General features: G+C 46.5%; 43 protein-coding genes. 16 read left to right on the top strand and 27 right to left on the bottom strand.

Annotation, left to right across the window (positions count from 1 at the left end; all coding sequences use genetic code 11):
• Positions 1-365 precede the first annotated feature (365 nt).
• Together AAFP14_RS18795 and AAFP14_RS18790 are read right to left on the bottom strand one after the other, a co-directional pair.
• On the bottom strand, positions 366-1,022 hold the full coding sequence (locus AAFP14_RS18795; protein WP_341733752.1) for a hypothetical protein: 657 nt from the start codon (positions 1,020-1,022) through the stop codon (positions 366-368).
• 224 nt (positions 1,023-1,246) lie between these two features.
• Complete coding sequence (locus tag AAFP14_RS18790) at positions 1,247-2,212, bottom strand: N-acetylglucosamine kinase (protein ID WP_341733751.1); 966 nt, start codon at positions 2,210-2,212, stop codon at positions 1,247-1,249.
• A 180-nt stretch (positions 2,213-2,392) separates the two neighbouring features.
• On the opposite strand from AAFP14_RS18790, the gene AAFP14_RS18785 reads away from it, so the two are divergent.
• Both AAFP14_RS18785 and AAFP14_RS18780 read left to right on the top strand, forming a co-directional pair.
• On the top strand, positions 2,393-3,400 hold the full coding sequence (locus AAFP14_RS18785) for a 2-hydroxyacid dehydrogenase (protein ID WP_341733750.1): 1,008 nt from the start codon (positions 2,393-2,395) through the stop codon (positions 3,398-3,400).
• Positions 3,401-3,580: 180 nt separating this feature from the next.
• Positions 3,581-4,018 (top strand): CAAD domain-containing protein, encoded by a 438-nt coding sequence (locus AAFP14_RS18780; RefSeq protein ID WP_341733749.1) that lies wholly within the window; start codon positions 3,581-3,583, stop codon positions 4,016-4,018.
• A 217-nt stretch (positions 4,019-4,235) separates the two neighbouring features.
• On the opposite strand, the gene aroA is transcribed toward AAFP14_RS18780, so the two are convergent.
• Positions 4,236-5,591, bottom strand: coding sequence for a 3-phosphoshikimate 1-carboxyvinyltransferase (aroA, locus tag AAFP14_RS18775; protein ID WP_341733748.1), 1,356 nt, complete (start codon positions 5,589-5,591; stop codon positions 4,236-4,238).
• Between the two features lie 267 nt (positions 5,592-5,858).
• Between aroA and AAFP14_RS18770 the strand changes: the two genes are divergently transcribed.
• Positions 5,859-6,353, top strand: coding sequence for a hypothetical protein (locus AAFP14_RS18770; RefSeq protein WP_341733747.1), 495 nt, complete (start codon positions 5,859-5,861; stop codon positions 6,351-6,353).
• On the opposite strand, the gene AAFP14_RS18765 is transcribed toward AAFP14_RS18770, so the two are convergent.
• A complete protein-coding gene (locus tag AAFP14_RS18765) occupies positions 6,347-6,832 on the bottom strand; it encodes a hypothetical protein (protein ID WP_341733746.1) in 486 nt (161 codons plus the stop codon). The two genes, AAFP14_RS18770 and AAFP14_RS18765, sit on opposite strands and share 7 nt — an antisense overlap.
• Positions 6,833-6,862: 30 nt before the next feature.
• On the opposite strand from AAFP14_RS18765, the gene AAFP14_RS18760 reads away from it, so the two are divergent.
• From AAFP14_RS18760 to AAFP14_RS18750, 3 genes are all read left to right on the top strand, one after another.
• Entirely contained in the window at positions 6,863-7,549 is a 687-nt protein-coding gene (locus AAFP14_RS18760; RefSeq protein WP_341733745.1) for a hypothetical protein, read from the top strand.
• Between the two features lie 48 nt (positions 7,550-7,597).
• Positions 7,598-7,897, top strand: coding sequence for a putative quinol monooxygenase (locus AAFP14_RS18755; RefSeq protein ID WP_341733744.1), 300 nt, complete (start codon positions 7,598-7,600; stop codon positions 7,895-7,897).
• Positions 7,898-8,002: 105 nt separating this feature from the next.
• A complete protein-coding gene (locus tag AAFP14_RS18750; protein ID WP_341733743.1) occupies positions 8,003-8,809 on the top strand; it encodes an MOSC domain-containing protein in 807 nt (268 codons plus the stop codon).
• Here the strand turns inward: AAFP14_RS18750 and AAFP14_RS18745 are convergent, their stop codons facing one another.
• Positions 8,810-9,307, bottom strand: coding sequence for a hypothetical protein (locus AAFP14_RS18745; protein ID WP_341733742.1), 498 nt, complete (start codon positions 9,305-9,307; stop codon positions 8,810-8,812). It abuts the gene before it with no gap.
• A gap of 122 nt (positions 9,308-9,429) precedes the next feature.
• Complete coding sequence (locus AAFP14_RS18740; RefSeq protein WP_341733741.1) at positions 9,430-10,635, bottom strand: 4-hydroxy-3-methylbut-2-enyl diphosphate reductase; 1,206 nt, start codon at positions 10,633-10,635, stop codon at positions 9,430-9,432.
• Positions 10,636-10,769: 134 nt separating this feature from the next.
• Here AAFP14_RS18740 and AAFP14_RS18735 point away from each other — a divergent pair, with 134 nt between their 5' ends.
• Positions 10,770-11,204 (top strand): GxxExxY protein, encoded by a 435-nt coding sequence (locus AAFP14_RS18735; RefSeq protein WP_340522938.1) that lies wholly within the window; start codon positions 10,770-10,772, stop codon positions 11,202-11,204.
• 333 nt (positions 11,205-11,537) lie between these two features.
• On the opposite strand, the gene AAFP14_RS18730 is transcribed toward AAFP14_RS18735, so the two are convergent.
• Both AAFP14_RS18730 and AAFP14_RS18725 read right to left on the bottom strand, forming a co-directional pair.
• Positions 11,538-12,914, bottom strand: coding sequence for an ammonium transporter (locus AAFP14_RS18730; protein ID WP_341733740.1), 1,377 nt, complete (start codon positions 12,912-12,914; stop codon positions 11,538-11,540).
• 471 nt (positions 12,915-13,385) lie between these two features.
• On the bottom strand, positions 13,386-14,288 hold the full coding sequence (locus AAFP14_RS18725) for an SGNH/GDSL hydrolase family protein (RefSeq protein ID WP_341733739.1): 903 nt from the start codon (positions 14,286-14,288) through the stop codon (positions 13,386-13,388).
• A gap of 35 nt (positions 14,289-14,323) precedes the next feature.
• On the opposite strand from AAFP14_RS18725, the gene AAFP14_RS18720 reads away from it, so the two are divergent.
• Positions 14,324-14,560, top strand: coding sequence for a hypothetical protein (locus tag AAFP14_RS18720; protein WP_341733738.1), 237 nt, complete (start codon positions 14,324-14,326; stop codon positions 14,558-14,560).
• On the opposite strand, the gene AAFP14_RS18715 is transcribed toward AAFP14_RS18720, so the two are convergent.
• Together AAFP14_RS18715 and purE are read right to left on the bottom strand one after the other, a co-directional pair.
• Complete coding sequence (locus AAFP14_RS18715) at positions 14,538-16,100, bottom strand: ammonium transporter (protein WP_341733737.1); 1,563 nt, start codon at positions 16,098-16,100, stop codon at positions 14,538-14,540. The two genes, AAFP14_RS18720 and AAFP14_RS18715, sit on opposite strands and share 23 nt — an antisense overlap.
• Positions 16,101-16,173: 73 nt before the next feature.
• Positions 16,174-16,695, bottom strand: a complete 522-nt coding sequence (gene purE, locus AAFP14_RS18710; RefSeq protein ID WP_341733736.1) for a 5-(carboxyamino)imidazole ribonucleotide mutase — start codon at positions 16,693-16,695, stop codon at positions 16,174-16,176.
• Between the two features lie 75 nt (positions 16,696-16,770).
• Here purE and nagA point away from each other — a divergent pair, with 75 nt between their 5' ends.
• Positions 16,771-18,000, top strand: a complete 1,230-nt coding sequence (nagA, locus tag AAFP14_RS18705; protein ID WP_341733735.1) for an N-acetylglucosamine-6-phosphate deacetylase — start codon at positions 16,771-16,773, stop codon at positions 17,998-18,000.
• A 229-nt stretch (positions 18,001-18,229) separates the two neighbouring features.
• Entirely contained in the window at positions 18,230-18,916 is a 687-nt protein-coding gene (gene bchM, locus AAFP14_RS18700) for a magnesium protoporphyrin IX methyltransferase (RefSeq protein ID WP_341733734.1), read from the top strand.
• 318 nt (positions 18,917-19,234) lie between these two features.
• Here bchM and AAFP14_RS18695 read toward each other — a convergent pair whose 3' ends face one another.
• The 7 genes from AAFP14_RS18695 to AAFP14_RS18665 all read right to left on the bottom strand — a co-directional run bounded on the left by AAFP14_RS18695 (position 19,235) and on the right by AAFP14_RS18665 (position 29,600).
• Positions 19,235-19,717, bottom strand: coding sequence for an AvaI/BsoBI family type II restriction endonuclease (locus AAFP14_RS18695; RefSeq protein ID WP_341733733.1), 483 nt, complete (start codon positions 19,715-19,717; stop codon positions 19,235-19,237).
• Positions 19,718-19,961: 244 nt separating this feature from the next.
• On the bottom strand, positions 19,962-21,293 hold the full coding sequence (gene rppB / locus AAFP14_RS18690) for a two-component system sensor histidine kinase RppB (RefSeq protein WP_341733732.1): 1,332 nt from the start codon (positions 21,291-21,293) through the stop codon (positions 19,962-19,964).
• 257 nt (positions 21,294-21,550) lie between these two features.
• Positions 21,551-22,264 carry a two-component system response regulator RppA gene (gene rppA / locus AAFP14_RS18685; protein WP_341733731.1) on the bottom strand — a complete coding sequence of 238 codons (714 nt, stop codon included), beginning with the start codon at positions 22,262-22,264 and terminating at the stop codon, positions 21,551-21,553.
• Positions 22,265-22,545: 281 nt separating this feature from the next.
• Positions 22,546-25,683, bottom strand: coding sequence for an efflux RND transporter permease subunit (locus tag AAFP14_RS18680; RefSeq protein WP_341733730.1), 3,138 nt, complete (start codon positions 25,681-25,683; stop codon positions 22,546-22,548).
• A gap of 408 nt (positions 25,684-26,091) precedes the next feature.
• On the bottom strand, positions 26,092-26,730 hold the full coding sequence (locus tag AAFP14_RS18675) for a hypothetical protein (RefSeq protein ID WP_341733729.1): 639 nt from the start codon (positions 26,728-26,730) through the stop codon (positions 26,092-26,094).
• 281 nt (positions 26,731-27,011) lie between these two features.
• The gene (gene arsM, locus AAFP14_RS18670) at positions 27,012-27,980 is read right to left on the bottom strand and encodes an arsenosugar biosynthesis arsenite methyltransferase ArsM (RefSeq protein ID WP_341733728.1); all 969 of its coding nucleotides are present in this window, start codon (positions 27,978-27,980) and stop codon (positions 27,012-27,014) included.
• 78 nt (positions 27,981-28,058) lie between these two features.
• Positions 28,059-29,600, bottom strand: coding sequence for a hypothetical protein (locus AAFP14_RS18665; RefSeq protein ID WP_341733754.1), 1,542 nt, complete (start codon positions 29,598-29,600; stop codon positions 28,059-28,061).
• A 648-nt stretch (positions 29,601-30,248) separates the two neighbouring features.
• On the opposite strand from AAFP14_RS18665, the gene psaA reads away from it, so the two are divergent.
• The 5 genes from psaA (at position 30,249) to AAFP14_RS18640 (ending at position 37,926) form a co-directional block, all read left to right on the top strand.
• Positions 30,249-32,543: a photosystem I core protein PsaA gene (gene psaA / locus AAFP14_RS18660; RefSeq protein WP_341733727.1), complete on the top strand. Its 2,295-nt coding sequence runs from the start codon at positions 30,249-30,251 to the stop codon at positions 32,541-32,543.
• A gap of 108 nt (positions 32,544-32,651) precedes the next feature.
• Complete coding sequence (psaB, locus tag AAFP14_RS18655) at positions 32,652-34,880, top strand: photosystem I core protein PsaB (protein WP_341733726.1); 2,229 nt, start codon at positions 32,652-32,654, stop codon at positions 34,878-34,880.
• Between the two features lie 102 nt (positions 34,881-34,982).
• Entirely contained in the window at positions 34,983-35,189 is a 207-nt protein-coding gene (locus tag AAFP14_RS18650; RefSeq protein WP_341733725.1) for a hypothetical protein, read from the top strand.
• Positions 35,190-35,505: 316 nt separating this feature from the next.
• Entirely contained in the window at positions 35,506-35,712 is a 207-nt protein-coding gene (locus AAFP14_RS18645; protein ID WP_341733724.1) for a hypothetical protein, read from the top strand.
• A gap of 36 nt (positions 35,713-35,748) precedes the next feature.
• On the top strand, positions 35,749-37,926 hold the full coding sequence (locus tag AAFP14_RS18640; protein ID WP_341733723.1) for an NACHT domain-containing protein: 2,178 nt from the start codon (positions 35,749-35,751) through the stop codon (positions 37,924-37,926).
• Positions 37,927-38,052: 126 nt separating this feature from the next.
• Here AAFP14_RS18640 and AAFP14_RS18635 read toward each other — a convergent pair whose 3' ends face one another.
• The 3 genes from AAFP14_RS18635 to AAFP14_RS18625 all read right to left on the bottom strand — a co-directional run bounded on the left by AAFP14_RS18635 (position 38,053) and on the right by AAFP14_RS18625 (position 38,914).
• The gene (locus AAFP14_RS18635) at positions 38,053-38,247 is read right to left on the bottom strand and encodes a hypothetical protein (RefSeq protein ID WP_333055357.1); all 195 of its coding nucleotides are present in this window, start codon (positions 38,245-38,247) and stop codon (positions 38,053-38,055) included.
• Between the two features lie 154 nt (positions 38,248-38,401).
• Entirely contained in the window at positions 38,402-38,614 is a 213-nt protein-coding gene (locus AAFP14_RS18630) for a helix-turn-helix domain-containing protein (protein WP_006631308.1), read from the bottom strand.
• 87 nt (positions 38,615-38,701) lie between these two features.
• Entirely contained in the window at positions 38,702-38,914 is a 213-nt protein-coding gene (locus AAFP14_RS18625; protein WP_193974409.1) for a helix-turn-helix domain-containing protein, read from the bottom strand.
• A 169-nt stretch (positions 38,915-39,083) separates the two neighbouring features.
• Here AAFP14_RS18625 and AAFP14_RS18620 point away from each other — a divergent pair, with 169 nt between their 5' ends.
• Complete coding sequence (locus AAFP14_RS18620) at positions 39,084-39,554, top strand: hypothetical protein (RefSeq protein WP_341733722.1); 471 nt, start codon at positions 39,084-39,086, stop codon at positions 39,552-39,554.
• 10 nt (positions 39,555-39,564) lie between these two features.
• Here the strand turns inward: AAFP14_RS18620 and AAFP14_RS18615 are convergent, their stop codons facing one another.
• The 7 genes from AAFP14_RS18615 to AAFP14_RS18585 form a co-directional block, all read right to left on the bottom strand.
• Complete coding sequence (locus AAFP14_RS18615) at positions 39,565-43,854, bottom strand: HEAT repeat domain-containing protein (protein WP_341733721.1); 4,290 nt, start codon at positions 43,852-43,854, stop codon at positions 39,565-39,567.
• Positions 43,855-43,952: 98 nt separating this feature from the next.
• Positions 43,953-44,159, bottom strand: coding sequence for a hypothetical protein (locus tag AAFP14_RS18610; protein WP_341733720.1), 207 nt, complete (start codon positions 44,157-44,159; stop codon positions 43,953-43,955).
• 225 nt (positions 44,160-44,384) lie between these two features.
• Complete coding sequence (locus tag AAFP14_RS18605) at positions 44,385-45,707, bottom strand: CO2 hydration protein (RefSeq protein ID WP_341733719.1); 1,323 nt, start codon at positions 45,705-45,707, stop codon at positions 44,385-44,387.
• A 145-nt stretch (positions 45,708-45,852) separates the two neighbouring features.
• On the bottom strand, positions 45,853-47,403 hold the full coding sequence (locus tag AAFP14_RS18600; protein ID WP_341733718.1) for an NADH-quinone oxidoreductase subunit M: 1,551 nt from the start codon (positions 47,401-47,403) through the stop codon (positions 45,853-45,855).
• Positions 47,404-47,692: 289 nt separating this feature from the next.
• On the bottom strand, positions 47,693-48,406 hold the full coding sequence (locus AAFP14_RS18595) for a carbonic anhydrase (protein WP_341733717.1): 714 nt from the start codon (positions 48,404-48,406) through the stop codon (positions 47,693-47,695).
• Positions 48,407-48,610: 204 nt separating this feature from the next.
• Entirely contained in the window at positions 48,611-50,470 is a 1,860-nt protein-coding gene (locus tag AAFP14_RS18590; RefSeq protein WP_341733716.1) for an NAD(P)H-quinone oxidoreductase subunit F, read from the bottom strand.
• Between the two features lie 467 nt (positions 50,471-50,937).
• Positions 50,938-51,963, bottom strand: a complete 1,026-nt coding sequence (locus AAFP14_RS18585) for a glycosyltransferase family 2 protein (RefSeq protein ID WP_341733715.1) — start codon at positions 51,961-51,963, stop codon at positions 50,938-50,940.
• Positions 51,964-52,151 lie beyond the last annotated feature (188 nt).

The raw sequence follows: 52,151 nt of genomic DNA, 5'->3' as shown, positions 1-52,151 counted from the left end.
AATATATAGAAGATCCACATCACTCGGCCAACTAAAGAAAGAACACGGGGACTGAAGTCCCCCGCGCCGCTTCCCTCTCAGGACTAAAGTCTCTGAGTTTCCCGCATCCCGCATTAATTCTTATGAAGCGTCAAGAATCACCGCTGCTTTAGCGGGGGTGAGTATTTCAAGTTCCCACCCAATAATTCCACCAACTAATAAGGCTAGGCATAACCTGAATAGTATGCCTAGCCAATGTTCGGGAGATAATAAATTTGCGATCGACAATGTTTTACCACTAAAAACTGCTAGGATTTAACCCATCTAAATTGCTTTTTTGGGCAGCCAAGAAGCCCACACCAAAAGAAATTAGAAAGAGTTTGATTTTAGCGCAAGACGATATCCGATCGCAATCTGATTCCCAAATCTGTTTGCGGGCGAATCACAATCACATCCACACTGCGTCGCCCGAACAATACCCCCGCTAAAGCACCAATCCCAGCACCACCCAATACTTCTTCAGTGGCGATGGCTTTGTCGCCGGTAATCCCAGCCAGGGCTGCTGCTGCTGCTGCGCCCAATCCTGCACCTTGGGCGATGGAACCTCCGTTAGCACCTTTTTGAATTTTTTCGGTTCTGGTAATAATGCCAGAATTTCCATCAATCCGATAGCGTTGGCGGCGGTTAACAATTAGTTCTGTAGCCACAAATTGAGTACCCTTTTGATTACCCCTTCTAGCAGGTTGCAGTTGACCGACAATTTCACTACCTGCGGGGATTAAAACTCTACCTTGAGCCGTGCGGATGTCTCGTGCTACTCTTAAACTTAAAGGTGCAGTTTCATCGGGAGTAACAACAATTTTATCTTTTTCATAGCTCACTGGAATTATACTGCCGGCTGGAATTCTGATACTACTATCTAATTGGGAGTATCTTTGGGCTGTGGCGGGATTCGCTACCACCAGTGGGATACTGGTTCCTAGGGTAATTCCTAGGGCGAGGATGGCTGCGGTGGTCGATCGCCATGTTTGAGAAGTAATCATATAAATTGTCTCCTTGCTTCGGTTTTGCTTTACTTGGTAATGCACAACTGCTAAACTTTTTCTGATTTCCCGTTCCTTTGATAGTTTAATGATGACAGGTGGGAATTCCTCAAGTTGGGAAGATAAGGTAGATAATCAAAAGTTTTAAAAATTCCCAAAATCGATCGACTCAGGAAAATTTAGAAGTTTGGGAAGATAAGGTAGATACACTCAAGACTCAAGATTCAATTGTTAAGAGTATTTAAGGCTAACAAGCCGGCACCGAAAGCTGGTTCGTGTCGGGGTGCAATTACTTGGGCGTTAGGGGCGATCGCACTTATAGCAGTTTCAAACCGACTCTGGCAATTTCCCTCGCCACCCCACACACCTCCGATCAGCACAATTTCAAATTCTTCTGTTTGGTTAAACAGCCCTGAAATTGCTGTTTTTGTTGCTAAAACTAATTCGGCCACTGCACTATCCATAATCCCCTCAGCTATAAGATCGCCCTCTGCGGCGGCGCGATCGACAATGGGTGCTAAAGCAGCAATTTCCTTCACTCCCCAACCGCGTCGGTAAACGACTTCTACCAAGTCTTCCAGGTTTTTTAGGCCTAAATGTATTTGAAATTTATCTGCAAGTGTGGTATGAACTTGCCGTCCATCGTAGAACCTCAAAGCAGCTTGCAAACCCTGAATGGCGATGTTGTAGGCGCTACCTTCATCCCCTAAAATATATCCCCAACCCCCGACTCGTTTAGTTTTTCCCAGGCGGTTTTGTCCGAAAACAATCGATCCTGTACCGGAAATAATGGCGAGGCCGACTGGATGGCCCGTACCGCCTACCAGTGCGATCGCGCTATCACTGGAAATTATAATATTTCTGGGCCCGAAAGACCGAGTAACGGGTAAATTAGGAGTCAACTGCAAGTTCTGTACTAAAAATTGCAGGATTTCCACGTCTTTCGGACGTCCGACTCCTGCTAATCCCAGACAAATTGCTTCTATTTTTAGATGGCTATCGGGGTTGATGTTAGCGGAAATTACAGCTTGTTCGATCGCCAATTGAATCGATTGTTTGGCTGACTCTATTCCCAGTGTTTGATAATTTGATGGCCCTGCTTCACCGCGTCCCAAAACCACCTGATTTTCATCCATCAACAGACAAATAGTCTTAGTACCACCGCCATCTATGCCAAATACGTAACTCATGCCAAAATTCTCCCTCAAGCGGGCAAAACAACACCCGAATTTGAATGCCAACTTAATATTATAACATTCTTTTTAGTGGCTCTTAAAATACATAATTCAAATGTGGTAGTTGTATAATTTTTGGTGTACAGTTAATTTGGAAAAAATTGCTAAATATTCCCATAATTTTGGGCAAAAATCATGAAAGTCGGCGTATTCAGTACCAAATCCTACGATCGCACATTTCTGGAAGCAGCCAATGTCGATGACCAACACGACTTAGTTTTTTTTGAACCCCGCCTCACTATGGAAACAAGCGTTTTGGCGACAGGATTACCCGCCATCTGCGCCTTCGTCAACGACCAATTAGATGCCAAAACACTAAGTGCGATCGCCCAAACAGGTGTCCGCTTAATCGCCCTGAGATCCGCCGGCTTCAATCACGTTGATTTAGCAGCAGCCCGCGACTTAGAACTCACTGTCCTCAGAGTACCCGCCTATTCTCCCTTTTCCGTCGCCGAACACGCCGTCGCCCTGATTTTATCCCTCAACCGCAAAATCCACCGCGCCTACAACCGCGTCCGGGAAAACAATTTCGCCCTAGAAGGGCTGTTGGGCTTCGATCTGCACGGACGAACTGTCGGAATCGTTGGTACTGGGAAAATTGGTGCACTTACCGCCAAAATTCTGCACGGATTTGGATGTCGCCTCACAGGATACGATGTGTCCCAAAACCCCGATTGTCTGGGGATGGGGATGGAATATCTGTCGCTACCAGAACTATTTGCTACTGCCGATATCGTCAGTCTCCATTGTCCCCTGCTACCAGAAACCTACCACCTGATCGACGCAGCAGCCGTCAATCAGATGAAAGAAGGGGTGATGCTGGTTAATACCAGTCGCGGTCAGTTGATTGACACCAAAGCCGTAACTCAAGGACTGAAGTCTGGTAAAATAGGATACCTGGGTTTAGATGTTTACGAACAAGAGACCGACTTGTTTTTTGATGATTTGTCAAATCAAGTAATTCAAGACGACATATTTCAGCGTCTGTTAACTTTCCCCAACGTCTTAATTACCGGTCATCAAGCTTTTTTCACTGAGGAAGCTTTGAGAAATATTGCTACCACAACAATCAGCAATATCACTGATTTTGCACAAGGACGCCCTTGTCTCAATCAAATCAGCCTCGATCGAGTAAAAAAATAAGATCTCCATTGCTTGCCAGGATTAAAGCAGTCCACCCTGTATCTTTGTTCATTAAACCCAGTTTCTGCGTCAGTCCTTTTTACTTGCAATTTGTGAAACTTTGCTGTACTAATTACCGGATAATTAGACGGCAGCAATTCTCAGGTTGCAATTTAACTTAACAATTGAGGAAAGTATCAAATGACACAGGATAATTTTGCCGAAGAAACAAAAACAATCACTGAAGTCACCAAAATCGACATGGTAATTGAGAAACCAGGTGCGATCGCGAAAATCGAAACCCCAGAGACTACAGCAGGACAGTTCCAAGATATTAAAGACCAAGTTTTGACGATTTTGTCAGAACTGCCAGTCTATGTATCCAATTTTTTCGCCGAATATCAAAAGCCGATCGTCACCGTGGGTTTAATTTTGACAGGTGCCGTAAGTGTCAAAGTAACCCTGGCTGTACTCAATGCTTTGAATGAAGTGCCTTTGGTAGCCCCAACTTTTGAATTGATCGGCCTTGGATATGCAGGTTGGTTTGTTTACCGCTATTTGCTCAAAGCTTCCGATCGCCAAGAATTGCTAGCAGAAATAGAATCTTTAAAAGAACAAGTTATCGGCAAAGATTCTTAAAGAGAGTAGTTATTGGTTAGTGGTTATTTGTGAGTGATTAGCGGTTAGTGGTTAGTTGCCCTGCCCGCTAGCCCTTCGACTTCGCGGCGGTAGGCCAGTGCGCAGTCGAAGCGCAGGACAAACTGCGTCGAAGAGTTAGTGGTTAGTTGTAACAACAAATAACCAATAACAAATAACAAACAACAAATAACCAATAACCAATAACCAATAACTATTATCAATTTGGATGGCAAATTTGTTGCAAAGTAGCGGTAAAATCTGGGTAGGAAATAGCCGCAGCTTCGGCTCGATGAATATTAGTAGTTCCCCTGGCATTCAGGGCTGCGATCGCTAAACTCATCGCGATTCTATGGTCTGTGTAACTATCAACATCAGCGCCGGTCAAAGAAGTTCCTCCGGTAATTTCTAAACCGTCGGGTAACTCGGTAATTTGAGCACCCATGCGGTTGAGTTCCGCAGCAGTCACAGCTAGCCGATCGCTCTCTTTGACTCGCAACTCGGCCGCATCCCGAATCATGGTTGTACCAGATGCAAAAGTCGCCGCTACTGCCAAAATCGGAATTTCGTCAATCAGTCGGGGAATTAAGTCACCAGCAATGGTGCATCCCCGCAACTGGGCGGAACTCTTCACCAAAATATCGGCTACCGGTTCTCCAGCCGCCACCCGCTGATTTTGCAGTTCAATGTGAGCTCCCATCATTTCTAAAGCTTCCAAAATGCCTGTACGAGTTGGGTTGACACCGACATTTTCCACTACTAACTCGGAACCAGGGACGATCGCCCCAGCAACTAACCAAAAAGCCGCCGAACTAATATCTCCTGGTACAATTACTTTCTGCCCTTGGAGTTGAGCAGAACCTGTCACTGTAACGCTACAAGTTTCAGGATCTACCGTTAATTTCGCTCCAAAAGCTTGCAACATTCGTTCGCTATGATCTCGTGACAAAGCCGGTTCAGTAACAGTCGTTTCTCCCTCCGCCATCAAACCTGCCAGTAGAATACAAGATTTAACTTGAGCCGAGGCGATGGGGGAATGGTAGTGAATCCCTTTTAATTGCTGTCCCAGTACCGCTAAAGGTGCTAGAGAATTATTTCGCCGCCCCCAAATTTGTGCTCCCATTTGTTGTAGCGGTTTAATGACACGGGACATGGGGCGCGATCGCAGGGAACTGTCCCCCGTCACCGCAAAAAAACGCCCTGGATGAGAGGCTAAAATCCCCAACATCAACCGCATAGTCGTCCCCGAATTACCCGCATCCAAGACTTCCACAGGCTCCTCTAATGCGCCAATTCCCACACCCTCGACTGTTACCAATTCCGTGTTGAGTTCCGAAACTTTGGCTCCCAGGAGTGAGAAACATTTAGCAGTGCTCCGGGGGTCTTCTCCCAGCAGCAGGCCCTGAATAGTTGTTTCACCGTGGGCGATCGCACCCAACATCAAAGCTCGGTGAGAAATTGATTTATCGCCCGGAATCCGAATCCGACCTTGTAGCGACCAGCCAGATGCGGGTTTTTGAATGCTTAAAGTTTGACTTTCACCGATTTGGGTAGTGGTTATAATGGCAGCTTGCATTGAGATAAACTGTGATGAGATGGCGTTAGTTATCCTAGCGTCTTCCTAGTCATTAGTCAGTAATATACACAAAAAAACCAAATATTACGAAAAGTTTACAATTTCTATCCGTGTATTTACGTAAGCTTACAAACTGTTAACTTTTGAATGACGATCGACACAATTGGAGATTTGCGATCGGCCATGTTACATTTTTGATGTATGAGACAAAATCTGCTGGTTTCTATCCTTTGATCTTCCATCACAAATTCTAGATTTTTTATTATTATGCTGACGCATCACCGCAAGCCTGTAAGTCTATCGCTGATCTCCACAGATTTACCCCTCTGGTCAGTCGTTGAAACTGCTGGTACACTGTATCAAAAAGACACCGATCGCTTTCACTTATTGTTGCACGAACCAGCCATACTCGATCGCACATTTAGCGATGGCTCGAACGAACCAGTTTCTATCTTACCAACTACTACAAAACCGCGGTTGCTGTGGCTAGAAGTTTCCCCCTATCGAGTAGTGATGACTATGCAAGGAAACGGCAAATACAGTTACCGTCACTGCTGGGAGCGAGGGATGTACGGCCTGAGTCGTTATTGGCTTCAGGGAGAATCCCTAGTAACTCCTGAACAGTTACGGCTTCGCAACTTCACCCGCCAATTAATTCTCACAGGAAAGCCGGAACCGGAACACCTGCGATTAGAATACGAACTGTGGTCGGAAAAAGTGCAACTAGGTCGATATATTTTGAATTTAGAAATCCATCATTGACTTTTGCTCTTACAGTAATTAATCAGTTTCTGAGTCACAGCATCTTGAGTGGCTGCGGCTTCATTCGCCTGCTGTCCAGCTTTGATAATATCTGCTTGAGCTTTTCGGATTTGCTCTCGACCTTCTATACTTGTAGAAGCACGATTTCCAGCCTCAAGAGCTTTGCCTATGTCTCCAATTGCTTGACCCATTTCCCGGAACGATTTGACTGACTGGCTCTGCAATTCTTTGAGGTTGGTGTCTGTCACTGGCAGAGACTCTAATTCTTTCGATGTTTGGTTTAAGTCTTTAGCTAAGTTCTTGGTAGTCCCTGTATCGTTGCTGTCTTTTTTAGTTTCAATCAGTGCGTTGCCTTTAGTGACAATTTCTGTCAATTTAGTACATTCGACAACTCGGTTGTCTTTGTTGCAACTAACAGTTAACAGACAGCAAGCAGCAACGAGCGGAATGATAGCAATTTGTTTTGGTAAAAAGTACATTAATCCTCACTACGTCCCTATTTAGGAACTATGGTAAAAAACAGCAATAACCTACAGAAAGGTAACATTTGGGGATATCTTACCCTACTTTTGCCTATTTCCTTAACGGCGGTTGCCAGTTTTGAGTCGGGAGGGATGTTTTGGACGATCGCCACCGCCGCAGGTATGGGTTGGGCTTACAAGCTGTACCAGCAGCAACAAAAACAAAAAATCGCTCATTTAGACTCAGTTTTCTACCGATTAATCAAGGAAAATCAAGGGCGAGTCACTGCTTTGGATTTGGCGATGAATGCCAAACTCCCTGGAGCTAAAGTTCAAGAGTATCTAGACGAGCGCGCCTCTGAGTTTGGTGCAGATTTTGAAGTGACAGAGCAAGGCGGAATCTTGTATTATTTCCAAGTAGCTCCTGCTGGGAATATAGCCGAAACAATTCCTGGGCAAATCGGAGAAATTCCTGTCAAACCAGCAGAAACCAATCCGCAAAAAGTCTCAATTAAAAGTCCTGATTTATTCCCCATTTCCCCCAAAAAAGCCACTAGAAATCCCAAAATATCTTTTACCCAGACCGAACTATCCCGCAGATTTAAAGTTCACGCTAGCACCATCGGTAAGTGGAAACTCAAGCCAGAGTTTGCGCAGTGGAGCAGCGAAAAAGACCCAGAGGCGATCGCCTGGGAATATTCAATCAAAAATAAGCGCTTTTATCCCAAAGATTAAGACCAGAAGGTATCATATTATTTGTATTTCTCTTTTTTCCTGGCCCCTATGTCACAACCAACCTTGCGAGTAGTCGCACGCCTCGTCGCCTTTCCCGAAAAAGTAGCCGAACTTAAATCCCTGTTACTGAGCATTATGGAGCCAACTCGCCAAGAACCGGGCTGCATCAAATACGAACTGCTGCAAAATCAGGCAGACCCCACTGATTTTACCTTTGTTGAAGAGTGGGAAAGCTCCGATTTACTGGAACTACATCTGGCTTCAAATCACATTCAAGAGGCTGTGATGAAATTAGAAGGTTTAGCAGTTGCACCGCCAGATATCCGTCGCTATAAATTGCTAGCTTGAGCGACTGTTGAAATCTAATTTGTTCCTGTTAGTAACCCATTTTTTTCCTCCTACTTCCCCTGGAGCCGGGGAAGAGTATAGTTGAATTTACCTGGTCTTAAAAAGATGACAACACCAACCATAAAACAATTATTTACTTACCCCATTAAAGGTCTGACACCGCAACCAATGTCTGACTTGGACTTAACATCAGGACACGGCATTAAGGGCGATCGAGCTTTTGCCTTAATCTTTGCAGATTATATTGAAACGGAAAAAAATTTCACGGAAAATTTGCCTTGGATGAGCAAAAAACATTTTGCTGTCCAAAACGATTGGCCGGCTTTAGCAGCCCTATCCTGTGAGTATGAACCAGAAACAGCAGTTTTAACAGTTAAGCAGCGAGGAGTGGAAGTATTAACAGCAGCAACCAATACAGCAGCGGGGCGCGATCGCATTAGCAGCTTTTTTACCGAATATCTAGCCACCATTGAACCCACCAAGGAAGCCAGACACCCGCAACGCTCACCTTTGTATTTAGCAGGAAATAGCAGTGGCGAAACTCGCTATCCTGACAGAGAACCCGTACACATTTCTTTACTCAGTCAAGCAACACTAGACCAATTAACAGCAAGGGCAGGTAGCCACATTGATGTAGGCCGATTTCGCCCGAATATTGTGTTAGAAGGTATGACACCTTGGTCAGAATTTGAGTTAATCGGTAAACAGTTTCAACTAGGTAACGCACTAATTGAAGTTACAGCACGAATTGGTCGCTGTGTCAATATAGAAGTGAATCCAGAAACGGGCGATCGGGATATGGCGTTACTCAGTTTACTGCAACAAGAATTCGGTCACGCACAAACTGGTGTGTTAGCCAAAGTGATTAACAGCGGTCATGTTAAACTCGCCGATATTTTGAGTGCTGTTTAGCTAAACGACTCGATTGACGATCGTCCAAACATCGCCGTCCGATCGCACATAAGGAACAGAAATACTTTTAAAACCTGTAATAAAAGGCTTGTAATATACCTGCCAATAGCTAGGGCTGATTTGGTCGGCGATCGCCTTAAGCCCTTTCACCTCCTGCGCCAATTCCGCAGCCAATTCATTAATGCGTTCAGCATGAGTGCGAGCGAGATTTCTACCTTCTTCCACTTGCTGTTCCATCGGACTTAATTTTCGCACCTGAACCGAGTGGTTTTCCATGTGACTCAATTGAGCAGACAAAGCGGCGATCGCATCATCTATCCCCTTGATTTCTGCCGACACTTGTGCTGTTTCCCTGGCGTGACGGCGGTAAGCATCGGCGATAGCTTGAGGGGAATCACCTACTGGGGCGATCGCGGCAATACTAATCTGCTGGCGCTCCCGTCGTAGCGTTTCAATTTGAGAGCAAATTGCCTCTATCTCTGCCTGAAGTTTGTCCACCTAACTACCATATTTTTTGAGTATTTTAGCATTTTAACCTAAGCCATAGCAAGACTGGATATCAGGTACCAGATTTATTGAAGCAGTCCGATACCTAGATATTCTGTGGTTTGACGTTGGCATCAACCAACAGCAACAATACTGCTGTGAAAAATACGTTCGATCGCATCCTCCACCACCTTATCCGGTGTCGAAGCACCAGAAGTCACACCCACCACAATCTTACCCTCCGGCAACCAGCCGTCAGCGATCGCTAAATCAGCCCCCAAAGGCTTGTGTTCGATCCGATTGCCTGGTAGGATGCGTTCTGCAGAATCAATGTGATAAGAAGGAATAGCGCGATCGACCGAAATTTCCTGCAAGTGAGTCGTATTAGAAGAATTAAAACCCCCAATGACCACCATCAAATCCAACTTTTCATCAACCAAACTCAACATAGCATCTTGTCGTTCTTGAGTAGCATCACAAATAGTATTAAAACTCAAAAAATGGTCGTTCAACTTATCCGGTCCAAACTTACGCATCATAGTCTTTTCAAACAACTTACCAATCTGCTCCGTCTCTGTTTTGAGCATAGTAGTTTGGTTAGCAATACCAACCCGTGCTAAATCCACATCCGGGTCAAAACCAGCCGAATAAGCCTTACTAAACTTCGCCAAAAACTCATGGCGATCGCCACCATTAATGATATAATCGCTGACATATTCAGCTTGTTCCAAGTTCAGCACAATCAAATATTTATCAGCAAAAGAACTCGTAGCCACAGTTTCTTCATGCTTGTACTGACCGTGAATAATCGAAGTATAATCCTTCTTTTTGTGCTTCTCAACAGTATTCCAAACCTTAGAAACCCAAGGACAAGTTGTATCAACAATCTTGCAGCCCTTATCATTAAGCAACTGCATTTCTTGAACGCTAGCCCCAAAAGCCGGTAAAATTACCACATCACCACTATCAACCACCGAAAAATCTTTTTCCCCTGAATTAACAGCAATAAAACCAACTGCCATATCCCGCAAATGTTGATTCACAGAAGGATTATGAATAATCTCATTAGTAATCCAAATCCGTTCTGTAGGGAAATGTTGACGAGTTTCGTAAGCAATAGCTACAGCGCGTTCCACACCCCAGCAAAAACCAAAAGCCTCGGCCAAGCGAATAGTGACATTCCCGCGTTCCAGCCTGTAATTATTGTCCCGAATTTCCTGAATCAGACTGCTTTGATAAGCCGTTTGCATCACCTGCGTAACCTCAGCTTCATGACCAAAACCCTTACGGTGGTAATTTTCCGACTGTTGTAGCGATCGCTTAAAAGCTTTAGTATCCATGGTGTATCTATTTCAAATTAACGTTAATTACCTTTAATTTTAGAACGGGTGAGGTGCGATCGGGACGATCGGCCGATCGAAGGGAAGAGGGGATATGATATTTGTACGATCGACGGATTGAAAGGAAAGAAGGAATGAACCACGAAGACACGAAGGACGCGAAGGAAGAAGAAAGAAGAATTAGACAACTGGGCGAACAGGTAGAACAGTTAGCCTATAGAGCGATTGGAGCGGCGATTGAGGTGCATCGGCTGACGGGGCCAGGATTTTTAGAGTCAGTGTACCAGGAATCCTTAGAAATTGAATTTCGGATACGGGGGATACCTTGTCAACCTAAAAAGCCAGTAGCAATAACCTACAAAGGTTATCCAGTAGGCAAAGGTCAATTAGACTTTCTGGTTGGGGATATCCTAATTGTCGAACTAAAAGCTGTCGAAAAGCTAACTCCCATCCATGAAGCCCAAGTTATCTCTTATCTTAAAATGACCAAAAACAGCCTAGGCCTTCTGATCAACTTCAACGTTCCCATCCTCAAAGAAGGCATCAAACGCATAATTCTCACATCTTAACCCTTCCTCCTCTTCCTTCTTCGCGCTCTTGGCGTCTTCGCGGTTCATTAAAAAAAATTTAAAAAAAAGCGCCAAAAGAGGGAAGAACGACTGAACCGCGAAGACGCGAAGGACACGAAGGAAGAAGAAAGAAACACTTGGGCGAACAAGTAGAACAGTTAGCCTATAGAGCGATTGGAGCAACGCATCATTCTCTCCTTTCAACCTTCTTCCTCCTCTTCCTTCTTCGCGCTCTTCGCGTCTTCGCGGTTCGTTAAAAAAAACTTAAAAAAAAGCCTAGAGATGCAGATACCTGCGTCTCTAGGCTAAAGTCGATCGAACTTAGCTAAAAAATCAGCTTCCCACCTTCTTGGGCGCAAAAGGAGAACCTGACTCAAAGGCACTAAAACCACCAGCAAAATCCTCGCCGTAGGCTTCTTCACCGTGTTGACCAATATCCAAACCTTGGTCTTCAGAAGATGAAGGCACTCGCAATTCCATAAACTGTCCCAGAAGTTTCAGGATCAAAAAAGTACCAACCGCAGCAAAAACATAAGTAGCTATAACACTGAGGAATTGAATTCCCAGTAGCCCAGGATTTCCGAACAGCAGCCCATCATTTCCGGCTGAGTTAACGGCTTTAGTCGCAAACACGCCTGTCAGCAGCGCGCCCACAGTCCCGCCAAGACCGTGTACTGGGTAGGTATCCAAAGTATCATCAAATCCCAGTTTCACCCGCAAGCTAACGGCAAAGAAGCAACACACCGCAGTGATAGAACCAATCATGAGCGCTCCAATGGGAAGGACGAAACCAGCAGCAGGAGTGATGCCCACCAATCCGGCCAGGAAACCACTAGCAATTCCCACTGCTGTGGGTTTGCCTCTGAGTACCCATTCCAAAATTGTCCAAGTTAAGCCGCCTGCTGCTGTAGAAATCATCGTGGTGACAAAAGCTACAGTTGCCAAGGAGCCAGAACCCAGAGCACTACCGCCGTTGAAGCCAAACCATCCGAACCACAGCATTCCAATGCCCAGCAACACGTAGGGGACGTTGTGAGGGGTGTGGGGTTTGTTCAAATGGTCTTTGCGAGGTCCAATTACCCAAGCTGCGACTACGGCAGAGACACCGGAACTGATGTGTACTACGGTGCCACCGGCAAAGTCGAGGGAGCCGATCGCCCCCAGCCAGCCTCTACCCCAAACCCAGTGGGCTAAGGGAGAGTAGATGAAAGTTGACCACAGTAGTACGAACCAGAAATAGGTTTTAAAGGTGACTCGTTCGACGATCGCCCCAGAAATCAATGCTGGAGTGATGATGGCGAACATCATCTGATAAACCATGAATACTTGGTGAGGAATTGTCGGTGCGTAGCCGACGGGATCGATTTTGTCGGCTGTGACACCGTTCAAAAACATCCAGTCTAAGCCCCCGATGAAGCTTTCTAGTCCTGTGCCAAATTCCGGGGCTTTGATTGATACATCAAAGGCTAAACTGTAACCCCACAGAGTCCAGGTGACACCGATCATTCCCATCATCACCAAACTCATCATCATGGTGTTGAGGACGTTGCGCGATCGCACCAGTCCTCCATAGAAAAATGCTAGTCCAGGTGTCATGAACAGCACCATTGCTGAGGAAACTAGCATCCAAGCTGTATCGCCCGTGTCGATCGGGTTTGGTTCAGCAACCGCAGCAGCAGGGGCAGTGTCTTGAGCTAAGGCATTATTCATCAGTGGCCCGCTCAACAACCACATTGCAATTAGTCCGATCTTTAAACTTTTTTTGAACACGTTAGTGTTACCTCTAATACTCAGTAATTTGCAGAGTTGACCGAGCCGATTTTAGATGTGAGGATGTTAGATGCAATAGTTATTTGGTTTTAAGATCCTGTATGACTGGAACAAATCTTAAATAGATAATTCCCGCTCCTCAATTTTTCCACTGCTAATAGGCAGACTCATCTAAAACCGTCAATCTGTCGCCCCCAATTTAGTGACTTTTGGATTGCACCATTTGTGGCGTAGGTTATTCTGTATCCAGATATACTAAATTTTCTGGTCTGAGATTTTCTTAATCATCCACGGGTACTTGACATCACCCCTGACTACGGAGTAATAACGACCGAGAGGATAAATGGGGGAGAATTGGAAAAATATGGGTGATTACTAATCACTCATAACCCATCACGAAATCACTCATGACTAATTTTTTAACTGGATTTGACCAAAAAGTTGCAATGCCGATCGCCACACTAAATAACCTCGATCGTTGAGGTGCAGCCCATCTGTGCTGAGTTCAGTTAATAGGTTGCCGTCGGCATCTGTAAACATGGGGTGCAAATCCAAATACAAGACATTTTCCGAAATTGCAATTTCTTTCAATCGCCGATTGATTTCCCGAATCCGATTATTAGAAATAGCTAACAGCCGATCGCGATTTTCCCAAGTAGCTTCTTCCCCGCTATGGGGCAAAATCGATTGCACCACCACTTGTGCCTTGGGATGAGCCCACCGCAAATCCCGAATAATCTGTCGCTGGTTGTCCAAAATCCCTTCATCTGTCGCCCCGCGCAGCAAATCGTTAATCCCGATCATCACAAACACCGTATCCGGTTGAGTGCGATCGAACAACTGTAACCGCTTCAGCAAACCCACTGAAGTTTCTCCCGAAATTCCCTGATTCAGCCAAGTTCGATCGATCGGCAACAACTTCGTCGGAAACCACATACTCAAAGAATCCCCAGCCAAAACACTCAGCCTGGAGGGTCGATTTACTGCCATCGCCTCAGCTTCCCTGCCTAATTGTGTTACCCACTGCTGGTAAGTCCACTTATGTCGCTGTCCCACCATCGGCCCATCGGAGACAGATTTGAGGAGATTTTGCTGGCGCATTTGTTCATCAACCCTAGCAGCACTAACGGCTGCACTGGCTGGGGAGCTTTCTGACAAGTTTTGTCCCCCCAGCACAAGCTGAGCTACAGTGACTATAAGTATCCCATTCGTCAACAGAGATAGCCAAGCCCAAAAGGGAACTCTTTGAGATCGTTCCCTTGCGAATATGAGCCGTTGACTCTTCCGTCCGCTAAATCCTCCAAACTTCTCCATAAACTCAGGCGATTTGCACGCACCACAACAAATAATTGGCACGCATTACTGCATCAAAGTTTACCGCTCCAGTTTCGCCTCAATTCTGTGGAGAATCAAGCACTGTGATGTGTTTGGCAAGGGCGGCGATGCAGAAATTGGCTTTTGCCGACCACTCTACCACAAAAAATCTACCAGCCAAAGTTTCTGAGTTAGTCCTGGAGGCAAAATCCCAGGAGGCGATCGATCCAAAGGCAACGATCGATTGTGTTAGAGTTTCATCTCCTTGCTAGTGTTGCTGCCAAATTCTGTTTCCTTGACAAATCCGCTGTAGGCTTCCATCCCATGTTCGCCGATATCCAAACCTTCAGCCTCCTCTGCCGCAGTGACTCGGATACCCAGTAACACCTTGAGTGCATACCAAAAAATTGTACTCAGCAGCACAGTCATCCCGCCTACAGAAATAATCCCGATCAACTGCGGTATTAGTTGATCGAAACCACCCCCTACGAGCAATCCTGCTTTCGGCCCTGCGGTATAAATGCCAGTTGTCGGACCATCGGCAAACAAGCCCACTGCCAGAGTACCCCAAGTACCACAGACTAGGTGAACCGAAGTTGCTCCCACAGGGTCATCAATTTTCAAGTTGTCAAAGAAAGGAACCGCAAAAACTACCAGGATGCCTGCGACAATACCGATAATCGCAGAATTAGGGACGTTGACCCAAGCGCAGCTAGCAGTCACTCCCACTAAGCCTGCTAGGATGCCATTGATAATCATCGACAAGTCTGGTTTGCCTAAGTAAAGCCAAGCCGTAACAGTAGCAGCCACTCCTCCGAAGGCACCAGCCGTGTTCGTGGTGATCGCAATGTGGGCTATCGCATTAGCATCTGCTGCCATTGTTGAACCAGGATTGAAACCGAACCAACCTAACCACAAAATCAAACAGCCCAAAGTAGCAATACTCATATTGTGTCCCGGCATCGCCACAGTATCACCGTTACGATACCTACCATGCCGTGGTCCCAAAAATGCCGCTCCCATCAAAGCGGCCCAACCACCTACAGAGTGAATGACTTCCGAACCTGCAAAGTCGTAAAAACCTGCTTTTGCTAGCCAGCCACCACCCCAAATCCAGTGTCCGGTAATTGGGTAAGCAATCCCTACTAACAGCAAGGAAAAAATTAGGAATTCAAGGAATTTAATTCGCTCTGCAACGGCTCCAGAAACGATGGTCGCCGCAGTTCCCGCAAAAACTAATTGGAAAAAGAATTTAGCATTTAGAGGTACTCCAGTCCAATTTAGAGAGCTAAAAATACCTTTGTAAGCCTCTCCCGTGGCGGGACTGTTGTCAGTGACATTCCACAGAAAAAATCCACCACTGGTGCCAATAAAGCCGTTGCCATCACTGAACATTAAACTAAAGCCGATCGCCCAATAGGCAACAGTAGAAAGCGCAAAAACAATTAAGTTTTTCGAGAGCACGTTGACAGCATTTTTTTGGCGACAGAATCCGGTTTCCAGCATTCCAAAACCGGCATTCATAAAGAACACCATCATCCCAGCTACCATCACCCACATGGTATCCATACCCACTTTCAGGCTAGCTAATTGTTCTTCCGTGGTGGGTGTGGGGGCGGTTTGAGCGATCGCAGCGTACCCCGATACCAAAACTATAATTGCAGCTAGGGGTATGCAGGCTTGCAACGTTGGACTCAATCGCTCGATCGATATTTGCAACTGACGGTACATTTTTGCTGTGCTCGCAAGATTGAGCGATCGCCACTTTAATACTCGTTGCCTTGCTTTTTTCCAGTTTTTATTTTTTGCCATTAGTTTAGATCTCTCCTCAACTACTTTGTAAGCATTATAGAATCCAAGCAATTTTACTACACAATATTCTGTATCATTTGCTTCGATCTAAATATAATCGATAACCTATCTCATTTAGCTGAGATTGCTTATCCATTACCGATTGAGATAAGCTTCGACGATATTGCTGGATTCGCTCTAGCAATTCTGGCTGGTAAACTGCTAAAATCTGAACTGCTAACAAGCCAGCATTTTTAGAATTGCCGATCGCCACTGTGGCTACAGGTATCCCTGCTGGCATTTGGACGATCGAGTACAAAGAATCTAATCCTTGCAGGTGACGGCTCGGTACTGGCACGCCAATCACCGGCAAAGGTGTTAAAGATGCTACCATACCAGGCAGGTGGGCGGCTCCCCCCGCACCTGCAATAATCACTTTCAATCCCCGTTGGTGCGCGTTTTGCGCATATTCTACCATGCGATCGGGAGTACGGTGGGCTGAAATGATCGCCACGGAGCAAGGGATGTTGAATTCTTCGCAAACTGCGATCGCATCTTTCATAGTGGGCAAATCAGAATCGCTACCCATGATAATTCCAACTGTCGGTTGATTCATATAGTTTTGAGATTTGAGCTTTCCGATCAATGCTAATCTAAAATCTAAAATCTAAAATCTAAAATCTAAAATCGGATGACTGAAGCGACAAACTCAACTTTTTTCCCTACAAATATTCTCAATGCGAGGCTCCCCGGTTGTAAGGAATTGCAGATGCTGGCTGTGGATGCAACTGGTATCATTCAAGAAGTTTGCCCGATGGACAAAGTGTTTAAACGGGTTTCTCCCCCAAATTTACAAGTCATCGATGCAGCAGGTGACTGGGTTTCTTTGGGCGGAGTTGACTTGCAGATTAACGGTGCCCTCGGTTTGGCTTTCCCGGATCTAGAAACCAAGCATAGGGAATTTTTGTCGGAAATTTGTCAATTTTTATGGAATCAGGGAGTCGATGCTTTTTTGCCGACTTTGGTGACAACTTCACTAGATAAATTTAGACGATCGCTCTCAACTATTGCTGATTTTATACGCACTACAAAAAATACTACTTCCCTAACTAATCAAATCAAAACAGCCTCAATCATCGGCGTTCACCTCGAAGGGCCTTTTCTTAATCCCCACAAGCGAGGTGCTCACCCCTCAGAATTTCTGTTGCCACTAACCATAGAAAATGTCAAGTTAGTTTTAGGAGATTGTGCTGATATTGTCAAAATAATTACTTTAGCACCAGAGTTAGATAGTAGTGGCGAAGTAATTTCTTATTTACAAAGTTTGGGGATTACAGTTAGTCTCGGACACTCTCAAGCGACAGCCGAACAAGCCCAACAAGCATTTGCACGGGGTTCTTCCATGGTAACTCACGCCTTTAATGCGATGCCGACTTTGCACCATCGAGAACCGGGTTTGTTAGGTGCAGCCATTGTTACTCCGGGTGTTAAGTCCGGTTTAATTGCTGATGGCAAGCACGTTTCTCCGACAATGATTGATTTTTTACTGCGCGCTGGTAGATACGAAACAGGTGTTTTTTTAGTTAGCGATGCTTTAGCTCCTTTGGGTTTGCCAGATGGTGTTTATCCTTGGGATTCTCGTCAAATAGAGGTGAGAAAAGGTACTGCTTGGGTAAGATTAGATTATCACTCACCACTGGAATCGGCTACTTTGGCGGGTACAACACTACCACTTTTAGGCGGAGTTCAAAATTTGGTGAAGTGGGGAATTTGTGATGTGGCAAGTGCCATCGCCCTGGCAACGGAATCTCCTAGAAATGCGATCGGAATTTCAGGAATCATTGGCTTGCCCGCAACTCAATTGTTACGCTGGCATTTGGATGAACCCACAAAGGAATTAACTTGGCATCGCTTGTTTTAAACGAAGATGGAACATTGAAGAAGGAAGATAGTCCTTCGATTAGGCACGCGCCTACGGCAGCGTAGCCGGAGGGCAGGAACCACATTTACTGAAGAAGGAACAAAGGAAGAAAAAAAATTAGACTTGGGAAATTTATCAAGACCCAATCTTTTTCGGGCAAATTCCAAATTACGACCCCCAAGCATTATAATACCTAACTGTTGGCAATAACTCAGCAGCAGGCAGACTAATGAATTTGGCAAACGACAAGGATATTGTCAAAGAGTATTTTAATTCCACGGGATTCGATCGCTGGCAGCGAATTTACGGCGATGGCAAAGTCAATAAAGTGCAGCTAGATATTCGCACGGGGCATCAGCAAACGGTAGATACAGTCCTCCAATGGCTGCAAGCTGACGGCAATTTGCGCGGGCTGTCAGTCTGCGATGCCGGCTGTGGCGTTGGTTCTCTGAGCATTCCTCTGGCTGAGGCTGGGGCAATTGTTTGTGCTAGCGATATCTCTGAAAAGATGGTAGCAGAAGCTTACGATCGAGCTACAGTCGCTCCGGGCAAGCTCTACAACGTCTCCTTCACAGCCCAAGATTTAGAAGCATTGAGTGGCAATTTTCACACGGTTATCTGTCTGGACGTGCTGATCCACTATCCTCAAGATAAGGCTGCGTCCATGATTGCTCACCTCAGTTCGATCGCCCAATCCCGACTAATTCTGAGTTTTGCCCCCAAAACTTTAGCACTCACCGTGCTCAAAAAAATTGGTGAATTTTTCCCCGGTCCTAGCAAAACAACTCGCGCTTATCAGCACCGGGAAGCTGATATCATCAAAATCCTCGAAAACAATGGTTTTGTGGTGAACAGAACAGCGATGACTAGCACGAGCTTTTATTATTCTAGATTGCTGGAAGCTGTACGCAAATAGGGTAAAAATATCAGCAAATTCTCAGGCAAATTTAGATAATAGCAAATCTGGTTCAGTCATCCCCTCGATCGTGTTGGAAAAGTGCGTCGCTGTTGTAATCTTTGTATTCTTGGCGAGAATTGTTTCTGGCGACGCACCCAACAAGGGCTAAATCTAGGGAGTCAAAATTGTTGTTGGTTCTATAGATTACATAACCAACGACAAATAGATTCTCTTATATCAAATCCTCTCTTCATTGGAATTATTAAACTCTCTCTTCTCTTCCTTCGCGTCCTACCCTACGGGAACCCCTGCGGGGAACGCGCCTTCGCGGTTAAATCACCTGACGATACAACCGGAATTGATATTACCAGCAATGGTGAGAGTCGAAAGAATTGCACGAGTTAGTTTTCTTTGTGCTAAAGCTCCGCCCACATTACGCATTGACCCACCAAGCGTGTCACCACGAGTCAGTAGGAATCTAAAGACCAATTCCTCCACAAAATTTGTCCCTGCTGGCTCAAGAAAATTCCTGATTAGACCATTTATCGCTTCAATCTTATCCTTTGGCATCAAATGAGTAAGAGATTTCTCAGACAATCCTGCCGCAGTCAACAATCCCATTTCAATACCTTTAACGTTTAACAAATCAGTAGGAATCTCGGCTTGACGCGCAGCTTCTTGAAGTGCCCTTGCTTCGGCGACGTAAGGTGTAGCACGTCGATTTTTTTCAAGCGCAAGTGCAACAAAACCCGCACGAGTGGCTTCATGAGTTGTGACAAGATTATCACTGGAATCAAGATGGTTACGATAAGCACACATAGGTTTCGAGTTATGGCTTCTTCCATATATAAACGCACTTCCTCAAAGGAGCGCGTCCATAATTTCCCATCTGTTGACTACTATTTCCCTTATCACCTGGTAAGACGAGAATATTTTCAGTAATAAACCCTGCTCCGTTAATTTGATTCTGGTCGATCGCACTTACGATCGCATTAACCCACAGATTGATATTCTGCGGTTCCCCTTGCAATGGTAATAGGACGCGATCGCAGTAATATTGTTCTCATTTGAGTGGTAGACGGATTGTAAATGTACTGCCTTTTCCTAACTCACTCTGGACTTGAATGCTGCCTTGATGAGCCACTGCGATCGCACTTGCAATCGATAGCCCTAATCCTGTCCCTCCTGTGGCTCTAGAGCGATCGCTCTGCACTCGGTAGAAACGATCAAAAATTCGCGTTTGTTCGGCTGGGGCGATACCAACACCTGTATCTTGAACTTGAATTATGGCTTCCTTATCAGTGCCATCAAGGATGGCAAGGATTATCCCTCCTGCGGGAGTGTAGTTAATCCCATTGGTAATTAAATTCGTCACCATCCGGTAAAGTTGGGCTTCATCCCCAAGAATTACAACTGCTTGCGAAGCACGAATTTCTAACTTCAATTCCACCTCAACTATCATGGCCAAACCTGCAAGTTCTTCAACCAAATCGCAGATCAGATCGTTCAAACAGCAAGACTGCAATTGAGTCTGAATCTGTTGTTGCTCAATTCGACAAATAAACAGTAAATCTTTGACTAACCTGGAGAGGCGGATGTTTTGTCGTTCGATAATATCCAGGTTTTGATTAACCTCTGTTAAGTCTTCAGCCAGACGAGTATCTTCAACAGTAGTTTGAATGACAGCCAGAGGCGTTCGCAATTCATGAGCGGCATCGGAGGTGAATTGTTGCATCTGGCGATAGGACTGATAAATTGGTCGCATTGCTACTCCCGCTAACCACCAACTACTTCCTCCTACTAACAATATTGCAAAGGGTAAGCCTAAAAACAGAAACAATCGCAAAGTGTTCAGATAAGCATCCCATTCTTTGAGCGATCGCCCAATTTGCAGATAACCCCAAGGCCAACCGTCCTTTGTTCGCAGCAATACAGAAATTTGATAGAAGCGATCGCCCTTAGAACAATTCAGAATCTGCCAAAACTCCCCTGGAGCAAAACGTTTTAATACATTCGGCTGCTCTCCACTCGTAGCTAAAACACGTCCAGATTCGTCTAAAAAGCGGAGATAATATCCCTCCTGCTGAAACACCCTAGCAGTATGTCGCGCCCCCTCATTGCCTGAAGAGTAACAGTTTTCATTCCACAGACACAAACCGGGCAAAATAGTTTTAAAGCTGGATGAAAGCTGTCCCGGTTGTTGTAATTGTGGTTCGATAGTGTCATGCAGCGTTCCGGCTAAGGACTGTAGTTTTTGCTGGAGAATATATCGCTGCGTGTGAAACACAACCTGATAGACTGCAACACCGCATATACCTAACAACAACCCCAAGACGATCGCATACCAGCCTGCGAGTTGCCAGCGCGTGCGGTTAAATAGCTTATTCGAGTGCATATTATATCAATTGCGGTTGCATCGTCAGGTGATTGTTAACTGTTGACTGTTAACTGTTGATTGTTATACCAATTTAATGGGTCGTTGCACAGATCTCGATCCCCCTCGCATCCCCCTTAAGAAGAGGGACTTTGATCGGAATCTTGTCCCCCCCTTATTAAGGGGGGTTAGGGGGGATCAGATTCTATGCAGCCTCATAAAAAATTGGTATTAACTGTTAACTTGATTTGATAATTCCGATGCTGGCGGAATTGATATTAATTTTTCAATCGATAACCGAATCCATGAACCGTTTCAATCATCCCCTCACAGCCATAATCTGCCAGCTTGCGGCGCAATAGACGAATTCTAGCAGCAACTACATTGCTCATCGGGTCAGCATCCACATCCCACAAACGAGTCAAAAGTCGATCGCGCGTTAAGATTTGATTCGGGTGCTGCATGAAATATTCCAGTAACCGAAACTCATTAGCCGTCAGAGGAATCACTGTTAGCTGTCCTCCATCATCCGCAGTAGAGATGATTGATTTAGTATAATCAAGCAGCAACCGCCCCGCCTCAAGTTGGGCATGATTCAAATGGGGCGACTTTTCTGGCGACAAACTCCGTCCCCGTCGCTGGAGAGCACGCAACCGGGCTAACAACTCCGCTTTAATGAACGGTTTCATCAGATAGTCATCAGCCCCAGCATCCAGCCCAGCCACCATATCCTCCGTGCGATCTTTTGCTGTCAACATCAAAACGGGTAAAGGATTATTCTGCCGGCGCAAACGTTGACACAGTTCCAGCCCAGAAGTTCCCGGTAGCAACCAGTCAAAAATGGCGATCGTATACTCTGTCCATTGATCTTCCAAATAGTTCCAAGCAGTCGTACCATCCTGCACCCAATCTACCAGATACTTTTCGCGGCTCAAGGTGCGTTGCACGATCGCACCTAAATCGGGTTCATCTTCCGCCAGCAGAATTCTCATTTTATTGCTATCTCGTCCGATACTTTTTTTACTAAATAATTCGGAATGATTTAACCGCAGAGGGCGCAGAGGACACAGAGAGAGAATAGAGGGATACAATACAGGACGATGTTACCGGATACCAATTTCGTAAATATTTGCTACAGATGCTATTCAAAGCCCCCCCTTACTAAGGGGGGGTTGGGGGGGGTTAGTTATGTCGCGCTACTTTATGAAATTGGTAGGATTTGATATCATATTGTTTCCGGTTGCATCGGTATTGTTTAAACTATTAACTGTTATTAGCCTACTTCTTTGGTTGGTGTCTGCTCAATACTATAGTTTCTCAACTCGGTTGTTTCCATCATCCGTTTCGGCATCAGATACTTGCCAAATCGAGCATACAACGCAGGTAGAACCAGTAGAGTAAGAGCGGTTGAGGTAAAGAGCCCGCCGAGGACAACGATCGCCAATGGTTGCAACAATTCCTTACCAGCCCCACCGTTTAACACCAAGGGAATCATCCCCAATGCCGAAGTGAGTGCAGTCATCAAAATCGCCAGCAACCGTTCCATTGAACCTTCGACAATTACTTCCGAAAGTGGCATTCCTTGAGCAAGTTTGGTGTTGTAGTTGTCTACCAGTAGCAATCCATTGCGCGTCGCCACACCAAACAAGGTCACAAAGCCCACCATTGACGGAACAGAGAGAACACCACCCGTTAGCAGCACTGAGATGACACCGCCAACCAGTGCTAATGGTAAATTGACCATCACCATCAGCATCGCAGGAACGGATTTCACTGTGAAGTACATCAATACTGCGATCGCCACCACCGCTAATATTCCGAAAATTAGGAAGTTTTGAGCAGCCCGTTGTTCCGACTCATACTGTCCGCCGTACTGAATATAGTAGCCTTGGGGCAGTTGCACTGATTGCTTAACCTTGGCGCGAATGTCATCGACAACCGAACCAACATCGCGTCCCTGTACGTTAGCTGACACCACAATTAAACGCGAGACGTTTTCCCGGTTAATCGTGTTCGGGCCCTTGCCAAAGTCAACCTTTGCTACTTCAGAAAGCGGGATGATTTGACCTGTTGGGGTATTAACTTGGAGGTTGCGAATCGTGTTGAGATTGCGACGGGCTGATTCGTTGACCCAAACCAACACATCGACCAATTGTTGACCATCGGCTACTTGACCAACGACGCGACCATTCAGGGCTGTTTCGGTGAAATCTGACAATTGGGCGATCGTCAATCCGTAGCGGGCGGCTGCATCTCGGTTAAATTGAATTTGCACCTGACGGATCGGAATTTGGGGCTCAAGCTGAAGATCTACCAATCCCTTTACGTCTTTCATTGTCGTTTCGATTTGTTCTCCAATGCGACGGAGTTCTTGTAAGTCGTTACCAAATACTTTAATGGCGATCGCACTTCTCACCCCCGACAACACTTCATCCATCCTGTGACTGATAAATCCACCGACATTGCCGGCAACTCCCGGAAACTGACCCAATACTTCGCGTAAAGCTTGGATCGCCGCAGGACGGTTTTTCATCGCTGCTTCACTCAGTTCCACGTCCAAGTGTGCCAAGTTCACCGATGCCGCATCTGGGTCGCCCGGAGCACGCCCCGATCGCAGTTGTACAGATTCAAACCGGGGGTCATCCTTCAGCGCTGTTTGAATCGCTAACCCAACGCGATTGGTTGATTCCAATGAGGAACCAGGATACAGGGCGATCGCATTCATGAGCGATCGTTCCTGGAATGTTGGCAGAAAATCTCGTCCTAATGTCGGCACAATCAGCATCGCCGCCACCATTGACGCTGTGGCCAATCCCAAAATCAAGGTAGAGCGACGCATCGCCAACTGTAGCAACGGATGGTAAACTCGCTTGGAAAACATTGCTAGGAAGGGTTCTTTCGTCTGCATCCGGCTGTGAGGCAACAGAATGGCACACAATGCAGGGGAGATGATTAGGGATTCCAGGCTGGAGATGACGACCACTACCAAGTAAGCGATGCCCATTGGGGTGAAGATGCGCCCTTCCACACCAGAAAGCGTGAAAATCGGTGAAAAGACGATAATCCCAATTAACGTGGCTCCAATCAGCGACTCGCGCACTTCCTGAGAACCCTCAAAAATCACCTCCATTGCTGGTTTGGGATTGGGCGAGAGGCGATTTTCCCGCAAGCGACGGTAGGTATTTTCGCAGTAGACGATCGCATCATCAACTGCTGTCCCGATCGCCACTACCAATCCGCCAAGGGTCATAGTGTTGAGTTCCAGCCCGATCCAGGAACATACCAAAAGTGAGAAAAGTAGCGTCAGAAAGAAATCAAACAAACAGACGGAGAGTGTGCGCCAGTTCATCAGAAACGGAATCAGGATGGCTGCGACAATGATGCTACCTTCGATCAATGCCGATCGCACATTACCAACCGATGCGTCAATGTAGGCATCTTGCCGGAAAGTGACATTCGCCTTCACATCCTGGGGTAAACCCGGTTTAATTTCCTCCATCGCCTCGATGATGGCTTGGGTGACAGTGGGACTATCCACTAAAGGTTGCTTGTTCACCATCAGCACTACAGCCCGTTTTGTATTCCAACTGGCATCGCCTCGCGGTCGTGCAGCCCCAATCTTCACCTCTGCCACATCCCGCAGTAGAATGGTTTTTCCCTCCTGCACCTTGACGACGGCTTTTTGCAAATCTGCGATCGTCTGGATTTGTCCCTCGCCTCGAATCACTAATTCTTTTTCTGGGTCAATCAACAACCCACCGGCGGTTTTGGCATTTGCCTCGTTTGCCGCCTTGACGACTTCCTGAAGAGAAACCTTCAGCGCCTTGAGTTTTTCGGGATTAGCAATCACCTGAAACTGCTGCACCTCTCCGCCGTAGACGAGCACTTGCGATACGCCGGGAACTGCCAGCAAGCGATTGTTGATTTTGCCATCCACCAAACGCCGCACTTCCATGATGGATGTAGTTTCAGAGGTGAAGGCATACTGAATCACTGTCCCGATGGGGGGAGCTAGGGGGGATATCTGCGGTGTACCTATGCCTTCTGGGAGGCGGTCTTGCGCGTCCTGCAAGCGCTCTGCCACGAGTTGACGAGCTTGATAGGGGTCGGTGCCCCACTTAAACACTACCCGCAATACAGAAATTCCTACGGCGGAGGAGGTGCGGACGACTTCAACTCCTGGTGTGCCGTTGACCGCACTTTCTAGGGGTAACGTTACCAAGGATTCCACTGCTTCCGGTGCTAGACCGGGGGCTTCGGTTTGTACTTCTACTTGAGGGGGCGCAAAGTTGGGCAATACGTCGAGGGGCATTCGACTTACAGTATGCAGGCTCCAGATGGTTAGGGCGATCGACCCCAACACCACTAACCATCGTTGAGCAATAGACCATTTGGGGATGACATTCAACATAAAAATGCAATTGGGATAGCGTCAGGCAAACTTTAGAAGTTGGTATGAAGGCAATACGGTTCAGATAAGACAGATCCCCCCTAGCCCCCAGGGCTGTTTCATTCTCTTGTAGGGGCGGTGCCAAGAGTGCCCGCCCCAACCTCACCAAACACATACAAAATCGTGGATGAAGAGGGTAGGCACGGTGGCGCTACCCCTACAAAACCATGATTTGTCACCAGAATGAAACAGCCCTGCCCTAGCCCCCCTTCCCAAGGGGGGGACAAGAAGTTGCTCTTTCGTCCCCCGACTATCAGGGGGATGCGAGGGGGATCTCCAGGAAATTAACAGTGTTAACCCAAGCGTATTGGGTATTAAGGTCTATTCAGTCGCGATCGACAGTTACCAAAAATCTTGGTTTTTGAATGTCTACTGGTCCTTGCCTTTTAACCCAAAGACGGCGAATCCACCCACCAGTAAAACTCCTGCGCCTGCTACCCAAATCAAAGGTGACGCTCCTTGAGCCGGCTGCGCTTCTGCTTGCGATGTCGCTGGTGATGCTTCCGATGTAGTGGGTGATGCTTGCGATGTAGCGGGCGATGCTGGCGCTGCTGCTTGCGGTTTACCTCGCAATGCCTCGGAGTACAAGAGTGTTGCGCCCTGGATCACAATCTGATTTCCCGAAGCTAGATTGCCTTCTTTAATTTCCACCACATCTCCAGAGTCGCTACCAATCTGAACTGAGATCGGTTTGTAGGTTGTTCCTTCCTGGATGTAGACGAGCTTTTGCCCATTGGCATCAACCAAGCTGGTGCTCTTAACTTTGATAATACCTCCATCGGTTGTAGGGGCAACTGCTTCTGTCTTAATTCCCAATGCTGTTGCTTTACTGGCATCAACTTCGATCGGCTGCATAATCTTAGCCGCGTCGCCACCTGCAAACTCGCTGTTGTGCCCAACGTGCCCTAGCACGGGAGAAACAGCCGTGCACAAAAGTAATCCCAACAGAAAACTAGACCCGTAACGGACGATCGATAAAGAATTCAACTGCAACGACTTCGATAACATGGAAATTTCCTCCTCACATTTAGCAAACGGGTGTGATGAAAACAGCCACTCCTCTCAAGAGCAATCCATTCTTCACCCAGAGTTGTGAACCTTCTCCAGCTAGAATGTCAGGCCCAAATAAAAATTTGATGAAAATTTGAGGCGAAGTCTAAAATTAGAGATCTCTATACCACGGCTAACTAACATGAGGTACCAAGAGGGCATAGGAAGCGCCCACACCTCACTTCTTTGAGAAACGCTCTATTCCCAAAAGATTACAGCCACATTATTCCCAAATAAATCTAACAACAACCGCCGCCGTTATAATGCCAAGTCGAATCAGTAACTAACACCTTATCCGGCATTAATTCCTCCAACTTCCTAGCAGTTTTATCACAGACCGCCACTGGAACTCCCCGCTGCAAAACGTGACCAGCCCCGTCATCAAATAGCTCCTCAGACCCGGCATAAATCGCCGTCTTGCCAGTGAAAATACAAGCACCATCATCGGGTATGGGTACTTTGAAAGACACTGAATCGAGGCTTTCTAACAGCAAATCGGCATCCAATTGATAATTGTGTTTGTCCAGCAATCGGTAAGGACGGCGGGCCCGAACTTCCACTTGTCCAAAACCGACGTCTACAAGGTGCTCGACGTATTCTGCGTAAGTCAATGCACCGGACAAACACAAAGCGCGCAAGCGTTCGTCTTGCTGCAAATGTTGGGGAATTGTGCGAGTTGCAATGGGATCGCTCATCAGTAATCTACCACCGGGTTTCAACACTCGGTAGGTTTCTCTTAATGCCTTAGCTAAATCGGCTGGTTCAAAGATGTTAAATAAACAATTTTGGGCGACAACATCTACAGAAGCATCGGGCATGGGTAAGGCAAAAGCATCTCCGGCTCTAATCTCGACAAAACTAGCATCAAACCAATCATTTTCTTGGGCGGCAATTTGCAGGTTACGTGTCGCGGCATCTCGCATTGCTGCAACTGGATCGACGGCAATTACTGCTCCTTTTTTGCGGGAGAAATAGGCGAATTGCAGTGCTTCTAAGCCGCCACCAACACCTACATACAGCACGACTGGATTGCCTACAAGTTCGGCGGCGTGGACTGTTGTGCCGCAGCCGTAATTCATCTCTTGCATTTGTTCGGGAATGTTTAATCCCGGCAGTTGCAGGGGGCTGCTTTGGACGCAGCAAAGTCCAATTTGGGGGGTTTCGGCTACTTCGCTGTAGAATTTTGCTGCTGTTTCGAGGTAGGTCATTGGTGATTGTCCTGATTTTTGAATGGAGTTGAATAGAGAAAGATTTTGTTTGGTTTCAACTGATATTTGTGGTTTTGGCTACAAGTTGAGAGATGGTGTTTTGGGTTCTGTCAGTTGATTCAGAAAGCTACGGAATTTATTCATAAGTTCGCTTATTTTTTGTTTTACTGTTTGTAAAATTGGTGTGGATTTTGGTTCGGTGAGTGGAGTTTGCTCAGCTATTTTGGGTGTGTCTATTTCTGGTGTTGTTGTTAGTTTTGGTTCGGTGAGTGGAGTTGGTTCAGCTATTTTGGGTGTGTCTATTTCTGGGGTTGCTGTTAGTTTTGGTTCGGTGAGTGGAGTTGGTTCAGCTATTTTGGGTGTGTCTATTTCTGGGGTTGCTGTTAGTTTTGGTTCGGTGAGTGGAGTTGGTTCAGCTATTTTGGGTGTGTCTATTTGTGGTGTTGTTGTTGGTTTTGGTTCGGTGAGTGGAGTTGGCTCAGCTATTTTGGGTGTGTCTATTTGTGGTGTTGTTGTTGGTTTTGGTTCGGTGAGTGGAGTTGGTGCGACTTCAGGAGCCTGTTTTGGTTCTTGACTGGGTTTAGCAACTGGAGCTTCTGGAACCACCGCAGGAGATGGTTTGAGAATTGGTGTTTCTAGTGCTGGTGTGGGTGTGGGTTTGGGTTCGGGTTTTGGTGTTTCGGGTTTGTAGGTGCGATCGACTATACCGCGAGATGCTGCTGTTAGTTCACCGCGCACTAATTTAGAAAGGGTATCTTGTCCTTGGGGTTGGTAATTTACCAGTCTGACTGTATTATTAAAGGCATTTTTGATGGGATTTCCCAGTTCGTCGATAAATTCTAGCTGTACCCAGTTTTTCCCTGGTTTGAATCCTTTGAGATATATAGGTTGCCATTGGTCGATCGTAAAGCTTTCTCCGTTGACTGTGGCTCGAATTTTCCAATCGAGTATTTCATCTTGGGAGTTTTCTTGAGCGGTTAGATGCAGGGGAGCGTTTGTCAAGTAAAAGTCCAGCATGATGGGTTCGGCCCCGTAGGTGTCTTGGGGCTGGTTGTAGGTGAGCTGGGGTAAATTGCGATCGGGATGATTATCCTCTGTTTTGGTGAAAACGTGAAAGGTGGTTTGGGCGTAAGCACCGTCGTTTTTAAAGCTTTCTTCCCAAGGGCGAGAGGCAAAAACTCGCAGGGTGTGGGTTCCGGGTTCTAAGTCAGATAACTCTAAAGGCTGGTTTGTGTCATAAACTGCCTGATAGGGTTGATTGTCTAACAACACCTGAAGATGGGGACCCAAGCCTAGGTTAGCATCTTTGAAAATTGGTAAGTCTTTGACTTGGAGTTGTACAGATATATAGGTGTCCTGAAGCACTTGGTCTGGCTGGGGATTCAAAATACTAACTTGAGGTTGGTAGATTTCTAAAGCCTGACGCAGTTTTTGAATGCTTACCGGGGGGGATACCTCTGAGATTCTTTTAATCGGGGTGAGGACTGAATTGCTGTTGTTGCTGGATTTTGGCAAGTCGGGATGATTGTTGCCACAACTTGTGATACCTAAAATTAATACTGCTGCTGCGAGCAATACCAGCAGCCTGCTCGCCGTCTTCCTCAGCCAATTGATTCCCATCACGCAACCATACTCCTAGAAGCCTTCTCATAGGGAACTATAGCCCAAAACTGAGTTGAGTAATTGGGATTTTGGCGATCGACAATTTGGGAGGGACTCCTGGCTCAAGTGAGGTGCTTGTCCTGGAGTAATCCGATAGTTGGTGCCGATTGCGAATCAAGCTAATAACTCTGGCGGTTTTTTGCAAAACAAGTCTATATAAATCAAAATTATTTCATACCGTTATCTTTGAGTTTTGTAAATTTAATGCCAACACCCCTTGACTTTTGTGATGTACTGTGGAGTTTCAATTGATTATTACATCAAAAAATGTGACTTTTTTAAGTATTGTTAACAAGCGATTAATACTTCTCTGACAAGCTTATAATTCATAAAACCGCCGCAAGACGAGCAAGAGGAGCAGCACAAAATAAAAGCTGCGATTCGGCTCATCAAATAGCGAAAGTAGTTAACAGTACCCAGCGACACTGGGAAACTGGCTTCGGTCAAGAAGCGCAACGCTTGGGGAGATACAGCCAGTGTGTCTGATTCTGCAAAGAGTTAAATGCAAGCTGTATCGGTGAACCGAGAATCCCCGTACCACAAGGCCGGGGAGTGTCATAAACAATATCAGTTCTCGTTCCTTGTCTTATCGAGAGGAGAGTCTTCATGACCATTAGTCCTCCAGAGCGAGAGGTAAAAGTTAGAGTAGTAGTCGATAAAGATCCCGTTCCAACTTCCTTCGAGAAGTGGTCTAAACCGGGACATTTCGATCGCACTCTAGCTAAGGGACCAAAAACAACCACTTGGATTTGGAACCTCCACGCTAACGCTCACGACTTCGACAGTCATACCAGTGATTTAGAAGACGTTTCGCGCAAAATCTTTAGCGCTCACTTCGGCCATTTGGCAGTAATTTTCGTTTGGTTAAGCGGCGCATATTTCCACGGCGCTAAATTTTCCAACTACGAAGCTTGGTTAACAGACCCGACAGGTATCAAACCTAGTGCTCAAGTGGTCTGGCCTATTTTTGGTCAAGAAATTTTAAATGCAGATGTAGGCGGCGGTTTCCACGGGATTCAGATTACTTCAGGTCTGTTCCAACTGTGGCGCGCTAACGGCATCACTAACTCATACCAGCTATATTGCACTGCGATCGGCGCATTGGTAATGGCAGCTTTGATGCTGTTTGCCGGTTGGTTCCACTATCACGTCCGCGCTCCGAAACTGGAATGGTTCCAGAACGTGGAATCGATGATGAACCACCACTTGGCAGGTTTGCTAGGCTGCGGCTGCTTGGGCTTCGCAGGACAACAAATTCACGTTGCTCTGCCGATAAATGCTTGCATGGACGCGATCGATGCAGGCTCACCGTTGACAGTAGGTGGCAAACTGATTAAAACAGTTGCCGATATCCCGCTGCCACACGAGTGGCTTTTGAACCCGGGCTTGATGGCTGACATCTACCCCAGCTTCGCTCAAGGTTTAACGCCCTTCTTCACCCTCAACTGGGGCGCATACACTGACTTCCTGACCTTTAAAGGCGGTCTGAATCCCACCACAGGCGGTTTGTGGCTGAGCGATACAGCGCACCATCACTTAGCGTTGGCAGTGCTGTTCATCGTCGCCGGTCATATGTACCGTACTAACTGGGGCATCGGCCACAGCTTTAAAGAAGTTTTGGAAGCTCACAAAGGTCCCTTCACTGGCGAAGGCCACAAAGGGATGTACGAAATCTTCACACAGTCTTGGCACGCCCAACTGTCGTTGAACTTGGCTTTGATGGGCTCGATCAGCATCATCGTGGCTCAACATATGTACGCGATGCCTCCGTATCCGTACATCGCGACCGACTACCCGACTCAGCTATCCCTGTTCACCCACCACATGTGGATTGGCGGATTCCTGATTGTGGGAGCAGCGGCTCACGCAGCAATTTTCATGGTTAGGGATTACGATCCGGCGCAGCACGTCAATAACTTGCTCGATCGGGTACTCCGCCACAGAGATGCAATCATCTCTCACTTGAACTGGGTTTGTATATTCTTAGGCTTCCACAGCTTTGGTTTATACGTTCACAACGACACGATGCGCGCTTTCGGTCGTCCCCAAGATTTGTTCTCGGATACCGGGATTCAATTGCGCCCAGTATTTGCCCAGTGGATACAAAATATTCACGCTGCGGCTCCGGGTAACACAGCTCCTAATGCTATGGAAATCGTCAGTCACGCTTTTGGCGGCGGTGCTGTAGCAGTAGGCGGCAAAGTAGCGATGATGCCGATCGAGTTGGGTACGGCGGATTTCATGATCCACCACATCCACGCTTTCACAATTCACGTTACAGTTTTGATTCTTTTGAAGGGCGTGTTGTTCGCACGCAGTTCTCGCTTGGTGCCTGACAAAGGCAACTTGGGCTTCCGGTTCCCTTGCGACGGCCCCGGCCGTGGCGGCACCTGCCAAGTTTCAGGTTGGGATCACGTCTTCTTGGGCTTGTTCTGGATGTATAACTGCATCTCCATCGTGATTTTCCACTTTAGCTGGAAAATGCAGTCGGATGTGTGGGGAACCGTCGATTCAGATGGCACAATTTCTCACATCACCGGTGGTAATTTCGCACAAAGTGCGATCACGATCAATGGTTGGTTGCGTGACTTCCTGTGGGCCCAAGCTTCTCAGGTGATTCAGTCCTACGGTTCGGCACTGTCGGCCTACGGTCTGATGTTCCTAGCTGGACACTTTGTCTTCGCCTTCAGCTTGATGTTCCTGTTCAGCGGTCGTGGTTACTGGCAAGAATTGATTGAGTCCATTGTTTGGGCTCATAATAAACTCAAGGTAGCTCCTTCGATTCAACCTCGCGCTCTGAGCATTACTCAGGGTCGGGCTGTGGGTGTAGCTCACTACCTCCTAGGAGGAATTGTCACAACGTGGGCATTCTTCTTAGCGCGAATCATCTCGGTAGGTTAAACTACCTCCAGGTTTTGGATTCTGGATTTGGGATCGCTCTCAAACCCGGAACCCAAACCTCCGAACCGAACCCCTTCAACGTTCAGGATTCAGGATTTATCAAGGCTTATGGCAACCAAATTTCCAAAATTTAGCCAAGACCTTGCCCAAGACCCGACTACACGGCGGATCTGGTACGGGATTGCCACAGCACACGACTTTGAAAGCCACGATGGCATGACCGAAGAAAATCTTTACCAAAAGATTTTTGCTTCTCACTTCGGCCACCTAGCAATCATTTTCTTGTGGACTTCCGGCAGCCTGTTCCACGTAGCATGGCAAGGTAACTTTGAACAGTGGATTAAAGACCCTCTAAACGTCCGCCCGATCGCTCACGCGATTTGGGACCCGCAATTCGGCGCTCCAGCAGTTGAGGCTTTCACTCAAGCTGGCGCTTCTAATCCGGTGGACATCTCTTACTCTGGTGTGTACCACTGGTGGTTTACTCAAGGAATTCGGACGAATGCTGACTTGTATCAAGGAGCTATCTTCTTGCTATTTCTGGCTTCTGTCTTCCTGTTCGCTGGTTGGTTACACCTCCAGCCTAAGTACCGCCCCAGCTTGTCTTGGTTTAAGAATGCTGAATCTCGCCTCAACCACCACTTGGCTGGTTTGTTCGGTGTCAGCTCTTTGGCTTGGACTGGTCACATGGTTCACGTTGCTATCCCCGAATCTCGCGGACAGCACGTAGGTTGGGACAACTTCTTGTCTACCCCTCCTCACCCGGCTGGTTTGGCTCCTTTCTTCACTGGTAATTGGGGCGTATACGCCGAGAACCCAGATGCAGCAAGCCACGTATTCGGTACTTCCGAAGGCGCAGGAACTGCGATTCTGACTTTCTTGGGCGGCTTCCACCCTCAAACAGAGTCTCTGTGGTTGACGGACATTGCTCATCACCATTTGGCGATCGCTGTGCTGTTTATCGTTGCCGGTCATATGTACCGGACTAACTTCGGTATCGGTCACAACATCAAAGAAATGTTGGATTCTAAAGCAGGTTTGGTAGGCGGCAAGAGTGAAGGTCAGTTCAACCTGCCTCACCAAGGTCTCTACGAAACCTACAACAACTCCCTGCACTTCCAGTTAGGAATTCACCTCGCTGCTTTGGGCGTGATTACCTCTCTGGTAGCGCAGCATATGTACGCGATGCCTCCCTATGCTTTCATAGCGCAGGATCACACGACAATGGCTGCGTTGTACACGCACCACCAGTACATTGCTGGATTCATCATGGTCGGTGCTTTCGCCCACGGAGCTATCTTCTTGGTGCGGGACTACGATCCTGAAGCTAACAAAGGTAACGTGCTCGATCGCGTGTTGCAGCACAAAGAAGCGATTATCTCTCACCTGAGCTGGGTGTCGCTGTTCTTGGGCTTCCACACACTCGGCCTGTACGTTCACAACGACGTTGTAGTCGCTTTCGGAACTCCTGAAAAGCAAATCTTGATTGAACCAGTGTTCGCACAGTTCATCCAAGCTGCTCACGGGAAGGCTCTGTACGGCATGGATGTCCTACTTTCCAACCCTGATAGCATTGCTGCTACCGCTTGGCCCAACTACGGCAACGTATGGCTCCCAGGCTGGATCGATGCCATCAACAGCAGTACCAATTCTCTGTTCTTAGCGATCGGACCTGGCGATTTCTTGGTTCACCACGCGATCGCCCTCGGCTTGCACACCACAACCTTGATCTTGGTCAAAGGCGCTCTGGATGCACGCGGTTCTAAGCTGATGCCGGACAAAAAAGACTTCGGTTATGCCTTCCCTTGCGACGGCCCCGGCCGTGGCGGTACTTGCGACATCTCTGCTTGGGATGCCATGTACCTGTCTGTCTTCTGGATGTTGAACACCCTAGCTTGGGTAACGTTCTACTGGCACTGGAAGCACCTAGGCATCTGGCAAGGTAACGTGGCTCAGTTCAATGAGTCTTCTACCTACCTGATGGGCTGGTTCCGCGATTACCTCTGGCTGTATTCTTCTCAGTTGATCAACGGTTACAACCCGTATGGTACTAACAACTTGTCAGTCTGGGCCTGGATGTTCTTATTCGGACACCTGGTTTGGGCAACCGGTTTCATGTTCCTGATCTCTTGGAGAGGTTACTGGCAAGAGTTGATCGAGACTTTGGTTTGGGCTCACGAGCGCACTCCTTTGGCGAACTTGGTTCGCTGGAAGGACAAGCCAGTTGCTCTTTCTATCGTCCAAGGTCGCTTGGTTGGCTTAGTTCACTTTACGGTGGGTAATGTCTTCACTTACGCGGCCTTTGTAATTGCCTCGACGGCCGGGAAATTCGGGTAACTCTGAACTCTGGTTTCTAGGTAATTAAATGAAATCCCCTGCCTTCTGGCGGGGGATTTTTTGGTATATGTTGGTTAATGTCAAGGAGAGGAGCAAGTTTGCATGGCTAAGTTGCCAGATGAAACTATCACAAGTGCATTGAATTTACAGCGGAGACTGTTGGAAGGAATTGATGCAGCTAAAGCAGCAGAATCTGCGATTTTTGAACAATCTGGGGAGACAGATGCAACAGCTACAGTTTTAGACCAACTTCAAAATTCTGCTGAACGGCTAAGAGAGTTGTCATCGAGATTTGAATGCCGCGATTAATTTAGCATCGGTCTCACGAGATAGAGTAAGGATGGCTAATCCTGAATTCACGCCTGTAGAGTAGAAGGAGCCGACTCCCTACGTAGAAACAGGAAGTAAGTTTTAAGTGTCCGAGATGTCATTCTTGTCCGCTTTATGTCAATCTTATGTAGCAGCCTTACTCTCGTCTATACACGTTGTTACTGCGGATTGCTGAGGCTCAGCCCGCCTCCTCTGCTATGCTAGATTTACTATATCGGAGCATTGAGCAAGGACAAGCTGCGCTTGATGCGTCGGCAGCAAGTGTTCAAGAAGCTAAAAGGGATTGGAACATATTATGAACGAGCAAAAACAAATTCCCGATCCAGAGAAAGTTAAGCAAACTGTTGCGATGCTTCGAGACAGCAATCGAATGCTGGAAGCTTGGACTCAAACACTAGATGAACTAATTGCCATGGTTGAAGCTGATATTCGCAACATTCCGATTAATGTTCATCGGCGTGAGAATGCGAAGCGGTTGGCTGAGTCTGTCAAGCACGAATAAAAGTGCGATAATCATAAAAAACTTATTAATACTCCCATGACAGGATTAGAACCATTTGCTATAAGTTGTGTTAGCGGTATCGCCCTGCCCATTTTCCAGTCTGTCTTTGAAACCGGTGGCAAGTTTCTCGGTTTGATTGGCAAAAAGCTAGATGAGAACACTAAACAGCTAATTTACACGGCATCGGGGGAATACGGCAAACGCTACTTCAAGCGTCACGGCATTCTGAAAGCATTGGGAATGAAGGAAGCAGTGCCATTAGAATCGGTTTATACTGCTGTGCAGTTTTTGGATGAGCAAGAAATCCGCAGTTTTAAATCAATCCAAAATTTAGAAAAAGCTTACCGCCAAGCAAAAGAGCGAAGTTTTCAGCAGCAAGACTGCAAGAAGCAAGAAGGGCTAAAAATTGCTAATGAGAAGCAATATTTAATGGTTTTAGGGCAGCCCGGAGCCGGAAAATCTACATTTTTGCGGAAAATAGGACTCGAAGCACTGAAGGGCAAAAAAGGCGGATTTGAGCCGGAGCGCATTCCCGTTTTTATCGAACTTAAAAGCTTTACCTCTACTCCGATCGACATTGAAAAAATCATTGTTGAAGAGTTTAGCATTTGTGGCTTTCCCTCTTCTGAGCAATTTATTGCTAAAGCATTAGAGCAGGGAAAGCTGTTAATCTTGCTGGATGGATTGGATGAAGTGCCGACAGTCAACACAAATCAGGTAATTAGTCAAATTCAAAATTTTGTCGATCGCCATGACAAAAATCGCTTCATTGTCTCTTGTCGCACAGCCGCCTACCGAAACAATTTTAAACGCTTTACCGATGTAAAACTTGCCGACTTTGACGATACTCAAATTGAGCAATTTATTGGTAACTGGTTTCAGTCAGAGGTCGATAAACAAGCGGGAACGGCTCAAAAATGTTGGGAGTTATTGCAAAAGCCAGAATATGCAGCAGCTAAAGAGTTAGCCCACACGCCTTTATTGCTAACTTTCCTCTGTCTCAATTACGATCGATCGCAAAATTTTCCGAATAATCGCAGTGTTCTTTACAAACAGGCTTTGCGGATATTGTTGGAAGAATGGGCGGCGGAAAAGCGGATTCAGAAAGAGGAAATTTATCAAGGACTCAGCACGGAGTTAGAGGAGAGTTTGTTATCGGAGATTGCTTATAGTGGTTTTGAGACTGATAAGCTGTTTTTTTCGCAGCGAGAAGTGGTTGAGGAAATCAAAACTTTTTTAGCAGGCAATTTGAATGCACCGAAGCATTTAGACGGTGAGGCCGTTCTGAATGCGATTGCAGTTCAACAGGGGATTTTGGTAGAACGAGCTCAGGATGTGTTCTCGTTTTCGCATTTGACGCTTCAGGAATATCTGACGGCTCAATATATTGCTGATAATAATTTAATTGAGCAGTTAGTTTTCGATCATCTTTTAGATTCACGCTGGCGAGAGGTGTTTTTGTTGGTAGCGGGGTTGGTTCGTTCAAAAAATGGGGCTGATGACTTGCTGCTGTTAATGGAAAAAGAGGCTCAAAAGTACATTAACACGCCGAAGTTGCAAGGGCTATTGCAATGGGCAGATGCAGCGACTAAGGACTCGGAAGGTGATTTTAAGCCTGTCGGTAAACGTGCTGCGGCGATCGCCTACGCCTACGCCATCGCCTACGCCAACGTCTACGCCAACGCCAACGCCAACGCCAACGCCAACGCCATCGCCATCGCCAACGCCATCGCCATCGCCATCACCTACGCCATCGCCATCGCCAACGCCTACGCCAACGCCTATGCCAACGCCATCGCCATCGCTTACGCCAACGCCAACGCCTACGCCATCGCCATCGCCAACGCCAACGCCAACGCCAAGGCCATCGCGTTTGCCAAAGAACTTAAAAAAATTAAAATCTTCAAGGAGGTGAACTGGACTGAACTAATTTCTCAACTGATAGAACTCCAGAAGAAATTGCCCGATGTTTACCACCTTAAACAAATACACTTAGCATTTGCCGATCGCCTTCTAGATACCTGGTGTCATGGACTCCATCTCAATCCAGAAATAGTCAAATTATCTCAGGAAGAAGCAGAGGCGCTGGGAGATTATTTATCTGCAAATCATCTCATCATCCAATGCAAAGAAGCAGCAGTGAGAATATCAGCAAAAACTTGGGAAGAAATAGAATCGCGGATGTTGGTAGTTCCAGAGAATTCTACCATTTGAGATTTTCGATACGGGAGTTACGCACTGCGACTAAAGAAACCGGGTTTTTATCTAATTTGTCTGTTGCAATCAAGTATTTTCGTAAAAAACCCGGTTTCTGGACACCCACCTGGTTTTCCTTTTTGTTCAAATCTCGCCATTCACCTGCATCTGATGCACCTTGTCAGCCAACTCTTGGCGGCTTTCCTTGTCGAGTGCATCAATTGCCAGCATTCCCAAATACACTACTTCCTTCTGGGTTAGTCTGGTCGCTAGGGCTTGTTTTTGAATGACTTCCTTAATCACGGAACTGACCGCGATCGCAGTATTAGTTTTTGCCACGAAGAATAATCAACTATAAATAACTTTCCTTGATGTTAGCATCCTAGGTTAGATTAAGTACGATAATGTTTGACAAGCCACAGTTAATTATGCTATAGTGTAAAAAACAAAAACAAGCGATCTGCTCACGTCTGGACAACTAAGGGCGATCGACCTATTCCTCAATAATCTCCACCAAGTCCTCAATCATCACATCAAACGCCCGCGCTAACTTATACAGGGCCGTAAAGTCAACCATTGATATTTCGGAACGACGAGCATAGCTGGTTATGGTGCTGTAGATCACGCCCGATCGCTCAGCCACCTCCTTAAATGTCCAGCCCCTCTCAGCCGCTAGCTCTCGCACTTTAACTCTGACTAAACCCATGCTTGACAAATAATGCAGTTGCGTTTTAAGATAATTGCATCTGAAAAAGCGATCGCCTCACGTCTGGACAACGATCGAGCGATCGACCTACTCTTCCAAAACCTCAACCAAATCCTCAATCATCACATCAAAAGTTCTAGCTAACCTCCGCAGGCAAGTAAAGTCAACCATTGCCATTTCAGGACGACGAGCATAGCTTCTGACGGTGCTATAAATCACCCCAGAGCGATCGGATACTTCCTTAAGCGTCCAGCCCTTCTCCGCAGCTAGTTCCCGAATTTTGAGCCTGACTAAACCCATGCTTGACAGTTGATGCAGTTGCGTCGTATAATTGTAGTATATGTAAAAAGTCGAGCGCCCTCTGGCCTCGAAAACTAAAGGGCGATCGTTTTCAAAACTTCAAGAGACAGTTACTAGCTGTCTGACCTACCATCAATAGATTTATCTACAATCAGAATAGGCACTTACTATGATATCAGATACTTCGAGAAAATCATCGGCGATCCCAGAATCCAAGATAATTCATAAATCTCCCATCCTGCATCCCCTGGCGAGATTTGTCACAGAAGAAACAGTCGCACTCCTGTTCAATATCGCAGTTGAGGACATTTACCGCATCGAATGCTGTCGCTACATGGTTTACGTGCACGCAAAAGGTATCAGTAGGTTTGTCAGCTACGCCGATTTTCCGCCGATTTTAGCAGTAAAGCCGATCGCCCTGCAAGATTTTGGCAGATGGTACAAACGCTGGAAAAGCAAGCTAGCACCGGTATTTTGGACAAAATTCTACACGCACAAGTTCAAAGAGGCTGTTTCTGTTGACAGCTTGTGGGAGTGGGGACTGTTGGTAGCTAAAGTTAAATCGGCGATTTCTGGGGCGGGGCTACAACAGCTACGAGATGTTTATGCCGCAGAAAAAGATTTGATGGAGAAATTTTAAATGGCGATCGCTAACCAATCGCTTCAATCCAATTGTGCACCGCATCGAACAAATCATCTGCATCCGCCGCAAAACCTGTTAACGGCAATTCCAGCGGTGTATCGGTAATCCAGGCGATATGAATACCCATGTGACTGTCGGCGAGTTTGCGGGTGAAAGACGAAAGCGCATCTTCGCAGGGACAGGAGTGCAAAATTAAGGCGATGTGCTGTTTTTGCAGGCGGTTTTTGAGTTGCGGAATTAATCGCTTGAATTCGGGGGCGTTGCGTATGGCGGGGATGTCTGTATCTGCGGGGAAGATTGTTTGATATAGTTGGGTACAGAGCTCTTGGGCGATCGGGCTTGTATCGGTTTCGCCTTCTAAGGCGCGAATGTTGAGGGGAACGGGGCAGGTTTTATCGGTAGGTTGGAGTTGTTTGAGGAGTGTGGGGATATCTGTATTTTGTCGGTGGTTGCGATCGGGTATTGGGGAATTGGTGGGTTGAGTGTGCCATGCTTGATAAAATTCTGGGTAAGTCATGTTTTCGGCGCAGTCCGAGAGGACTAGGCAGCACTTGTGATAAAGAGTAAAGTCGTTTTCGGAAATTTCGGAAGTTAGGCAATCTTTCAAACCAGAGACTGCGGTGGCGAAGTGTTTACCTTTCATGATTTTACCTAAGCTATCTGCCGCGTGCCTCCGCGTAGATTCATCCTGAGAAGTACGGATTAACTCGACTAAAGCTTGGATGGCAACTGGGTTATCTTTGCTTATTTTCCCTAAGCTATATGCCGCTTGCCTCCGGTTTTTTTCATCATCTGAATTGCGGATTAACTCGACTAAAGCTTGGATGGCAACTGGATTATCTTTGCCTATTTTCCCTAAGCTATCTGCCGCTTGCCTCCGGTTTTTTTCATCATCTGAATTGCGGATTAACTCGACTAAAGCGGCGATCGCCACTGGGTTATCTTTGTCTATTTCCCCTAAGCTATATGCCGCTAACCGCCGCCGGGTAGATTCATCACCTGAATTGCGGATTAACTCGACTAAAGCGGAGATAACCACTGGGTTATCTTTGCCTATTTTCCCTAAGCTAGATGCCGCTAGTGTCCGGGGATTTTCATCATCTGAATTGCGGATTGACTCGACTAAAGCGGCGATCGCCACTGGGTTATCTTTGCCTATTTTCCCTAAGCTATATACCGCTTCAATCCGAGTATCTTCATTACCTGAATTGCGGATTAACTCGACTAAAGCGGTGATCGCCACTGGGTTATCTTTGTCTATTTTCCCTAAGCTATCGGCCGCTCGCATCCGGGTATCTTCATCATCTGAATTGCGGATTAACTCGACTAAAGCGGTGATCGCCACTGGGTTATCTTTGTCTATTTCCCCTAAGCTATATGCCGCTATCCACCGAGTATCTTCATCACCTGAATTGCGTATTAACTCGACTAAAGCGGAGATCACCACTGGGTTATCTTTGCCTATTTTCCTTAAGATATGTGCCGCTTCCAACTCGGTACCTTCATCACCTGAATTGTGGATTAGCTCGACTAAAGCGGAGATCGCCACTGGGTTATCTTTGCCTATTTTGCCTAAGCTATTTGCGGCTTCCCTCCGGGTATTTTCATCCTGAGAAGTACGGATCAACTCGACTAAAGCTTCAATCGCAACTGGATTATCTTTGTCTATTTCCCCTAAGATATTTGCCGCTATCCACCGGGTTTCTTCATTACCTGAATTGCGGATTAACTCGGCTAAAGCGGAGATCGCCCTTTTCTCATCCGTCTCCTTCAATATATCCCATGAACCCTCTGCCAGTGGAGCGATAAATGTCCACCACTGCTGCTTTTCCTCATTAAAATAACCAAATCCCCACTTAATAACCTGCGACACAATCTCATCAGCAAGACTGCAATCTTTAAACTCAGCAATCCCCGCAGCCGCTAAAAAATACGCACGATATCCATAAAAATCATGACACCCATCCTCAAACTCAACCAACGCCTTAATAAACCCTTCCTTCTCTTCCTTCCCAACCTCCTCACGCCCCAACCACAGCAAAATAACCTCCTTCCACTGCTTCTCAAAAATCCGGTAAACCCCATCCCTCGTAGGGGCGGTGCCCCCGTGCCCGCCCTCTGGGGGAATATGATTCAAGAAAAAGTGCCAATCCTCAACCGCCAACGCCGCAAAATATTCCTGAAACGTCGGATGGTAAAAAGCATAAATCCCCTCCAGCGTCTCCCCATCCCTCGCCACTAAATTCAGCCAACCCAAACGACAAGCTAACTCAAACTGCGATGCACCCATCAGCCGATATCCCACACTTTCTCGCAACTGAAACCGCGCAGTTTCATTTAACATTCCTGAAAGTGCCAATTTCCCCAAAGCCGCATTCAAATCCTGCTGCTGAATCCAATTCAAGTGCGGTTTTTTCCACTGATACAAAGTAGTCACAAACCGCCGATAAAGCTTAGCCTTGGTATCCGGCAAATCGCCATCCAAGGATTGCCAAGTGCCGCACAGCAGCGAGCATCTCAGGGGATTTTTTACTAAATCTCGAATTCGTTCTTTTCCCGGTGCTGCTAATGCTTCCCGTAGCAGTTTTGAGAGATCCCCCCCAGCCCCCCTTGCTAAGGGGGGAGCAAGAGTTTCTCCGGCTTCTGGTAATTGTTGAGAAAGAACCCCCCCAGCCCCCCTTGCTAAGGGGGGAGCAAGAGTTTCATCTTCTCTTATCTGCTCCCCATCTTCTCTTGTCCCCCCCCTTACCAAGGGGGGGTTAGGGGGGGTTCCAAACCGATCGATAGTTTCCCCTTCTTCTCTTGTCCCCCCCCTTACCAAGGGGGGGCTAGGGGGGGTTCCAAACTGCGGGTTAGCGAGGGTTCCAAACCATTTATCGATAAACATTTCCACTTGTTCGGGATAGGAAAATTCCAGAGTGCGATAAGTATCAAAACTATCCAATGCAGAGCCGATCGCATCCCAGACATTCTGCCGACAACTTAGCACAATTCGCGCCCTTTGAATACAACCGCCCGTCCTAATTTGCCGCTCAATTTCCGCCAAAGGATTCCCATCTCCCACCGCCATCTCATCCGCCCCATCCAACACCAACCACACGCGATCGGCATTAAATTGTGCTAAAAAATCATCCTTAATATCCGCCGTCGCCTCAGCCTTCCCAATTCTCTTAATTGCCGCCAGCAGCCAATTGTCAAATAAATAGGTTTCTAATTCCTTCCCCTGCAAATCCGCCAAGGATACCCAAATTACCATAGCCTCGGAAATGCCCGCCGCTACCCAATTCCCAATCTGCCGCAACAGCGTTGTTTTTCCCGCCCCCGGTTCCCCAATAATTCCTAACCGCTTCCCATCACTTTTCGGGCTAATTCCTTGCTGGATTACTTGTTCGAGAAACTCGCTATGTTCAAATGTCTGAGTAACTTCTTTTTCTCGATACAAATCCGAACCTTCCTCAGCCCCAAAATTCTCGCGCTGCTGAGTCACTTTGTGCCGTTCCACCAATCCCAGCGGCACGTAGACATCATCAATTTGATGGCTGCCAAAAGTTAGCCGATCGCTACTAAGTCGCTGCTGTTCTTTCTCGTCTAAAATCTGCTGGCAAATATCCCGCCAGTCAATCGGTTGATAAACAATGCGGCTCTTTTCCACAATCTCCTGAAGCCAAGCGTGCATCTCTTGAGTTGTGCTATCAATCCGCGTTAAACTCTGCCCCGTAAAAATCTGAAAAACTTTGTCGTTTTCCTTGACTTCCTGAGCAAAGTATGCTGATAATAAATCAAATAATTCTTGCTCTAACTTTGTCTTGTAAGGTGCGACATCGCAATTTTCTAGGGCAACTTCTAGCAGTTTTTGCTTGAGTTTTTCAACCTGATTCTGCTTTAACTCATCTTTCGCAGTCAGCAGCAATTCTATCTCATCTAAACCTGCAATAGGAATCCCAGACGGGACTGTTTCTTTGTTAACTTGTTCTAATTCTAATTTGAGTTTTTCCAGCTTTCGTTTCAACCAATCGAAATCCCTGCGCCTGTCTTGCAGCGAATAGGCAAAACTCTCTCGGTTCGCTGTATTTTTGGGGTCGATTTCCTGTTTGCATTCTGAGGCGATTTGTTGTTGAGCTTTCAGGAAAGATGTTTTTAGCGCTTTTTCTAAATCGTGATTGACAATTTTTCCGTTTCGTGATATGTTTTTTATCCCTGTCAAACAGAGGTGCTTTGCTGCATCATTAACTTGAGTGCCGAGAATGGCTTGCCAAGCGACTGTGAAAAGTAAGCCCAAGGTAATCGGATCTGACATTCGAGGGTTCTCCTGATGCGCTGCAAGGGGGTTATTTTTATGATAGGCGATCGCACTCTGGTTGCAGCCAGCGGTTTTCATCTGAAATGAATCATAGTTTAAAATACTTCATCTTCGATGCCGAGCCACCATTCCCCCAGATTCATTAAGTCTTTGTGAATGTCGGTAAGTTCTGTCATATACTCTTCAGCAGAAATCTCCGATCGCCTTTCTTGCAGTTTTTTGAGGCGCAGTTGCACTAACAGCCAAGGTTTAGAACTCCCATCTGTGGCTTCGATATATTTTGCTACATCTTGGCTATTCATGATTCTTTTTTAGATTGGATTTTTTTTACCGCAGAGAGCGCAGAGAGCGCAGAGGAAGAGAAGAGTGAAAGATGAATAATTATGATGATAACTTATTTAATATTATACCACTTTTGAAACCAATTCAAAAGCTCTCATGTTCCCCAGTCGGTTTCAACCGACTTTCTTCTTTGAGCCAGGGGTTTAAACCCCTGGCGGACTCGTGGACTCGCAGCTCAACATTCTTTACCTGTAATCGGAAGTCTGAATGCTATTCAATTTCGCCGCATATTTCATGCCGTATTCGGGGCGGCAGAAGCGATCGAGCTGTGACTCGAAAAATGCTCGATTTGCTTTCAAATGCTTTGGATTCGGGTCATCCAAAGGATATAACAGCGCAGTCCGCAATGCTTGAAATACTGCGGAAGTTACACAGTACATCGATCGCTGAAATGTCACCCCTATTTGATTGAGGATATCATCTTCACCGCGACAGCGCTGTTTGTAGAAATCCAGCAAGTAAGGCGGTAAGAAATGCAACATATCTTGGGCTAGCAATGTCGGTGGAATTCCTGCCGTACCTACGGGGAATTTGTCTGCATAAAGCACTCCGTAGTGGAAGTCTTTTTGATCGTCGGGAACTTCCCTAGCTTGGGCGTTGTAAGATTTGGTTCCTCGGAACGGCGAAGTGCGGTAAAATACAGCTTCTACGTAAGGTAACGCTGCTTCGTAAAGCCATGTGAAACCTTTGGATTTGGGGATGATTTCGTAGGTTTCGCCGTCGATTTGGACATGGTGGTAAATGGGCCTTCCGGCGATCGCAAATATCCCATTTACCAGGAAGTTCATCGCATCGGGGACTGTCTTAACTTTCCCTTCATCGTAAAGATCCGAAACTTCAAAAAACACCGGTGCCATTACTTCCCAGAATAAACCGAGATTGCTGTAATAAGACATTTGGCGACATTGTTCTAAAAACATTTCAGGAAATGCTGCATGAAGTCCCAGCATGAACGGGTCTTTTTTGAAGTAAGCTTTAATGGCGCGATCGGCATTAGCTTTATATTCGTCACTGTCCAAATAAGGATCGAATTGATTCGTCGGCACGTACAAGCCCCGGTGCCAAAGCATCGCTCTCATGCACTCTTCGGCAAATTCCATGTTAATGCGATCGTGCCACAAATGGTGAAACAATCGCGGCATTTTACCAGTTTCTCCCTTTTCCATGAACTCCAAAAGTTCAGGGTGAACGCTGCCAGTCCCCCGCCAGATTCGCAAATCTGCACCGTCACCTGCATAGTGATTTTGCAAGTCTAAATACTCTTGGGGTAAGAAGTATTTAAAGAAAGGAAGCGGCTGTAAAAATACCCGTTCCGCGATGTAAAGCAAATCCCGCCAGTAGAAGTCCATCGGGACTGCATAAGCTTTCCAAATAGCGATGATTTGCATCAGATTTTCCGGCGTATCGGGAATCATCGCGCCGCCTGCTTCTAGCCGATGAATTACATCGGCAAATTCGTGCTTGGAAGGAGGTAGTTTAGTTGCCGGTTTACTAGGAGTTTGTACCATTGTTTATTCCTTAGTTTGAGTGAATTCTTAACTTTTTATCCTCGTTCCCAGGCTCTGCCTGGTAACGCATAACCGGAGGCTTTGCCTCCAATTTTCCTACTCAAAAGCGAGGCAGAGCCTCTGGATCTCGGTTCCCAGGCAGAGCCTAGGAACCAGTTAATTTCTTAGTCCACGACGCGATTTCAATCGCCGAGTTTTTTAGGGAATAACTAATAGCTACTTGAGCATTTCTGTCAGCCGGAAGAGTACCAACGATCGCATTTGTAGTCGATTCACTCCACTTGAGCAACCAGCCAGGCTGAATTCCCAAAACAAAAATGATACCCGCCAAAACCAGGGCTGGCATATTTTCGCCAAAGGTAACAGGAGGATAGTAAGCCGTAGCGTTATCCAACTTCCCAAAACAGGTGCGATTGAGTAGAATTACAAAGTAAACGGCTGTTAAACCCGAAGCTAAAATGCAGATTAAAGTGGGAATTGGAAAGATAGAAAAACTGCCCTGAAATACTAAAAATTCGGCAATAAAACCGACCAAACCAGGAATACCAGCACTTGCCATCCCACCCAAAACTAACAGCGAACTTGCCGTCGGTAAACCCCGCATCGGATTCATCAAGCCGTTGAGCACGTCCAAATCCCGCGTGCCGACTTTGGTTTCGATGATGCCTACTAAATAAAATAGCAAAGCTAAAATCAAGCCGTGGCTTACCATTTGCCCGACAGCACCGATTAACGCGAGTTTCGTGCCCGCTGCACAGGCTACCAGGATGTATCCCATATGTCCGATCGAACTATAGGCTACCATGCGTTTGATGTCTCTTTGGGCGATCGCACTCAAAGCACCATACATCACGCTCACCGTGCCGATAATCGCTAAACCAGGAGCAATAATTGTCCAAGTTTCAGGAAACATCTGCAACCCGAACCTGACTAAACCGTAAGTTCCCAACTTTGCCAAAATACCGCCCAACAGAATTGCTGTGGCTGGAGAAGCTTCCACATAAGCATCCGGTAGCCAAGTGTGTAGCGGCACCAAGGGAATTTTAATTCCCAACCCAATCAGCAGAATTGTTAACAGTATCAACTGCGCTTTTAGGGGAAATTCTTGAGTATTAATGGCGCTGTAATCGAAGTTTAAAGAACCGCTCAACCAAGCAATACCCAAAAATGAGCCCAGCACCAAAAGTCCCGAAACTGCGGTATAGATTAGAAACTTCATCGCAGCATATTCTCTCTGCTTGCCGCCCCAAATCGCAATCAACAGATAAAAAGGAATTAATTCTATTTCGTAAAACAGTACAAACAGCAGCAAATTTTGAGACATCAAAGCTCCGGCAATACCAGCATTGATTAGCAAAATCAATGCGTAGTAAAGCTGGGGACGTTCCATCTCTTGGCCCGTGCCGTAAATGACTAATAGCGTCAGTAATGAACTGAGAACTAACAGTGGCAAAGACAACCCATCAATACCTAAGTTGTAGCTCAAACCTAATTGCGGAATCCAAGGCAAATATTCTTGAAATTGCAATCCCGAATTGGCTGGATCGAACTGAGCCAGCAGCCAGATATTTAACAGGAAAACAGCAGCAGCAAAAGCCGAGGCAATGGAGCGCAAACGCATCCCATTGATGTTTCCGGGTAGGAACCCGACTACCGCAGCGCCCAACGCGGGCAACCAGAGCAAGGTACTAAGCATAATGTGTCAAGAGTGAAGAATTAATTGACAATGGACAGTTGACAGTGGACAGTTGACAGTTATTAAGCATCAATACTCAATTGTCAATTTCAGTGGATAGTAGTCATTAGTCAGCAGTCACCAGTCAGTAGTTATTGAAGCCAAAATCTTATTAAGAGTATTAAGAGCTAACCAGTTGCGTCAGAGGTCGGACTTCATAGTAATGACTGCATATACTAATGAACCCGTACATCTCACATCAGAATCTCTTCCTTTTAACTGTCCACTGTCCACTGTCCACTGTTTAAGACTAAACCATGATATTGACTGCGCCCGTATCTAAATCATAGTATCCGCCAACAACTTTCAGTTTATTCTCAGCAATTAACTTAGAGATGACTGGAGATGCTTTCAACCTGTTAGTTTGCAGCACAACATTGGCTTTTGAGGCATTTTCCAAGCGATCGCCCGCTGTATTTTTCGAGCTTTCGACAGCCGGCTTAATTGCGTCGAGCAAACTGCCAATTTGACCGGGAACTTGAGCACCTTTGATGGTGGCATCTACGGCGCCGCATCTTTTATGCCCGATTACCACCAGCACTTTTGCTCCCAATACCAGCGTGCCAAATTCCAGACTGCCAATTTCTTCTGGGGTAGCCACATTTCCGGCCACGCGACAGACAAATAAATCTCCTAATCCTTGATCGAATATAATCTCGGAAGGAAAGCGGGAATCTGCACAGCCGAGAATCGCAGCAAAAGGTTTTTGAGCTATAGCAACTTCCAGGAGGCGGGGTAAGTCTTGGTTGGGACTTTGACGTTTTTTGTCCACAAACCGCTTGTTCCCGTCCATTAACTTTTTCATGGCTGCATCGGGAGTCAACTCATTTTGAGCAATGGCTGGTTCGGGTGCAGCGACATCAGCGCCTACTTTTGCTGCTAGTATCCCTGTACCGATCGCACCTGCGACAAATTTGAGAGAATTGCGCCGGGAAAGATTGAATTTTCCGTTATTTGGATTCATTGATGCTGCCTTTAGAGAGAATGTTTGAAATCTTGATTCAAGAATTCATGATTTTAAGATTTTAGATTAAAAGTGTCACCTAAAATCTTAAACTTTATCCCTCCTTACAAACTTCGCTGTCCTCGGTTAACTGTTTAAAAACAATGACATAATTAGGTTATTACTGCGTAATTCCTGAACTGTCAACTGTCAACTCTCAAATGTTTACCCGCCCACAATCAGCGAAAGTCGAGCTAGCAGCGGCCAGCTTACTATCAGCCCCAATAGGGCAACTCCGAACAGAATTGTTAGGGCATAAAACTGAGTTTGACCGTTAACGTTGTACTTGAGGCTTTGCCCGCCGAAAACTGTTGCAAAACCTATGAGATTTACGAACCCATCAACCAAATTGCGATCTATCCAAGAGATAACTTGAGCCACTAAACCGACGGCAAATATCACTGTCACGCGATAAAGTTTGGCGGTGTAAAAGTCGTAAGCAAAAAAGTCTTGCAGGGCTTCGGAACCAATTCGCACTGGTTTTTCCCATTTTTCGTTCAAGTAAACCAAAGCTCCCGTACCGATGCCGATCGCCGTTGACAAAACTAACAATCCAGTTGCGGTATAATTCAAACTTGCCACGGGCAATAGCTGCCACGCTGCCAAAAAATGCGGAACGTGCAAAGTAAAGCCCATTAACACCATCATTGGCAAAATAAAAGGCCAGTGAACTTCCGGCGAACGTTCGGTCATTTGCTTTGGTTTGCCACCGAAAACTAAACCGAAGACGCGCACTAACCCAAAAGCAGTGACGCCGTTGACAAACAAAACTATTCCTAACAAGAAAGGATGAGATTCCGCCAGCCCCGATGTGAATTCTTCCAAAGCCCAGAAACAGCCGAAGGGCGGCAGTCCCACCAATCCAGCGCTACCGACAAGAAACGATATTGCCGATATCGGACGTTTTCTCCACAAACCGCCGAGAGAACGGACATCCTGAGTGATGCTGTTCCAAACTACCGAACCAATGCTCATTACCAACAAACCCATGGCTAAGCTGTAGGCAAAGATCAATGTCAGGGCGGTTTCGGCTTGTCCCGTGCCGACGGCGATAAATACTAAGCCCATGTATGAGCTAACTATATATGAAAGCGTGCGCTTGATGTCGATTTGGGCGATCGCAATTAAGGAAGCACCCACCGCCGTCGCTGCACCCACAACAATAGTTGTTGTCACCCCAATCGACGACAAAGCAATCACCGGCTGCAACTTAATCAAAATCCAAGCACCGGTTTCCACAACTACAGTATTCCGCAAAATTGTGGCTGGCAGAGGTCCTTCCATCGCTTCATCCAGCCACAGGTGCAAGGGAAACTGCGCGCATTTGCCCATGGGGCCGGCAATCAAAGCCAAGGCCAACAGCGCGGCTACAGTGGGGTCGAGGTTCGCTGTTTGAGCCCACAGGGCCAACTCATCAAAATTCCAAGTTCCCGCCAGTGGCAGAATGGCGACTACTCCCATCAGCAGGAATAAATCTCCTACCCGCTTGGTTAAGAAAGCATCGCGAGCTCCTGTAACCACCAAAGACTGATTGAACCACAGCCCGACTAGCAGGTAGGTGCCCAAAGTGAGAACTTCCAAAATCATGTAACTGAAAAAGAGGGAATTGCACAGCACTAAGCCACACATCCCCGCTTCAAACAGCCCCATCAGGGAAAAGAACCTAGCCCAGCCCCAGTCCATTTCCATGTAACCAAAGGCATAAATCTGCGCCAGCAAGTTCAGTCCCGTAACCAAAACTGTCGCCCCGACGGTGACACTAGAGATTTCGACGGGAATGGTTAAGTCTAAACCTGCAACATTCAGCCAGGGAATGAACTGTTGTTGTGCTGGTTGGTTCCAGATAGCTGTGAGGGCGACGACGCCGTGTACGAAAGCAAGGAATGTGAATATGGCATTAAGATAACCGGATGGTCTTGGCCCCGTGCGCCGGGTGACAGCCGGAAACCACAGTATCGACAGAACTCCGCCGATAAGTGGATAGCAAGGTATAAACCAAACGGTCTGGAGTAGGATTTGAGCCATTGGCACTACCTGTAAAGGTTACAAAAATTTAATAATCTGAGAATAATTCCGATCGCGCTGACTACAGTATGGGAAAGCCAGAATTCAGAAGTAGAGGCAGTTTTTGCGTCAGTCTTCCAGTTACTGGTTGTTTTGAGACTAGGCGCTTCAGAATAGACTTATTAATTTTATATTAAGTATTGCGTTAAATTTTCATATTTCTGATTCACCATATTTATCATTACCTATAAACTCTACTTATAATATCGTTGACGGTTGTATCGGAATGATTTAACCGCAGAGAGCGCAGAGGGCACAGAGGAGGAGAAGAGAGAGATGAATACAGGACGATACCAACGGATTTGAGATCCGATCGCCAGCGGACTCGATGTATCAGTGTTTTTACTTATTGATAAACAAGTTTGTATACAAATCGAGAACGGTCGATCGCACTTTCGATGGAATCCATGATTGATTGCTCTAAAATATTAAAACAGCTCAATTTCCCAAGCTGATTCGGGGAGTTTCGCTTGGCGCTGTCCCATCGCCCTGGCCCTGACATTCATTAGACCGATCGGCGTATTGAACAAGTCTACCAGATTCTTCCTGTCGATCGCGCTTTTGATCGCAGCAACCGGCAATTCCTTGAACAGCCACCTCGCCAGCCGATACAAATATTCCTGTGTTGTCAATTCTCGCATCAAATCCACACCGTAGAGTTCCTGCAAATATTTATTAGATTCACCGTACCGATACCATTGACTTTGCAACTGTTTTAATGTGTTGCGGTGTCGGTGTCGCACAATGGCACTTTCGGCAAAATGCAATTGATAAGATGTTTCCCGCAAAATCCGCCAGCACAAATCCGCATCGCCACCACTCGTAAGATAGGGGCGAAATAAACCAACTTGTGCTAAAACTTGTCTGCGTACAGCTAAATTGGCAGTTTGGCCGTAGGCACAAAAAGGGTGAGCCAGTGTATGTTTTTGAGATAAAGTATTTTGGCGATCGGCGTGTTGTTCTAAAATAGTTTTACCGGGCAATGCGAGTATTTCCCCGGCGGAAAGCCCTATTTCTGAATTCACAAAAGGCTTAACTAAATTTTCCAGCCAGTCAGATTCCGGGCGACAGTCTGCATCAGTAAAGGCAATGATTTCACCTTTCGAGTTGTGAATTCCTTGGTTGCGGGCGGCGTAGGAACTTTGAATCTGGTTTTCAGTGAGGTGGCGAATAGTTATTCTATCCAAATTCCCTCCCTCCCTTACCAAAGTAGGGTTAGAAACTCCTATCTTACCTCCCCCCCTTACCAAGGGGGGGACTGAGGGGGGGTTAGAGGCTGCTGTTTCGAGGATTGCTGAAGTGCGATCGCGACTGTTGTTGTCTACCAATATATATTCTACTTTGTCTGGTGGATAGGTTTGCGATCGCAAGCACTCAATTAACTGCGGCAAATCCGCCTCGCCGTTGTAAATTGGCACTACCACCGAAACTTCCGGTAAAAACATTTTAATCATTCAAAACAACTCTTCCTTCGCGCTCTTCGCGTCTTCGCGGTTCGTTCAAATAATTAAAAAGCGTTATTAAGTTCCATTAGACATCTCCCAAAAAGCTTGTCAAGAACAGGCATCCTGCCTGTTCCACAATAATTATGGGAGATGTCTATTGCATTAACTGGGGATATCAATTCTCAAAATTATAACTT

Origin of the sequence: Microcoleus sp. EPA2 (assembly GCA_020882975.1) — a bacterium.
Classification (GTDB): Bacteria; Cyanobacteriota; Cyanobacteriia; order Cyanobacteriales; family Microcoleaceae; genus Microcoleus.
Note: the sequence above shows the minus strand (reverse complement) of the source record. Positions and strands in the feature narration are given on the sequence as shown.

Excerpts from the sequence above, each read along its gene's own strand:
- AAFP14_RS18765 (WP_341733746.1), bottom strand. The coding sequence starts at position 6,832 with ATGTACTTTTTACCAAAACAAATTGCTATCATTCCGCTCGTTGCTGCT.
- AAFP14_RS18725 (WP_341733739.1), bottom strand. The coding sequence starts at position 14,288 with ATGGAGAAGTTTGGAGGATTTAGCGGACGGAAGAGTCAACGGCTCATA.
- AAFP14_RS18785 (WP_341733750.1), top strand. The coding sequence starts at position 2,393 with ATGAAAGTCGGCGTATTCAGTACCAAATCCTACGATCGCACATTTCTG.
- bchM (WP_341733734.1), top strand. The coding sequence starts at position 18,230 with ATGAATTTGGCAAACGACAAGGATATTGTCAAAGAGTATTTTAATTCC.
- AAFP14_RS18595 (WP_341733717.1), bottom strand. The coding sequence starts at position 48,406 with ATGAATCCAAATAACGGAAAATTCAATCTTTCCCGGCGCAATTCTCTC.
- AAFP14_RS18730 (WP_341733740.1), bottom strand. The coding sequence starts at position 12,914 with ATGAATAATGCCTTAGCTCAAGACACTGCCCCTGCTGCTGCGGTTGCT.
- AAFP14_RS18695 (WP_341733733.1), bottom strand. The coding sequence starts at position 19,717 with ATGTGTGCTTATCGTAACCATCTTGATTCCAGTGATAATCTTGTCACA.
- AAFP14_RS18735 (WP_340522938.1), top strand. The coding sequence starts at position 10,770 with ATGAACCACGAAGACACGAAGGACGCGAAGGAAGAAGAAAGAAGAATT.
- AAFP14_RS18790 (WP_341733751.1), bottom strand. The coding sequence starts at position 2,212 with ATGAGTTACGTATTTGGCATAGATGGCGGTGGTACTAAGACTATTTGT.
- AAFP14_RS18625 (WP_193974409.1), bottom strand. The coding sequence starts at position 38,914 with ATGGGTTTAGTCAGGCTCAAAATTCGGGAACTAGCTGCGGAGAAGGGC.
- psaA (WP_341733727.1), top strand. The coding sequence starts at position 30,249 with ATGACCATTAGTCCTCCAGAGCGAGAGGTAAAAGTTAGAGTAGTAGTC.
- purE (WP_341733736.1), bottom strand. The coding sequence starts at position 16,695 with ATGAATCAACCGACAGTTGGAATTATCATGGGTAGCGATTCTGATTTG.
- psaB (WP_341733726.1), top strand. The coding sequence starts at position 32,652 with ATGGCAACCAAATTTCCAAAATTTAGCCAAGACCTTGCCCAAGACCCG.
- AAFP14_RS18680 (WP_341733730.1), bottom strand. The coding sequence starts at position 25,683 with ATGTTGAATGTCATCCCCAAATGGTCTATTGCTCAACGATGGTTAGTG.
- AAFP14_RS18630 (WP_006631308.1), bottom strand. The coding sequence starts at position 38,614 with ATGGGTTTAGTCAGAGTTAAAGTGCGAGAGCTAGCGGCTGAGAGGGGC.
- AAFP14_RS18610 (WP_341733720.1), bottom strand. The coding sequence starts at position 44,159 with ATGAATAGCCAAGATGTAGCAAAATATATCGAAGCCACAGATGGGAGT.
- rppA (WP_341733731.1), bottom strand. The coding sequence starts at position 22,264 with ATGAGAATTCTGCTGGCGGAAGATGAACCCGATTTAGGTGCGATCGTG.
- AAFP14_RS18640 (WP_341733723.1), top strand. The coding sequence starts at position 35,749 with ATGACAGGATTAGAACCATTTGCTATAAGTTGTGTTAGCGGTATCGCC.
- arsM (WP_341733728.1), bottom strand. The coding sequence starts at position 27,980 with ATGACCTACCTCGAAACAGCAGCAAAATTCTACAGCGAAGTAGCCGAA.
- AAFP14_RS18750 (WP_341733743.1), top strand. The coding sequence starts at position 8,003 with ATGACAACACCAACCATAAAACAATTATTTACTTACCCCATTAAAGGT.
- AAFP14_RS18645 (WP_341733724.1), top strand. The coding sequence starts at position 35,506 with ATGAACGAGCAAAAACAAATTCCCGATCCAGAGAAAGTTAAGCAAACT.
- AAFP14_RS18780 (WP_341733749.1), top strand. The coding sequence starts at position 3,581 with ATGACACAGGATAATTTTGCCGAAGAAACAAAAACAATCACTGAAGTC.
- AAFP14_RS18740 (WP_341733741.1), bottom strand. The coding sequence starts at position 10,635 with ATGGATACTAAAGCTTTTAAGCGATCGCTACAACAGTCGGAAAATTAC.
- AAFP14_RS18715 (WP_341733737.1), bottom strand. The coding sequence starts at position 16,100 with ATGGCAAAAAATAAAAACTGGAAAAAAGCAAGGCAACGAGTATTAAAG.
- AAFP14_RS18605 (WP_341733719.1), bottom strand. The coding sequence starts at position 45,707 with ATGGTACAAACTCCTAGTAAACCGGCAACTAAACTACCTCCTTCCAAG.
- aroA (WP_341733748.1), bottom strand. The coding sequence starts at position 5,591 with ATGCAAGCTGCCATTATAACCACTACCCAAATCGGTGAAAGTCAAACT.
- AAFP14_RS18665 (WP_341733754.1), bottom strand. The coding sequence starts at position 29,600 with ATGGGAATCAATTGGCTGAGGAAGACGGCGAGCAGGCTGCTGGTATTG.
- AAFP14_RS18590 (WP_341733716.1), bottom strand. The coding sequence starts at position 50,470 with ATGGCTCAAATCCTACTCCAGACCGTTTGGTTTATACCTTGCTATCCA.
- AAFP14_RS18675 (WP_341733729.1), bottom strand. The coding sequence starts at position 26,730 with ATGTTATCGAAGTCGTTGCAGTTGAATTCTTTATCGATCGTCCGTTAC.
- AAFP14_RS18755 (WP_341733744.1), top strand. The coding sequence starts at position 7,598 with ATGTCACAACCAACCTTGCGAGTAGTCGCACGCCTCGTCGCCTTTCCC.
- nagA (WP_341733735.1), top strand. The coding sequence starts at position 16,771 with ATGACTGAAGCGACAAACTCAACTTTTTTCCCTACAAATATTCTCAAT.
- AAFP14_RS18615 (WP_341733721.1), bottom strand. The coding sequence starts at position 43,854 with ATGTCAGATCCGATTACCTTGGGCTTACTTTTCACAGTCGCTTGGCAA.
- AAFP14_RS18760 (WP_341733745.1), top strand. The coding sequence starts at position 6,863 with ATGGTAAAAAACAGCAATAACCTACAGAAAGGTAACATTTGGGGATAT.
- AAFP14_RS18600 (WP_341733718.1), bottom strand. The coding sequence starts at position 47,403 with ATGCTTAGTACCTTGCTCTGGTTGCCCGCGTTGGGCGCTGCGGTAGTC.
- rppB (WP_341733732.1), bottom strand. The coding sequence starts at position 21,293 with ATGCACTCGAATAAGCTATTTAACCGCACGCGCTGGCAACTCGCAGGC.
- AAFP14_RS18650 (WP_341733725.1), top strand. The coding sequence starts at position 34,983 with ATGGCTAAGTTGCCAGATGAAACTATCACAAGTGCATTGAATTTACAG.
- AAFP14_RS18620 (WP_341733722.1), top strand. The coding sequence starts at position 39,084 with ATGATATCAGATACTTCGAGAAAATCATCGGCGATCCCAGAATCCAAG.
- AAFP14_RS18770 (WP_341733747.1), top strand. The coding sequence starts at position 5,859 with ATGCTGACGCATCACCGCAAGCCTGTAAGTCTATCGCTGATCTCCACA.
- AAFP14_RS18585 (WP_341733715.1), bottom strand. The coding sequence starts at position 51,963 with ATGATTAAAATGTTTTTACCGGAAGTTTCGGTGGTAGTGCCAATTTAC.
- AAFP14_RS18795 (WP_341733752.1), bottom strand. The coding sequence starts at position 1,022 with ATGATTACTTCTCAAACATGGCGATCGACCACCGCAGCCATCCTCGCC.